Origin of the sequence: Streptomyces hyaluromycini (genome assembly GCF_002217755.1) — a bacterium.
In the GTDB taxonomy this organism is placed as follows: domain Bacteria; phylum Actinomycetota; class Actinomycetes; order Streptomycetales; family Streptomycetaceae; genus Streptomyces; species Streptomyces hyaluromycini.
Window position 1 is genome coordinate 627723 of sequence record NZ_BCFL01000018.1, and the last position, 57671, is coordinate 685393.

Here is a 57671-nt window from a genome sequence, read left to right on the forward strand (position 1 = left end):
CGAACGGCTTCTTCGCCCAGGAGGGCGGGTACGAGTACGCGGCGACCCTGGCCCTGGCCGCCTCGGGCCTGGCCGTCGCGGGCCCCGGCCGGCTGTCCCTGGACCACGCGTTCGGGCACCTCTTCGACCGGGGCTGGATGGTCCCGGCGGCGCTGGGTGTGACGGCGGCGGTGACGGCGGCGGTGATCGGCGCACGGAACCGGCGGGTGCAGCGGGCCGAGGAGGGGAAGCAGGAGGCGCTGTTCGAGGATTAGCGGCCGGGCGGGGTGGCAGGCTCTCGGCCATGACGGAACAGCGGACGACACCGCCTGCGGAGGCCACGGACGCCCCGGACCTGTGGAGCTCCGTCGAGGACCTCTGGACCTGGCTGGACGCCGACCGGAAGCACGGCGGCGAGACCGGCCTCGTGCTGCGCATGCTCAAGCTCACGGAGGAGGTCGGCGAGGTCGCCCAGGCGGTGATCGGAGCGACCGGCCAGAACCCCCGCAAGGGCAACAGCCACACCTGTTATCTCTAGTAGGTCCTGAAGTTCAGTTACCTAAGTGACGTTTGCGCGTTCTCTACGTGACAGACAACTATCTTGGGGGACTTCAGTGACGTTAGCCGGACTCTCTTCCGTGCCCCGCGCCTACCGGGCCGAGAAAGCCATCAGGCCCGCTGACGGGGCAACGACGTGGATCGTCATCAGCAGGGACTACGAGATCCACCCTGAGGCGACTTCGTACCTGACCGCCCTGGCCTCCCAGGAGGACGCATCCGTCAATACCTTGCGCAGCTACGCGGGACGGGTGGCGCTGTATCTGTCCTACTGTGCGGAGTTCGGCATCTGCTGGTCGGCACCCACCGTCGTGCAGCTTGCTCAGTTCCTGCACTGGCTGGTTGACGAACCCCTGCCGGCCAGGAGTCAGAGGGTGCTTGCCGGGCCCCGGCACCGCAGTAAGAAGACCGCGAACGCGATCATGACCACCTCGTGCCAGTTCCTCAGGCACTGCTCCCTGCACGGGTGGGTCACCGCAGACTTGATCGCCCTGCTGACCGAGCCGAGGCTTCTCCACCACATGCCGGCCGGTTACAACACCGGTGAGGACGATCAGTACCGCATTGTCCGTGCACGGAAGCTGAAGTTCAAAGTCGCGGTCTCCGGCTACGAGTACCTGACCGACGAGCAGATCCTCCGCATCATCGACCTCACGTGCCACGCTCGAGACCGGTTCCTGGTGACACTCCTGGCAGAAACGGGTGTGCGTATCGGGGAAGCCCTGGGCCTGCGGCGGGAGGACATGCACTTGCTGTCGAACTCGACGACGCTCGGGTGTCCCACGGTCGGCCCTCACATCCATGTGCGCCGTCGCCAGAACTCCAACGGAGCCCTGGCCAAGTCACGGCAGCCCCGATCGGTCCCCGTCAGTGACGACCTGGTCGGACTCTACGCCGACTACGAGTGGGAACGGGAGGCCGTATCCGAGGCCGCGTCCTGCGACATGACGTTCGTCAACCTGTTCCGTGCGCCCTTGGGCTCGCCGATGAAGTACCAAGCCACGTACGACCTGTTCGCGCGGCTTGCCAAACGGGTGGGCTTCGCCACCCGGCCGCACATGTTCCGGCACTCGGCTGCGACCCGGTGGATTCGCCAGGGCAAGCAGCGCCACGTGGTACAGAACTTGCTCGGTCATGTCAGCGAGCAGTCGATGGAGATCTACCTGCACGCCAGTGACCAGGAAAAGCGGGACGCTGTGACGGCGGTCTCGGAGATGCGAAGGGCCGCGCAGCGGTGAACGGCAGGGCCAACCTGGCGAGGAACGTGGGCGTCGCGGCTCTGCCGACTGATGATCACCTGCTTCGGTCCTGGAACGCCTGGCTTCGGGACGCCGTCAATATGAACTGGAGGCCCGGTGAATGGCACCCTCATGATCTGCTGTTCGTCGGAGACCCGGACAACTCGCTCACTGGATCTCGACGCTGCCGCCATCCTCTCTGCGGCTCCCCGACCGAGGGGCCGACGTACTGCGGAAGCTGCAACATCGATTACCGCGCGTCCAAACTGACGGAAACAGAGTTCGACCAGACTTTTGTCCCGCGACGCAACCGGAGGTTCCACGCCAGGCCTGAGCGGTGCGTTGTCCCCGCTTGCCGACGCGACAGGATCAAAGGGCAGCTCTGCCACAGCCACTACTCGGTCTGGCGCAGCCATGTACGCAGGACTTACGGCCACGATGCCAGGATCAGCCGTTACGCGGCTGAGCGTGAGGCATGGGCAACCGCACAAGAGCCGTTCCCCGGGCTGCCTCTGTGCGCGGTCCGAGGGTGCCGAAGCGAGGAGAGCCTTCCGACGCACCTCTGCTATGCGCACCGCAACTTGTGGGCGGCGTACGCCCGCGAGAGCGGCCGGGACAGCAGCGAGGACCTGGCCAGGTGGACCGAGACCCGGGTGCCGTTCCTCCTCCAGAACGAGTTCAGCCTCGTTCCTCTTGAGGAGACGACGCGCCTTGAGCTGCTTTACGCCCTCCAGAAGAGGGACGCACGTGGCCAGGTTCTCCGCCCGACTCAGGTCAGGAAGATCGTCAAGCTGTTCACCGGCATCCCCTCTGTGGCTCTCGCGGTTGGCGCCACGCCTGGCCCTTCCGACACCACATGCACGGCGACTCAGTCTCTGATCAAGGAGGTCAAGCGGGACATCACCAGGGGCCTCGACGCGTACCGCGGTATCGACGAGACCGCCAAACCGGTGTGGGACCTGCGGGCGCTCGACACCCCTCTACCGGCACGCACGCGGACCGGGTTTCGCGTGCGTGAGGGCGAGATCGACTTCACCCCCATCCTCCAGCCCTGGCTAAGGGAAGTAGCAATGCACTGGGCTCGCACGACGAGTCCGGGGTCCTCGTCTCTTCGTGACCGGCTCCTGGCCTGCTCGATCGCCGCTCAGGCCCTCGCTACCCGGCGTGCTGGTTCCGACCCAGCCGGACTGGGTTTCGCGGACATGACGGCAGTCGTCAACGAGTTCAGGGTGTCCGTTCGCAGAGACGGGAAGCCACGCAGCAACGACTCCCGGGCCCGGCTACTGAAGCTCTTCACGGAGCTCCTGGAATTCGGCCGAAGCGAAGGAGTCCTTGATGATCTCTCTCCTCGGTTCGTTCTCCATACGAACGAGCACCGCATCAAGCGGGACAAAGTTGATGAGGACAACATCGGCAAGGCCGTCCCCGAGTCGGTCGTCGCTCAGCTCGACAAGCACCTCGACCTCATCGGTGTGGGGATGACCTACGGCAGCATGCCGACCGGCTGCATCCGGGCCATGTTCCGCACGGTCTACGTGCTGCTGAGAGACACCGGACGCCGTCCCAACGAGATCGGCGCTCTCGGCCTGGGCTGCCTGGAGTACGACGGCGGTGAGTACCAGCTGATCTGGGACAACACCAAGGCAGGTAGGCTCCGGCGACGCCTCCCCCTGGACAGCGACACCGTCAGCGCGGTGAAAGAGTGGACATCGGTCCGAGAGCGACTCGACCTGCCTTCTCGTGCCCTCCCCTTCCTGTTCCCGGCGATCACCGACAACGCCGCCACCGGTCACCTGACCACCGGGAACATCGGTGCCGCCATCCGGACATGGGCCGATTCAATCCCGGAGATCCACTCCGAAGAACTCGGCCCGGACGGCACACCATTGCCTTTCGACCGATCGCTGATTTACCCGTACGCCTTCCGCCACACCTTCTGCCAGCGATACGCCGACGCCGGTATGTCGCAACACGTCCTCCAGGATCTGATGGATCACAAGTCCGCTGACACCACCGCGGCTTACTACAAGGTGAGCATCAAGATGAAGCGGGAGGCCATCAACACCATCAAGAGCCTGACCACCGACCGCTTCGGCAATCCTGCTCCGATGAGATCGAACACAGCTTACGAGATGCGGTCGGTGGCAGTGGCGTTCGGGAACTGCATCGAACCCACCAACGTGAAGGCCGGCGGGAAAGCGTGCCCCATCCGGTTCCAATGCGCTGGCTGCGGCTCCTACCGCCCCGATCCCTCCTACCTGCCCGCCGTTGAGGAGCACATCCGTGCATTGAAAGCGGACCGTGAGGTCGCTGCCGCCGCGGGAGCAGCCGAGTTCGTCATCCGGAACCTGGACGACCAGATCACCGCGTTCCAGGGCGTCCGTGAGAATCAGAAGGAGAAACTGGCTTCGATGCCCGATGAGATACGACACGAGGTCGAAGAGGCCAGCAAGGTTCTACGAAAGCTCCGTGCTGGGGCCTCGGGTGCTGTGAGCCTGGGCATGCCCGCATTCGGCCCTCCGGAGGTAGTCGCATGACGAAGGAGCCGCGTACGCCAGCTCAGGTGCTCCTTGAATCCCGGCAGAAGGCCAGCCGGGAGAAGAGGGCCAAGGTGCTCGCCGTGGTGGACATGATGAAAGCCGATGGCGACCCGATCACGTTCCTCGCAGTCGCCAAGCGGGCTGGCGTCTCAAACTGGCTTGTCTACGCCGGGGGGGTCCGCGAGCACATCGAAGCCGCTCGCGCGGGCCAGGCGGTCGGCGTAACTCGGCAGCGCAAGGAAGGGGCGGCGGCCAGCGCCGCGAGCCTGGCAACCGACCTTGAGTTCGCGCGTGCCCAGGTCCGGGCACTCACCGAGGAACGTGACCGGCTCAGGGCAGCCGTGCAGCGCAGCCTCGGCGAACGGGTCGACGCTGTCTCGGCCAAGGACCTGGTCGCCCGTGTTCAGGAGCTGACCGTCGCCAACCAACAGCTGGCCGCGAAGTTGGCCCGAGCCGAAGCGGACCGAGACAGCCTGCAGGACGATTTGGCCGAGGCACAGGACGACCTGGCGGCCGCCCGGACGGCCCTACGGAACATGATGCGCGACCAGAACCGCGACTCAACGTGATCGCCCCTCAGGTGGCTCGCAGGCGGCCCAAGACCAGCAGCAGCCGTGCGAAGCTGGGGTCGCCACTGCCGACGCTGATCGCGCACATGCAACGACGCCCCCTCCCCCGCACGGAAGACACGCCAAATGAGCCGTCCCGCGATACCCGACCTGGCCTGGTGGCGCGGGGACCCCGAGCGATGGGAACTTCTGGAGTTCGACGGGCAGCATACTGAGGATGGGCTGCCCATAGACGCCCGCTGGGAGGACAGGCAGCAGGTCCTCGAAGCCCTGGTCCGGGATCCTTGTCAGGACGACGGGAATTTCGCCCGGTTCCTGTTGCTTCAGGAGATGCGGTGGCATGGGCACTCCTGGGGATTCAGCCACAGCATCGAACTCGCCGCCCTGCGGATCGCCGGGGAACGCCACGTCGAGGACGTCTGGCTCCTGTGGGAAGCCGTCTGCCGGAGCTTCGACACCTGGTGCGGCCTTCCTCACCACCTGCTGCTCGCCGCCGGAGTGTCCATCACCACGGAGTACGTCAAAGGCTCTGACCATCCCCAGCGGGACAACCTGTTGGAGCACCTCGGGAAGATCTCCCAGGTCACAGACGAGGAGGTCGCCCAGACACTGAGCCAGCGGCGCCGCTACTACGGCGAGATCCTCGACGAGCTGAACGGGGAGTGAGACGGCGTGGAGATCACCGTGCAGTGGGTACGGACATCGTGGACCAAGGAGTCTCGGGGAGGTGAGAGCGCCGCGCGCAGGAATGCCGCCCCGATCGGGTTCCCTCTTCCACATGCATCGAGGTCGCTGGCGCACGTGGTGCGCATGCGTGAGGAGGACGGTTTTCAGCCTCATGACGCTCTTGAGGACCTGGGTAAGGTCGATGTCCAACTCCGCGAAGCCGAAGGACGCCTGCGGGTCTTCCCGCGAGTGCAGCCTTTGTTTGCCCTGCCGCCGCGGCGACGACGCCTGCCGGCCGTGCGACTTGTTCCCGGGCAGTGGGTCCGTTGGCAGCTGAACTACCGCTTCAGCAGCGCACTGGGGATCCGGGACTGGTCCTACTGGCTGGACACCTTCAATATCGCCTACGGACCGGTGACCACTGACCTGTTCTGTGGAACGCCTGACTTCTTCTTCGACGAGCAGGGCCCCGTCCGCTAGCGCTGGCCGACTTGACCCGCGAGAGGTTGTGGCTCCCCTGCCATCATGTGCCCGTGGTCACCATGGAATCCTCACACGCCCCCGACCAACTACTCCGCGCCCAGCTGATGCAGGTGCTCAGCGGCATCAAGCCCTGGGACGATCAGGAGCAGTCACACCTAGCTGCAACAGCAGAGTGGATCACCAGCGGAGCGCCTCTCTACAGGACGCTGAAGCCCGCCACCCCCGCGAAGCACCTGGTCAGCTACTTCGTCGTGCTCGATGAGACGCGCGAGGAGCTCCTACTCGTTGCCCACCGCAAGGCCGGCTTGTGGCTTCCCAGCGGCGGCCACGTCGAGCCGACAGAGGATCCGTGGCACACGGTCCGTCGTGAATGCCGCGAAGAGCTGCGCATCGAAGCCGTACCCGCCTCGATCACCGGGGACCGCCCGATCTTCCTCACCGTCACACGGACTCGCGGCCAGGGGCAGCACACTGACGTGTCCTTGTGGTATGTCCTGCGGGCAGAGGCAAGCCAGGTCACTTCCTTCGACGAAGCCGAGTTCGACGCGATCAAGTGGCTCTCCCTGGACCAGGTCCTCGCCACGCCAGAGGACACCCTCGACCCCCACATGCACCGATTCACTCGCAAGCTAATGAGCCTCCTGGCGCTGCACGGGAGCACGCGGTGATGGCCTTCAGCCGTCAGGAGTAGACGTGCCTCACGTGACTGACAGTCATAATGAGCCCTGACCAGTATGTATAGGCAGGCAACCCCAGATAACACCTGGGAGGACGTACAGGGCGAGCTGTGCGACGTGGTGATCACGGCGCTGGTGGCGCTGCGGACGCTGACGCCGGACCCGGCGGGGGTGTTCGGACGGCATCTGGCCGGAGTGACGGAACGCTCACTGGGACCGGCCGCCACCGCCCGGACGGCGGACCGCGAGGATCCGGACGGGAGCCGGCCTGCCTGAACCGGTCGGGGGCAGGGCAGACGGTCCCGGTCGCGGCGGACGGGACGGTCCGACCGGCCCTCCTCGCCGCCACCACGCCCTCCGGCTACGAGGCACACCCCGAAGGGGGTTATGGTCCTCACGCACCGAGCCGGGTTCCGCCTGCGGGCCGCACGTGATCGGCGCACCGTCAGGGGTGGCGGGGCGGACCTGCCGCGGCGCCCCGAAGCCGCCGTGCCCCGCAAGGAGGAAGGCCATGTCCGATGCCGAGAGCCTGACCCGGCTTCTGGTCTCGCTGGGTGTCCGCCGCGGCGGTGTCCTGATGGTCCATGCCTCCCTGAGCGGCACCGGACTGGGCCCGTCCGAGGTCCGGGACGCGCTGCTGGCCGCGGTCGGCCCGGACGGCACGCTCGTCACCCCCGCCTTCACCCCGGAGAACTCCGACACCTCGCGCGCGCACCGGACGCTCGTCGAGGGGTGGTCCGAGGAGGAGATACGCGAGTTCCGGGCGAAGATGCCGCCCTTCGTACCGGACGAGACGCCGTGCCCGGCCATGGGAGCGCTGGCCGAGACCATACGGACCACGCCGGGCGCCCGGCGCAGCACGCACCCGCAGTCCTCGCTCGCGGGACTGGGGCCCCGCGCGGCGGAGTTGCTCGCCCGGCACCACCCGCACTGCCATCTGGGCGAGGAGTCCCCGCTCGCCGCACTGTACGAGGCGGACGCCCAAGTGCTGCTGCTGCGCGCGGGGTTCGACGCGTGCACCGTGTTCCACCTGGCCGAATACCGGGTCCGGCCGCCCCTGCCCACACGGGTCTACCGGTGCGTCACCGGGACCGTGGGCAACTGGACGTCGTACGAGGATCTCGTGCTGGACGACGGGGACTTCGCCGCGATCGGGGCGCGGCTGCCGAAGGGGCTCCTGGCGGAAGGGGACTGGGCCGGCAGGCCGGTCGTACTGTTGCGGATGCGTGATGCCGTCGACAACGCGGTGCTACAGATGTCCAGATTTCGCACGGAAATCGCCTGACACAGGATCAAGGCATCTTTCTTCGGTCGGCCCAACGGTCTGGTGGACGCGCGAAGAGCTCTGACAGAGCATGGACATGGAACGTATCGGTGCGACATCTCGGCACTCGGCACCACTCAGACGCTCAGGGTCAGGGGGAGCAACAACCGATGGATGCGCCTCAGCAAAGCAGCCGCAATGCATGCCTGGTGAAAGTCAAAGGGCTCTCGCCCGATCGGCTGGCGGCACTGGCCGGCACGAACACGGCGTTCGGCCTCGCCCTACAGCGCCACCTTCAGAAACCGGACAGTCCGCAGGTAACGGCCTACGTCGTCTTCAACAGCGCGCTGTGACCGGGCGGGAGCTCGGGCCCGCCGGACCGGGGGGTCCATCGGGTGTTCCCTTACGCCAGTTCCTGTTGAAGATCCACAGCCGGTGCAACCTGTCCTGCGACTACTGCTACGTGTACTTCGCCGCCGACCAGAGCTGGCGGGAACAGCCCGTCGTCATGAGCCTGGACACCGTGCGGCGGGCCGCGGACCGCATCGTCGAGCATGCGCTGGAGCACCGGCTGCCCTCCGTGCGGGTCATCCTGCACGGCGGAGAACCGCTGCTGGTGGGCAGGAAACACCTCTCCGAACTGCTCGCCGTCCTCCGCGAACGCCTCGACCCGGTGACCCGCTTCCACTGTTCGCTCCAGACCAACGGGACGCTCCTCACCCCGGGCGTCCTGGAGCTGCTGCTCGATCACCGGGTCGAGGTGACGGTGAGCCTCGACGGTCCGCCCGCGGCACACGACCGGCACCGCCGGTTCGCGGACGGCCGCCCCAGCCATGCACAGGTCGCCGCGGCGCTGGGACTTCTCGGCCGCCCCGGATACCGCGACCTGTTCGTCGGGCTTCTGTGTGTCGTGGATCTGGCCAACGATCCCGTCGAAACCTACGAGGCACTCCTCGACTTCGCCCCACCGCGCGTCGACTTCCTTCTGCCGCACGGAACTTGGCGGCATCCGCCGCCCGGTCTGGAGGACCGGACGGCACCTCCGCGCCATCCGCCGGACCCCGAGGGACGACATGAGCGGATCCCGTACGCCCAGTGGCTGATCCCCGTCTTCGACCGCTGGTTCGACGCACCACGACGGGAGACGTCGGTGCGCATGTTCGAGGAACTCATGTCCGGTCTGTTCGGGGACCCCGTGAACGCGGAGGCGTTCGGGCTGACGCCGCATGATCTCGTGGTCGTGGAGTCCGACGGGACCCTGGAGGACTCCGACTCCCTCAAGGTCGTGGCACCCGGCGCTCCGGCCACCGGACTCGACGTCTTCCGGAACTCCTTCTCCGAAGCCCTGTCGACGGACACCATGCGCCGACGGCAGTCGGGCGCGCACGGCCTCGGACAGGTCTGCCGGGACTGCGCGTTCACCACCGTCTGCGGGGGCGGCCTGTACTCCCACCGCCATCATCCGGCGACCGGATTCGCCAACCCCTCGGTCTACTGCGCGGATCTGGCCGCCCTGATCGCCCACATGCGTCGCCGCATGAACGAGAGTCTGGTGCGCCCCCTGTGAGCCGGGCACGGGCCGACACGCGCTCCCCGTCGAAGAAGTACTCAACAGAGCAAGGAGAGTTGAACGCCTTCGGGATGGGGATAGTGCATATGAACTCGGACCCTGCCGACCAGGGTTCCGCACGGAGCAAGGGGGGTATTGTCTGCTGTCTCGGCACTGCTCTATCACGGCAAGGACTGAGGGGTACCGGTTGGGGGGTGATGAGGTGTGGAGGTCCATTGTTTCGTGCTCACTTCCGCCGGCGCCGGACACCCTCCAAGGCGCGCAGTGTGACCCGCTTCACCACGTGAACCCCGTGGAAGCTGCAGGTCAGGGACTCATTGGAACCGTATTTCTTCCTGAGCTATGCGCGCAGGCGGGGCCCCCGGGTCCTGATCAAGCGGTTTTACGACGATCTTTGCACCGAACTGCGCGACTTGCGCGCAAAAACCGGCGAACCCTTCGGACGGCCTTACCTCGACGTCCTGTCCCTCCAGGTCGGCCAGGACTGGAACGCCAGCCTGAGCGATGCCGTCGGTCACTGCCGCACCATGGTGGCGCTGTACACCCCCGACTACTTCCGCAGCGACTTCTGCGGCAGGGAGTGGAAGGCGTTCGAGGACCGGCAGCGCACCCTGCGCGAGGTGACGGGAGTGGACGCGCGAGCGCTCATCCCGGTGCTGTGGGAGCCCGTACCGGCCGTGCCCGCCGGCGCCGACCACATACAGTACGAGAACATCGACTTCGGCGAGGATTACGCCCGGTCGGGGCTGAGACGCCTTCTCGTCATGGATCCGGGCGGCGAGTACCGGCGGATCGTCAAGCTCCTCGCACAGCAGGTGCTGATCGCGGCGGAACACTTCCGCATCCCCGTGGCGAACGGTCTCGATCTCAAGGCGCCGGAAGCCGCGGGCCCGTTCCCCTCGGCGTCCGACCTCGCGGCACCGGGCAGCCACGCCGTGCTGCTGGTGGCCGCACGGACCGCCGCGACAGCGCATCCCCACTCGGCGGACCCCCGGTGCCCGTGCCACGGCGACAGCCCCGCCGACTGGAATCCGTTCCACGCCGAGCACGAGGAACCGCTGGTCGCGCATGCGAAGCACCTTCTGGAACAGAGCGGCTTGACCGTGCGGACCGAGACGGTCTCGGACCTGCTCGGTCAGCACCTCGAACGGGCACGCGCGCAGGGACAGGTCGCGATCCTCCTGGTGGAGGCATGGGCCGCGGCTGACGAGACGTATCGAAACGCCCTTCGGGCATACGACCGGGAGAACCATCCCGGCAGTGTCGTCATCGTCCCGTGCGGAGCGGACGAGGCAGGTGAATCGTCACAGAGCAAGGCCTATTGGGAGACGGTACGCGGTGCGTTCCCGCTGAACTGGGCGAGCGGCGCCGGCGAGCCCTTGCCGTTGGTCCAGCTGGGTGCTTTATCAGACGATTTCGACGGTCTCCTCCATGCGGTCGTTGCCAAGGCGAGCAACCACCTTTTCTCTTTCCTGGGAGAAGAGGAGGTGCACCGGACCGCCCCCGCGCCCTTGCCCATCCTGAACGTCGTGCCCGCCATCCGCCCCACACCTTCGAGAGCCGGAGCAAGGAGCAGGACCGATGACCCATGATGACCACGGCCGGGGCACCATCATCACCTTCTACTCCTTCAAGGGCGGCACAGGGCGCACGATGGCGCTGGTCAACACCGCCTGGATCCTGGCCAGCAACGGCCTGCGCGTGCTCGTGGTGGACTGGGACCTGGAGGCGCCGGGACTCCACACGTACCTGAGGCCGCTGCTCGCCGACCCCGAACTCACCGAGAGTTCAGGCGTGATCGAGTTGGTCCAGACCTTCACCAGGAATGCGACAGCGCAGACCGTGGGCCCCCGGGCCGAAAGCGGAGGGGTACTCGCACCTCCACCGCCCGACGCCTCGGGATCCCGGCAGCATGCCCGGATCGACGAGTACGTCGTGGGAACGGACCTGCGGCTTCCGCCCGGCGGGAAACTCGACCTGCTGCCGGCCGGCGCTCAGGACCCGGCGACGTACGCCGTCAAGGTCGGTACCTTCGACTGGGGCATGTTCTACCGCGTGGGTGGCAACAACCTGCTGACCGCGTTGCGTGAGGAACTCGCGGCGCGTTATGACTACGTGCTGATCGACAGCAGGACCGGTTTCAGCGACACGGCGGGCATCTGCACGGTGGTGCTGCCCGACATCGTGGTCGACTGCTTCACCCTGAGCCGGCAGGGTGTCAACGGCGCCGTCCAGGTGGCGAAGTCGATCCGCCAGCAGTCCAACCCCCAGCGCGACATCCGCATCGTGCCGGTGCCCATGCGCGTCGAGGACGCCGGCCGCGACCGCCTGGAGGCCGGGCGCTACCAGGCCCGCAGTCTGTTCGCCCAGTACCTGGACTGGATGCCCGAGGACGAGCGCGACGTCTACTGGAACAGCGTCGAGATCCCGTACAAGGCCAGCTACGCCTACGAGGAGATCCCCGCCACCGTCGGGGAACGCCGCCAGGACGGCACGCTGCTCGCCGCCTTCGAACGGCTCACCGCCCGGCTCACCGACAACCGGGTGACCCGGCTGGGCAACATGTCCGAGACCTACCGTCAGCGGCTGCGACGGGAGTACGAACGCAACTCGCCCACCAGCCGCAAGGACTTCTACATCAGCTACGCCGCCCCGGACCGTCTGTGGGCGGACTGGGCCGCGGCAGCGCTCCGGGCGGCGGGCTTCGAGGCGAAGCTCGCACCGGTCGAGGCCACGGATGTCTCGCCCGCCTCCACGGCACTGGCCGGCGTGGAGCGCACCCTCGCCGGCGAGGCGCGCCTCGTCGCGCTGCTCTCCCCGCGCTACACGAAGCTGAAACAGGCCCGGGACATCTGGCAGCGCGTCAGCCGCAGGGATCCGAACGGCGAGAACGGCATGGTCATCCCGGTGCGTGTCGACGACTCCTCGCTGCCGACGGAGTTCTCCACCACCTCCCTCGCCGTCAGTCTCGTCGGGGTCTCCCCCGAGGAGGCCGTGATTCGTTTGCTGACCACCGCCGACCGGGACCAGCAGTCCGGAGGCGGTGCCGGGCGCATCGCGGCGAGCGTGGTCCCGTCCACCAGGCTCCCGGGCACTCCTCCGAAAGTGTCCCGGCTGCCCCAGCGCAACGCCGTGTTCACGGGCCGTCGGGAGCTGATCGAACGGCTGCGGGACAGCCTGCTCTCGGGCGGTGCCACCGCCGTGCTGCCCCAGGCCCTCTACGGACTGGGCGGTGTCGGAAAGACGCAACTCGCCCTGGAATACGCACATAGGTTCGCATCTGACTATGACGTGGTCTGGTGGATCAACGCCTCGGAAGGCCAGCAGATCCGACAGGACCTCAGCGCCCTGGCCGAGGATCTCGGGCTGGCCACCAGCGGCAAGGACCTGCGCGCGATATGCAGCGACGTGCTGAACAGGCTGCGTCAGGGCAATCCTCCTCAATCCCGGTGGCTCCTCGTCTACGACAACGCCGAGAACCCCGGCGATCTGAACGAGCTGCTTCCCGACAGCGGACCGGGTCGGCATGTCCTCATCACCTCCCGCAACCCCGGGTGGGACGAACGCGCGGAGCGCCTTGAGGTCGACCTCTTCAGCCGAGACGAGAGCGTGGATCTGCTCCGCCGTTACAACGCCCGGCTGACGCGGGCGGAGGCGGACCGGGTGGCGGAGGAACTCGGGGACTTCCCCCTCGCCGTCAGCCTCGCCGCGGCCTCGCTCCAGCAGTCGGCCCTGCCCGTGGACACCTACGTGGAGATGCTTCGTAGCCAGATGACCGACATCCTGCGCAGCCAGCCTGCGCCCGAATACCCGACTCCCGCAGCGGCCACCTGGCTGCTCTCGCTCAACCAGTTGCGGGAGCGGATGCCCGCGGCCGCCGCGCTCCTGCAGCTGTGCGCGTTCTTCGGACCGGATCCCATCCCGCAGAGCCTGCTCGAGAACAAGATCTCCCGTAGGTTGCTTCAGCGCGACGATCCGAGCCTGTCCAACCGGCTCATGATGGGCAGGCTGTACGGGGAGATCAAGCGCAACGGGCTCGCGCAGATCGACGAGCGCACCAACACCCTCACCCTGCACCGGCTGGTCCAGCGGGTCCTGAGGGATCAGCTCAGTACCGAGGAACAGAGTGAGATGCACAAGCGCGTCCACTCCGTCCTCGGCGAGGGCAACCCCAACGACCCGGAGAACCCCGACCTCTGGCCCCAGTACGCGGCGCTGTTGCCTCACCTGCGGCCCACCCAGGCCGAGAAGAGCGACGACACCGAGGTACGGCAGTGGATCTGCGACACGGTCCGCTATCTGTGGCGCAGCGGCGACGCCGCGACGGCCGACCAGACGGCCGAGCGCGTACTGCGCACCTGGACCGAGCTGTTCGGGGACGACGACGAGCTGGTGCTCCAGCTGCGTACCGAACTCGGCAACGCCCTGCGTGACCAGGGCCGGCTGGCCGAGGCGTTCGAAGTGACCCGCGACGCCTACGAGCGCGGACTCCGAGTCCTCGGCGAGGAGCACCCGTACACCCTCAACGCGGCCATGAGTCTGGGCGCCGACCTGCGCGGTGCCGGGCGCTACCAGGAAGCCATGGAGAGCGACCGGGAGACACTTGAGCGGGCACGCCGGGTGTACACCGAGTCCCATCCGCGGGCGCTGTCGGCGGCCAACAACCTCGCCGTGTCCGAGTTCCTCTTCGGCAACCGGAGGGCCGCGCGCACCATCAACCAGGACGTCCTCAAGCAGTTCCAGGAGATCTACGGCCTGGACCAGCGCTCCACCCTCAACTCGGCCACGAACTACGCGCGCGACCTGCGCGCCGCGGGAGAGTTCCACGAGGCACTGGCACTCATCGAGGACACCCTGGAACGCAGCCGGCGCGCGCTCGGCGACGATCACCTGGTCACGTTCCGGGCCTCGCTCGGGGCGGCCATTCTGTACCGCCGCCTCGGCGACTTCCAGAAGGCCTACACACTGACCAACGAAACGTACGAGCAGTGCCGGAAAGTGCTCGGTGACGAGCACCCCGACACCCTGGCCGTCGCGACGAACCTGTGCTCCGACCGGTACGACCGGGGCGATGCCGTCGACGGGCGGAACCTCGCCAAGGACACCTTCGACCGCTACGAGCGACGGTTCGGCGAGGACCACGTGTTCACCCTCACCAGCGCCACCAACCTGGCGATCCTGCTGCGCCTCACAGGTGAGCGGGAGGAGGCGCTCCGGCGGTCGGAGCAGACCCTCGACCGCTTGCGGCGCCTGCTGCGCCCCGAGCACCCGTACACCCTCACCTGCATGCTGAACCACGCGACGGACCTGTCGGAGAACGACCGCCGCCGGGAGGCCGTCGCGATGGCTCGCGGAGCGTACGAAGGCCTGAGGGAGGTACTCGGCGCCGACCACTATCTGACGATCGCCGGGGCCTCGAACCTCGCCGTGCTGCTCCGTCAGGTCCAGCCGGACGAGGCGGAGCAACTGCACGACGCAGCCGAACAGCGGGCACGGGAGAGCAGGGAACTCGGCGGCGAACACCCCATGACCCGGTCGGTCACCGCGTGGCGGCCCATCGACGCGGACATCGAGCCGCCCGTCACCTGACCGGAGGTGCGGGATGAGGAGGGGGCGGCGGACAGAGTCCGTCGCCCCCTCCTCATCCCGCCAGCATCTTCAGCTCCCGCCGATGCCACACCACCGGACTCCGGTCGTCGTCCGTCATCATGGCGAGGACGCGCAGCACGATGATGTCGTGGTCGCCGGCCGGGTAGGTGTGCTCGACGGTGCACTCCAGCCAGATCGGGGCGCCCTCCAGGAAGATGGCGCCCGATTCCGTCTCCAGCGTGCCGAGGCCGACGAGGCGGCCCTCCTTGCTGCGGGAGGCGAGCTGGCGGGCCTTGCCGCTGTGTTCCTCGCCGAGGACGGAGACGCCGACGGTCCGGGCGCGGGCGAGCGCCGGCCAGGTGGTCGAGGTGTGCTGGATGGCGAAGGAGACCATGGGCGGGCGGTGCGAGACGCCGACGGCGAACGAGGAGACGATCATGGCGGTCGGTTCGCCGTGGACGCGTGCGGAGAGGGCGGCGACGCCCGACGGGAACGCGGAGAACGCCCCTTGTATGTCACCGGGGTCCGAGGTGAAGCCCGCCGGGGTCGTCATCGTGCGGTCCTCGCCTTCGCCGCGTCGGGCACGGCCGGGCCCCGCCGGGCGGGGCGCGGGTTGTCGGTGACGGCGGCCGTCTTCATCAGGCGACTCCTGTGGGTAGGTGCGGGGTGGCCGTGCTGGTTCCGGGAGGTCCCGCCCCGGGGTGGCGGCCGGTCTGGAGGAGGGTGGCGGCGAGGAGGGTGAGCAGGCCGGCGGCGGCGAGCACGGCGAGGGTGGCGGCATAGCCGAACCCGGTCAGCAGGACGGCGCAGACCGCACTGCCCAGGACCGCGCCGAGTTGTTTCATGGCGTTGAAGGCTCCCGAGGCCGCTCCGACCTCGTCCGGGGCGACCGTGGTCACGGCGGCGATGGAGAAGGGCGACCAGACGAACGAGTTGGCCACCCCGTACACCGCGAAGGCGGCGGTCAGCACGGGGATCGGCGCGTCCGTCGCGACCAGTGCCGCCGAGGCGCCGACGGAGAGGACGAGGGCGGCGGAGCCGGCGACGGCCACGGCGCGGGGGCCGATCCCGTTGTTGAGGCGGGCCGAGAGCGGGGCGCCGAGCACGCACACCACGCCCATCGGTACGAGGGTGAGCGCCGCCGTGCCGGGGGCGAGCCCGCGCTCCCGCTGGAGGTAGAGCATCAGCGGGATCATCGCCGAGCCCGAGCAGAAGGAGGCCGCGGCGGCACCCCAGGCCGCGGTGCCGAAGCCACGGCTGCGCAGTACGCCGATCGGGACCAACGCCCGCTGCCCGGAATGGCGTTGGAGCCGGACCACGGCCGCGACGAGCAGCGCGCCGAGGGCGGCGAGCAGCCAGCGCGGGATGCCCCACACGTCGGCGCGGGCCGCGTCGGTGCCCTGGACGCCGAGGACGAGTGCCCCGGCACCGGCCGCGTTCGCGCAGACCGCCCAGACGGGGATGACGGCCCCCTGCCGGGGCAGCGCGGGTACGAACGCGGTCACGGCGGCCATCGTCGCGATGCCCACGGGCACGTTGACCCAGAACACCGCGGGCCAGCCGCCGGCGGCGACGAGCAGGCCGCCGAGCAGCGGGCCGGCGGCCACCGCGGCCCCGCCGACCGCACCCCACACGCCGAGCGCGACGGCGAGGCGGGGCGGCTGGAACAGGGCCCTGATGAGGGTGAGGCACTGCGGGGTCATCAGCGCGGCGCCGATGCCCTGGACCACCCGCCAGGCGACGAGGGCCGCGGCGGTGGGGGCGAGCGCGCACAGCAGCGAGCCGAGCGTGAAGGCGGCGAGGCCGAGGAGGAGGACGCGCCGGTGGCCGTGGCGGTCGCCCAGCCGGCCCGCGACGATCAGGGGGACGGCGCAGGCGATGAGATAGCCGCTGTTGACCCAGATCGCGACGGTCTCGGTGGTGTGCAGGCCGCTGATCAGCGCGGGCAGGGCGACCGAGGTGACGGTGCTGTCCAGCAGCAGCATGAAGAAGCCCGCGCAGATGCCGGCGAGGGCGAGCCAGTCGCGCCGCTCGCTCCCTGCGGTCATCTCACACCGCCAGGTTCTCGCGCAGCGTGCTGCCGGGGTAGGCCGGGGCGAGGCTGCCCCGGCGGCGCAGTTCGGGGAGGAGCAGTTCGGCGATGTCGGCGAAGCCGGAGGGCATGGCCAGCGGGCTGGAGAACATGTAGCCGCCGCGCGAGCCGGTCGCCGCGAAGTTCTCCTCCAGGGCGTCGGCGACGGTGCCGGGATCCCCGACGATGCCGTGGTCGAGTCCCGTCGCCCTGCTGCGGCCGTGCGCGAAGAACTCCTCGCGGCTCATCGTGTGCTCGGCGCCGAACTCCGCGAGGAGCGAGCCGACGAGACCGGCCGGGCTGGCGTTGGCCGCGACGATCGCGTCCCGCAGCTCGCCCAGCCGGAAGGACTCCGGGAGCGTGGCGAGGTCGTAGCCCATGTTGTGGGAGAGGTGGGTGGCGACGGCCTCGTCGTTCCAGAAGGCCTGCAGCGCGTCACGGCGGGCCCGTGCCTCGGTCGCCGTACGGCCGACGATGACCTGGGTGGCCCACAGGATGCCGACGCCGGCCGGGTCGCGGCCCTCGGCGAGGAGCGCCTCGTCGAGCAGCTTGCGGTGCCGCTGCTGGGCGGCCAGGTTGCCGCCGAAGCCGAAGACCAGGTCGGCGAAGCGGGCGGAGGCGGCTATGCCGCGCGGCGAGTTGCCCGCCTGGACGATCAGCGGATGGTGCTGCGGGCTGGGTACGGAGGCGAGCGGGCCCTTGACCGTGAAGAAGCGGCCCTTGTGGTCGATCGGGTGCACCTTGGCCGGGTCGGCGAAGCGGCCGGTGGCCCGGTCGCGGACGATCGCGTCGGGTGCCACCGAGTCCCACAGCGCACGGCACACGGCGACGAACTCCTCCATCCGCTCGTAGCGCAGGTCGTGGTCCATCAGCTCGCCGAAGCCGTAGTTCGCCGCGTCCGCGCCGCGCGTGGAGGCGACCACGTTGAAGGCGATACGGCCGCCGGTGACATGGTCGAGCGAGTTCAGCAGCCGGGCGACGTAGAACGGGTGCATGAAGGTGGAGGAGTAGGTCAGGCCGAAGCCGATGCGTTCGGTGACCGTGGACATCGCCGCGATCACCGGGGACATGTCGTGGCGCGGCCACTGGATGCCCCGCTCCACGGCCGGTGCGATGCTGCCGCGCCAGGTGCTGGGGATGCCGCTGCCGTCGCCGAAGAACAGCAGGCCGACGCCCGCGCGTTCGGCGGTCCTGGCCAGCTCCATGTACAGGCGGACGTCGGGGAAGTCCGTGCCGATCCAGGAGCCGGGCCGGGCCCAGGCGCCCTCGGTGTGGGTGAAGGAGAGGTCGAAGCCGATGTGCATGCCGGTCACCGGGCGCCCCGCTTCCACAGGCCGACGACCTCGTCGGCGTCGCTGAGTACGGCGACGTTCAGTCCCAGCTGCACCAGGGCGGCGGCGTTGACGTCGAGGTCGTAGGCGGCGGTGGCGTCCCGGGGGACGACGACCGGCCAGTCCAGCTGTACGGCGTCCTGGGCGGTCGCGTACACACAGCACTCGCTGGTCAGGCCCACGACGGTCAGCCAGCCGCGGCCGGCCGCGCGCAGCCGCGCGTCGAGGTCGGTGCCGAGGAACCCGCTGTAGCCGCGCTTGACGACCCTGGCTTCGCTGTCAGCGGGCCGCACCCGGTACCACTGCGCACCCGCCGTGCCGAGCAGGCACGGCTCGTCCGGGCCCATGGGGGCGTCGTAGTCGCCGCCGCGCAGCCAGTTGCCCGCCCGCCAGGGGCGCGCCGGGTCGCTGCCGAGCTCGACCCAGACGACGGGGACGTCGAGTTCGCGCGCGGCCGCGACGAGGTGCTCGATGCGGGTGACGGCCAGGTCGAGGGCCGCGAGGGCGTCGTCCGTCGGACCGTATGCGGCCACGCGGTCCGGTTCGGCGAAGTCTCGCTGTACGTCGACCACGACCAGGGCGGGCCCGCTGCCGGGCCGGGCGAGGCGGGCGAGCTGTCTCTCCCGCAGGCCGGTGCCGGTGCCGGGCATCAGGCGGTCACCCCGTCCCGGGCCCGCAGTTCGGGCAGCACGGTCTTGCCGAACAGCAGCATGTCCTCGTCGTACTCCGGGAAGATCAGCATGAGCCCGTCCAGGTCGGCCTCGCGCACGATGTACTCGATGTGGTCGGTGACGGTGCTCGCCGATCCCGCGACGTACGGCGTCTGGAACGCGGCCTCCCCGTCCGCACCCTCGGCCCAGGCGCGGGCCTGTTCCTCGGGGATGCCCCAGGTGCTGCGCATATGGGCGAGGGCCTCCCGGTCCAGGCCGGCGCCCCATGCCCTGACCTTCTCGGCGGCGAGTTCGTCGGTCTCGTCCTGGACGACGGTGAGCATGGAGTACGTCTTGCAGACCCGGCCGGCCGCCGCCGCCCGTTCGTGGACGTCCGTCGACAGCATGCGCATCTCGTCGAGGCTCTCGGCGGCGAGGAAGGCACCGTCGGCGTACCGGGCCTGGAAGCGGCGGGCGTCCTCGGAGCGGCCCGCGTTGATGAGGGTGGGGCGGACGGCCGGATGCGGGCGGGACTCGCAGTCGACGAGGTCGAAGTACGGGGTGTGCAGGGTGACGGAGTCCTCGGCCCACAGCCGGGTGACCGCCTCCGTCCACAGCTCCGTCATCCGGTAGCGGTCCTCGTGGCTGAGGTCCGGGTCCCACTGGCCGAACTGTTCGAACTCCCCCGCGTAGGAGCCGTTGACGATGTTCATGCCGGCGCGGCCGCCGGAGATGTCCTGGAGGGTGGCGAACATCTTCGCGGCGACGGCGGGGTTGTGGACGTTGGCGTGCAGGGTCGCCCAGATCTTCACCCTGCTGGTCGCCTCGGCGAGGGCGGCCATCATGGTCATCGATTCGAGCGAGCGCCCCCAGTGGTCGGTGGTGCCGCCGAAGCCGCGCCATTTCGCCATCGACATCACGAAGTCGAGGCCGATGGCCTCCGCGTGCACGGCGGCACGCCTGTTCCAGGCGTAGCTCGCCTCGGGGTGGGGGGCGGTGGTGGAGAGCATCCAGCCGCCGTTCCCGATGGGGAGGAAGATTCCGTACTCTTTGGTGGGCACGTTGGGGGCCTTTCCTGCGGTGCGGGTGGGGGCCGGGGTGGGTCGTCGGTCGGGTGCGGCGCCATCGTGGCTGGTCGCGCCCACGCGGCGGAGCCGCACATTGATGCAGCCCCGCGACCCTATGGGGCGCTCCTGCCGGAGCCTCTCAGGAAGCCGGCCAGACGAGCTTGCCGTCCTTGTAGATGTTCTTGACGTACGACGTGTCGAACCATGTCGCGGCCTTGTCGGCGGTCACGTCGGCCGGCACGATCGCGAACCGGTGCAGCATGGCGACGAGCGCCGTGACGTTCTTCGGGTCGAGGCCGCCGAGCGGCTGTCCGGGCGTCGGGTTGTCCTTCACCACCTGGGTCTCGGTCTGCCAGATGGTCGCGTTCAGTTTCTTGTCGTACGTCGGTCCCGACAGGCCGGCCGCGTAGCCGACGCACTCGGTGGTGTGGGCGGTGCTCGCCGCGCAGTAGGCGTAGGCGTGCAGGGCGGCGCGCAGGATGTCCTCGACGGCGTGCGGGTGGGCCTTGGCGAAGGCCGGGTTGACCGCCATCGCGCCGAGCGAGCTGGGGACGTCGTAGTCGACCGGCTTCCAGACGGTGACGTCGTGACCGGCCGCCTTGAGCTGGTTGGGTTCGTTGGAGACGAATCCGGTGAGCGCTTCGAGTCCGCCCTGCTTGCGGGGCAGTACGGAGGGGTCGTAGCCCTCCTTGACCAGCTTGAGCGAGTCCCACTTCACTCCGGCCTTGACCAGCATCGCCCGGACCGAGGCGGGCACATAGCCCTTGTGGCCGACGGTCCTGCCGTCGAGCTGGGTGAGGTCGGTGATGTCCTTGTTGGTCATCAGGATGTCGAGGCCGGCGTCGGAGTACGAGGAGACGCCGGTGATGCCGATCCCGTTGGCGCGGGCCTGGATGACGTCCTGTTCGGCGACGGGGCTGACGGTGGCCTGTCCGCTGGCGAGGAGCTTGGTGTTCTGGGAGGTGTCGCCGGTGCCGGGCTTGAGGGTGACGTCGAGGCAGAGGTCCTTGAAGTAGCCGAGTTTGCTCGCGGCGATGTATTCGAGGATCGACGCGGACGACTGGTACTGGTAGCCGGAGAGGTAGGTGATCTTCCCGGCGGCCTTGTTCTCGGCGCAGCGGTCGGCGGAGATCGCGGATCCCTCCGAGCCCTTGGATGTGGTGGCGTCGGATCCCGACCCGCATCCGGCGGCCACGGCCGTCAGGGTGACGGCGGCGAGAGCGGCGAGGCCGGATCTGGCGAGGCGCGACTGCATGGGTGACTCCAGACTGGCGGTGTCCGCCGGGCGTTGGTGCGTGGGATGGAGGAAGGCACGGGTCGTCGGCGCCCCGGCCCTCGGGGCCCCGGGCGAGGCGGCGTGGGCGCGGGCCCGGTCAGTCGTGCGTGCTGTCGTGCCAGTGCAGGACGCGGCGTTCGACCAGCGTCACGGCGAGCAGCAGCAGGACGCCCATGACGGCGAGGACGAGGATCGAGGCGTATACGACCGGGAGCTGGTTCATGGACGAGGCGACGCTGATCACGGTGCCGAGGCCGCGGGTCGAGCCGGACGCCGACATCTCGGCCACGACGGCGCCGATGATCGACAGCGGGAGGACGATGCGCAGCGCGGCGAACAGGAACGGCAGCGCGTGGGGGATGCGGACGTACCAGAGCAGTTCGACGCGGCCGGCGTCGATCGTCCGGTACACCTGGAGGACCTGCCGGGGCACCGAGCGCAGTCCGGCGGCGGTGTTGATGAGGATCGGGAAGAAGCAGATCAGGGCCGCGATGACGAGTTTGGGCAGCGGGCCGAAGCCGAACGCGACGACCAGGGCGGGCGCGATCGCCACCAGCGGGGTCACGTTGAGGACGACCGCGATCGGCATGACGGCCCGCCGCAGCAGCGGGAGTTCACTCGTCAGCACCGCGAGGACGAACGCGGCGGCGAACCCCATCCCCAGGCCGGCAGCCGCCTCGCCCAGGGTGACCAGGGCGTTGTCGACGTAGTAGCCGAACTCGGCGGTGAGCGAGGTGCCGATCTTCCCCAACGGGGGCAGCAGGTAGGGCAGTTCGTCGGCGCCCCACTGCCACAGCAGGGCGAGCAGTGCCAGCATCACGAGGAGCGGTGCCCAGACGGCGGGGCGGATCCAGGCGATCCGGGACTTCGGATGCCGCAGGCTGTAGCGGGACGGTTCGGCGGGCGGTTCGGTCCCGGCGGCGGCCTCGGCGGTACGTTCGTCGGCTACGGTCATCGCTCCCGCCTCCCTCACGCGGCTTCACTGCGCCAGGCCCGGCGCAGCCGGTCCCGGATCAGGTCCTCGTACTCGTGGAACCGGCGCTCCCCGAAGAGGCGGTCGCCGCGGGGCCGTTCCAGGTCGACCTCGACGGTGTCGACGATGCGGCCGGGGTGCGGGGCCATCACGACCACGGTGTCGGAGAGCCGGACGGCCTCGGAGACGGAGTGGGTGACGAACAGGACCGTGGTCTCCAGCTCGTCCCAGAGATCGAGGAGCTGGTCCTGGAGGCTCTCGCGGGTGAACTCGTCGAGCGCCGAGAAGGGCTCGTCCATGACGAGGACGTCGGGCCGCAGTCCGAAGGCGCGGACGATCGCGGCCCGTTGCCGCATCCCGCCGGACAGCTGGGCGGGAAGCTTGTGCATGGCCTCCCCGAGACCGGCCTTGACCAGGAGTTCCCGCATGTCCGGAGCGCCGGTCGCCGCGCGTTCGGCGTTGCCCGCGATGCGCTCCCGGCGGCGCGCCGCACCCTTGTTGATCTTGTGGGGAAGGGTGACGTTCCGCAGCACCGACAGCCAGGGCAGCAGGGCCGGGCTCTGCGGCACCAGGCCGATCATCTTGGCGGCACACGCCTCGGCCGGCTCCACCCCGTGCACCCGTACGGTGCCGTGGTCGGGCTCCTCCAGACCGGCCGCGATCCGCAGCAGCGTCGACTTGCCGCAGCCGCTGGGCCCGATCAGGCTGACGAAGCGGCCCGCGGGTACCGACAGGTGGACGTCGTCGAGGGCGGTCGTCGCGGACGGCCCGAATCCGTAGACCCGGCGCACCGACCGCAGGTCGAGTGCTGGCGTACCAGTCACCTTCACGCTCCCATCCATGTCGCGAGCACGAAGGCCCGATCCTGGAAGTCGGAGAGCGTGCGTGGCGAGTGCGGAACTGCCACGCGGAAATCCGCTTAGGTGCCCCCGACAGTAGAAACCCCGTGTTTCACCCGGTCGCGGCGGTCCGTTTCATCGGTTTTACGTTCGGCGCGGCAGTGTTACGACGGTGTCGCCGTCGAACACGTAGACCTCGACGCCGAGATCCGCGGCGGCGCGGGCCACCCAGCCGCCCAGCGCCTGCACGATCACCTCGGTGACGAGGAGGACCGTGCGCTCGGCGGTGGGCACCGAGTTCCTCAGCCAGAGCAGCTTGAACATGTCCGCCATGACCTTGTTGCGGTAGGCGGGCTTGTAGGCGCCCTGGTTGCAGACGAGTTGGACGAGCACGCGGCCCGAGGCGTCGATCCCCTCGACCTCGACCCGGCTGCCGTCCGGCAGCATCAGCGGCTTCGGGCGCAGCGCGATGCCGAGCCTCTCGCCGAGGGCGAGCAGCATCCGGCGTTCGACGGAGCCCTCGGCGAACCGGCTCCACTCGGTGGGGGCGTCAAGCACTGTCAGGCGCACGTCCCGGAGTCTAGGAACGTCCCGTTTCGCAGGTGTTTCCTGCTTCGGGCCGGATCCTGCTCCGGGCCGGGGTCAGAAGACGCCGGTCCGGGTCAGAAGATGCCGGTCCGGATCGCGTACGCCACGGCCTGGGTTCTGTTCCTGACCCGCAGCCTCTTCACGGCCTCGTGGATGATGCCCTTGATGGTGCGTTCCGAGTAGCTCATCTTGTCGGCTATCTCGACCGTGTTCATGCCCTCGGAGAGCATGCGGAGCACCTCGATCTCCCGGACCAGCAGGCCGTCCTTGCGGGACAGGTCGGTGAGGGTCTGCTGCCGCTGCTGGTTGCCCAGTTCGGCGATCAGGTGGGCCACCAGGTCCTCGGGCATCCGGCAGTGCCCGGCGCCGGCCTCGACGACGGCGTCGACCAGCCGGTCGAGGTTCAGGTCGCCCCGGTACAGGAAGCTGGTCAGTCCGTACTCGACGGCCAGCGAGAGCTGCCGCTCGGTGATCCGGTCGGCGATCATCACGACCGGGACGGGTGTGCCGGGGGCGCGGGCGGCGTCCTGCCGCATGACCCTGATCCAGTGGTCGTCCACGGCGCCCAGCAGGAGGACGGAGACGTCCGCGTCGGGCAGCCCCTGCGCGGCCAGGAGTTTCACGCGTGCGCTCGACTGCAGGTAGGCGCCGGTGGCGTGTTCCAGGATCGCGTCGCTCGCCCTCAGGACGACGGAGACCGGAACGCTCAGCGCGTCGCACATTCCATCTGCTTGGTTCTCAGGCACGTTCGGCACTTTATGGCTCCGGTGAGTCACCGGCTTACGTCAAATGACCCAATGAAACTTACGCCCCTCTGTGCCGATTTGGCGCTCTCTAGTGCCTTTGGGGGCACGGGAGTTGGGCACGCGACGGCCGAGATGGCCGCGACGGCCGGGACCGTCAGCGGGCGGCGCAGCCCGGTGCGGTGCCGGCCGTCGCCTCCCCGGCGATCGCGCTCTGCGGGGACAGGTCGGGGCCGGTCGGCAGCATGGCCAGCAGCGCGGAGGGCAGGCCGCGGGCGGCGGACAGGTCGTAGCCGAGGTCCTGGGCCGCCGCGGCCGACGGGACCAGGTACTTCATCCCGGTCTCGGTGACCAGGTAGGTGGTGTCCCCGACCTGGCCGCCGCCGGCCCCCAGCGCCCGGACCAGGCTGCCGCCGTCCGGGGGTACGGCCACGGAGTCCACGGGCAGGCAGGCGGTGCCGGCCGGGGTCTTCGCGTGCGCGGGCAGCGCGCCCGCGTCGATCACGGCGACACCGACCCCGACACCCGCACCGGTGCCGGTTCCCGTGGCGGTCGCGCCGCCGGCCGCCCGCAGCCGTACGCACGCCTCCTGGGTCTGGCTCACCGGCAGCAGCGCGGGCGGGGTGGCGGGCAGCGCGCGGCCGGCCGTCTCGACGTCCGAATCGCCTTGCACCAGCACCCCGTTGAGTGCGTCGGCGGTGATGGCGACGGCGACCGGTGCGGCGCCGCCGTAGGCCTTCTCGCGGACTCCGGGGCCGCTGAGCGACAGGGCCGCCTGGGTGGCGGTGAGCGGGACCAGGCCGGTGCGCAGGAGCAGGTAGTAGCGCTCGGTGGAGCCGGGGGTGCGGACCACGAAGACCTGGCCGACGCGGGTCTTGCGGCCGTCCAGTGCGGGTCCCGCGGTGCCCTGGCCCGGGACGGCCGGCGGGGCCAGGTCGGCGCCGGCCGGCAGCGCGTCCAGGAAGGCCGCCGACACCGGCAGCGGGTCGGCGGCGCCGTAGCCGAGCGCCTCGGCGGTGGCGGTGCCGGACGCCAGCCGGTAGCGGTTGCCGCGCCACACCAGGTAGTCGGTACGGTCCGGGCCGCTGACCAGCAGTGCCTGGCCGGCGGGCAGCCCGGCGCCGGCGGTCGCGCCGTCCACGACCAGGGTGGTGGCCGGGGTGTGCGCGCTGCTGCCGGTGGTGCGGGTCGAGGCGCACACCTCCCAGCGGCCGGTGTCGAGACGGTCCGCGGCCGGCAGGGTGTCGGGGGCGCCCGGGATGCCCACCGCGCTGCCGCGGGGCGTGTCGGCGAGCGAGGCGGCGGGGACCGTACGGGTGCTCAGGCCGGTGCCGACGATCAGCCGGGCGGAGGCGTAGTTGCGGACCGGGCGCAGCGAACCGTCGTAGAGGTAGCGGTTGCCGGTGCCGCTCTCCACGACGAGCGTTTTGCCGTCCTGCCAGGCGGTGGAGCCGCCCGGGGAGATGAAGCCGAAGACCAGGAAGCCGATGGCCGCCACCGCGCCGAGGCCGCCGCCGACGGCCAGGCCGCGGTTGGTCCGGCGGTTGGGGCTCTCCAGGGCGTCGGGGTCGGTGCGCATCAGGCCGGTGGTCAGCCGGGAGACGACGAAGCGGTGCGCCTGTACTTGCTCGCGCCGGGTCTGCATGGTCCCTGTCCCGTCCTCAGCCCTTGATCCCGCGCAGGTCCGCGTACACGTCCAGCACCCACAGCACCGCCGGCAGCAGCCCGATCGCCGCCGCGGACTGCGCCAGGTCGCCGGCCCGGCCCCAGTACGGCAGCAGCCGGCGGCCCGGCACCGACCACAGCACGACCGCGACCACCACCCCGGCCAGCAGCATCGCCACCGCCGTCAGCTGCCCGTTCGCGCCGAGGTGCAGGGCCGCGCACACGGTCAGCAGCACCGCGCCGAGCGCGCCGGGCACCACCAGCGCGAGGCGCTGCCAGGCGTTGCCGAGGTTGCGGCCGTGCAGCAGGAGCAGCGCGGACAGCAGGCCGCCGGTGAGCAGTTGCGGGGCCTGCGGGTGCCGGGCGAGTCCGGCGAAGCAGCCGGCGCAGACCAGCCCGGCGGCGAGGTACAGGCCGGTCATCCACTGGTCGGTGGCCGCGGTACGGGCGGTCAGCTCCGCGCTGGGGTACGGGTCGATGCCCTCCTGCAGCTGCTCGGCGTTGGCCGGCAGCGGGGGCAGCCGCAGCCCGGAGAGGGAGAACGAGATCATGGGGACGAAGGCCCCGAAGACCATCACGGGTACGGCCACCCCGGCCGCGGCGCCGTCGACGCCCACGTCCGTCGACAGCATCAGGGCGCCGCCCAGCAGCCCGGCGACCGCGACCAGCACGCTCGGCGCGAAGGCCACCGGGAGGGTTGCGACGACGGTCATCGCGAGCGCCGTGCAGACGCCCCAGGCCGCCGCGCCGGCCAGCCAGCGGGCGCCGCTCGCGTGGGTGTCGGCCGTACCGCCCACCAGCAGGGCGCCGCCGAGGGCCGCGAACGGGCCGGTGGCCAGGCCCAGCAGGACCGCGCTCGGCACGTCGTCGAGCACCCGGGCCGCGGCCCCGGCACCGGCCAGCAGGAGCAGGGTCGCCGCGGCGCACACCGCGGCCCGGCCGACGCGGTCGCCGCCGGACAGCCCCAGCACCATGAGCGCACCCAGCAGCACCGCGGCGAGGACCGACCGCAGGGCCCACCGGCTGACCGCGGGCGACCAGGCGTTGGGCAGTCCGCGGACGGTCGCCGCGACCCCGTCCACCAGGTTGTCGAACCGGACCGGCGGCAGCGCCTCGGTCGCCGGGCGCAGCAACACCACGTCTCCGTCGTGCAGTTGGAGCGACTGCAGGGTGCCCTCCGGGTCCAGGGGGGCGCCGCCGATGCGCTGCAGTGCCCAGCCGCCGTGTTCGAGTCCGGCCTCGTGCAGGTCGTCCCCGGCGTAGCCGACGATCACCGGCAGCAGGTCCGCCACCGGGATGTCGGCCGGCACCGCGAGGTCGAGCGACTTCTCCGGCCCCCGAACTGTCAGTCGGCACACACCGGTTGTACCAGGCAAGGCCGCCACCGGACTCTCGCTCATCGGGGTCGTCTGCCCTTTCGTTCAGAAGGTGGGTTCGTTCGCACATGAAGTCGCCCGGACATGTCTGAGGACGGCCTGAGGTCATGTGCTGTGTGTGCCGTGCAGGTGATACTGCGGAGGTGATGCCGGGGGACCGATGTCCCCGTGCGGGCGTTGTCGACAGTGCGGTGCACCCGGGTGTCCTGTCAACCTGGTGTGTTCCGGCCGGTGCACCGCCCGCCCGCCACCCGGCGTACGACACATGTCAGTCGGCGCGTGCCGCCGGTCCGTTCCCGAGCCAGAGGTGACGTTTCCTTGAGTGTGGTGTATTTCCGCAGGTCGGCGCGGCGCAGCGGCCCCGAGATGCCCACGGGCGACCTCGCCCTCCAGGAGCCGCCGACGGTTGCCGAGCAGGCCCCGGGCGGCAGCGGGCTGATGACATATCTGCCGATGGCCATGATGTCCGGCGCCATGGTGCTGCTCTACACCCGCCCCGGCTCCGCCTCCAGCCCGGTGACCTATGTCGTCGTCGGTGTGATGGTGATCGCCATGGGCACCATGCTGGGCGGCCAGTTGATGCGCTCCGGTGCCGAACGCAAGCACAAGCTCCGGGGTGCCCGCCGGGACTACCTGCGCTATCTGGCGGGGGTACGGCGCCGGGTGCGCCGGGCGGTGGCGGAGCAGCAGGGCGCGCTGGCCTGGCGGCACCCCGACCCGGCGGCGCTGTGGAGCTTCGCCCGCAGCCCGCGGCTGTGGGAACGCCGGGCCGGTGACGAGGACTTCGCCGAGGTCAGGCTGGCCGTCGGCGACCAGCGGCTGGGGCTGCGGCTGACCACCACGGCGAGCCGGCCGGTGTCCGACCTGGACCCGCTGACCGCGCACGCGCTGCGCGCCTTCATCAACGCCTACTCCACGGTGCCCGAGCAGCCGATCGCGGTGTTCCTGCGGACCTGGGCCCGGGTGCTCGTCCGCGGCGACCGGGCGCAGGTGCTCGGCACCGCGCGGGCCATGATTGCCCAACTGGCGGTGATGCATGCCCCTCAGGACATGGTCGTCGCGTTCTGTGTGTCTCCCGAGCGGCGCGCCGACTGGGACTGGGCGAAGTGGCTGCCGCACAGCCTGCATCCCCATGAGACCGACGCGGCCGGCCCGGCCCGGCTGATCGCGGCCACCGCCGACGAGCTGGAGGAGCTGCTGGGCGCGGACTTCGCCGAGCGGCCGCCGTTCGACGCGGCCGCGGTGCCCGGCCGGGAGGAGCCGTTCACGGTCGTCGTCCTCGACGGCGGGCGGCTGCCGGGGGGCCACCGCTTCGACCGGGCGGGCTTCCGCAACACCGTCGTCCTCGACCTGTCCGGGACGCTCGGCTGGCGGCCCGGCCGCACCGTGCTGCGGCTCGAACTGGCCGACGGAGAGCTCGGGTTGGTGCGCACCGACCGCAACCGCAAGGAGGCGACCACCCCGCTGGGCCGCGCCGACGCGCTCGGTCCGGCCGCGGCCCGGTCGGTCGCCGCCCTGCTCGCCCCGATGCGCACCGGCGAACTCGCCGAGGAGACCCGCCCGCTGGAGTCCGACATCCAGCTCACCAGCCTGCTCGGCATCCCCGACCTGCACCGCCACGACCCGGCCGGCTACTGGCAGCGCCGGGCGGCCGGCGCCGAGTCGGGGCGGCTGAAGGTGCCGGTCGCGGTCGGCGCCGACGGGCGCCCGGTGGAGCTGGACATCAAGGAGTCCGCGCAGGGCGGCATGGGCCCGCACGGCATGCTGATCGGCGCCACCGGCTCCGGCAAGAGCGAGCTGCTGCGCACCCTCGTCCTGGGCCTGGCCCTCACCCACTCCTCCGAGACGCTCAACTTCGTCCTCGTCGACTTCAAGGGCGGCGCCACCTTCCTCGGCCTGGACGAACTCCCGCACACCTCCGCGGTGATCACCAACCTGGCCGGGGAGGCCGCGCTGGTCTCCCGGATGCAGGACGCCCTGCACGGCGAGATGATCCGCCGCCAGGAACTGCTGCGCGCGGCCGGCAACTACAGCTCCGCCCTGGAGTACGAGCGGGCGCGCGCCGCCGGCACCCCGCTGGCCCCGCTGCCGAGCCTCTTCGTGGTCGTCGACGAGTTCAGCGAACTGCTCGCCGCGCACCGGGAGTTCATGGACCTGTTCGTGATGATCGGACGGCTCGGCCGGTCCCTCGGGGTGCATCTGCTGCTGGCCTCGCAGCGCCTGGACGAGGGCCGGATGCACCAGCTGGAGGGCCATCTGTCGTACCGGATCGGGCTGCGCACCTTCTCCGCCATGGAGTCGCGCGGGGTGCTCGGCGTCCCGGACGCCTACGAGCTGCCGCCGCAGCCCGGCAGCGGCTTCCTGAAGAGCGGCATCGAGGCGCTGACCCGGTTCCGGGCGGCGTACGTCTCCGGCACCTACCGGCAGCGCTCCGGCGCGCTCGCCCAGGAGCAGCTGGCCCGGCAGGTGGTGCCGTGGACCGGCGAGTACGTCGCGGCCCGGCAGGCGCCGGTGCCCGCCCCGGCCGCCCCGGAGCCGGCCCGGGACCCTAATGTCAGCGAACCGGAGGGCGGGGCCGACTCGCTGCTCTCGGTGGCCATCGGGCGGCTGCGGGACGCCGGGCCGCCGGCCCACCAGGTGTGGCTGCCGCCGCTCGACCAGCCGCCTACGCTCGACCAGTTGCTGCCGCCGCTCACCCCCGACCCGGACCTCGGCCTGACCACCGCCGACTGGCCGAAGCGCGGCCGGCTCACCGTTCCGGTCGGCATCATCGACAAGCCCTTCGAGCAGCAGCGCGACCTGCTCACCGTCGACCTGTCCGCGGCCGGCGGCCATGTGGCGATCGCGGGCGGCCCGCAGAGCGGCAAGTCCACCCTGCTGCGCAACCTGATCGCCGCGCTCAGCCTCACCCACACCCCGCGCGAAGTGCAGTTCTACTGCCTGGACTTCGGCGGCGGCACGCTCACCGCGCTGGCCGGGCTGCCGCATGTCGGCGGGGTCGCGGCCCGGCTGGACACCGAGCGGATCGGCCGTACGATCGCCGAGGTCACCTCGCTGCTGGCGCGCCGCGAGCGGCTCTTCCTCGACCACGGCATCGACTCCATGGCCACGCTGCGCCGGCGCCGGGCCGCGGGCGAGTTCGCCGACGAGCCGCACGGCGACGTGTTCCTGGTCATCGACGGCTGGTCCACGGTCCGCCAGGACTTCCAGGACCATCTGCCGGTCATCAACCAGATCGCCACCAGCGGCCTCAGCTACGGCATCCACCTGATGACCACCACCGCCCGCTGGGTGGAGCTGTCGGCGGCCGTCCGGGACCAGTCCGCGACCCGCCTCGAACTGCGCATGGGCGACCCGCTGGACTCCATGGTCGACATCCGGCGGGCCGGCACCGTGCCCCGCTCGCCGGGGCGCGGCCTGACCATCGACTCCAAGCTGCACTTCCTGGCGGCCCTGCCCCGGATCGACGGCGTGACCGGCGCCGCCGACCTCGCCGACGGCGTCGGGGACCTGGTGTCGGCGGTCGCCGAGAACTGGCCGGGGCCGGCCGCGCCGCCGGTGCGGATGCTGCCGACCCTGCTCAGCGCGAAGGAGCTGCCGGAGTTCGTGCCGGAACCCACCGGATCCGGTGCCGCCGGTGCCGTCGCGGCGGTACGGCGCTTCCGGATGCCGATCGGTGTGGAGGAGACCGAACTCGCCACGTTCTCGCACGACTTCGCCGAGTCCCCGCACCTGGTCGCCTTCGGCGACACCGAGAGCGGCAAGACCAACCTGCTGCGGCTGGTCGCGAAGAACATCACCGAGCGGTTCACGCCCGCCGAGGCCCGGATCCTGGTGGTCGACTTCCGCCGGAACCTCATCGAGGCGGTCCCCGAGGAGTACCGGCTCGGCCACGCCGTCTCCGTCGACCAGCTCCGGGAACTGGTCGACGGCGTCGCCCGCGCGCTCAGGACGCGTACGCCGGGGCAGGACATCTCCCCCGCGCGGATGCGCCTCGCCGACTGGTGGAAGGGGCCCCGGCTGTTCGTGCTGGTCGACGACTACGACCTGGTCGCGGCACCGATGCGGACCCCCTTCGAGCCCCTCCTCGAACACCTGCCGCTCGGCTACGAGACCGGCTTCCACATGGTGGTCGCCCGGGCCGCGGCGGGCGCCATGCGCGGCATCAACGACCAGCTGGTCCGCCGCATGCTGGAGACCAACTCCCCCGGCCTGCTGATGTCCTGCCCGCCCGCGGAGGGCTACCTCTTCAACAACGTCAAGCCCCGCATCCTGCCTCCGGGGCGTGGCCTGTACATCACCCGGCGACGCACGCTCCAGGTGCAGACGGCGCTGCTGGAGACGGCGGCGGAGCGGGAGCCGGGGCTGCTGTGACACCGGGCGCGGGCCCGAGCGCGGGGCAGGTGCCGGGTCAGGCGCCGCGTCCGGTGCCGGGGCAGGTACCGGGGCCCGATGCCGGAGCAGACGCCGCACCCGGTGCCGGGGCAAGTACCGGGGCCCGGTGCCGGAGCAGACGCCGCACCCGGTGCCGGGGCAAGTACCGGGGCCCGGTGCCGGAGCAGACGCCGGGGCCCGGTGCCGGAGCAGGCGCCGCGTCCGGTGCCGCGCCCGGTGCCGGGGCAGGTGCCACGTCAGGCGACGCGTCAGGCGTCGGGCGTCGTCGTGCGGTCGCGGCGGCGTCTGGCCAGGAGGGCCGTCGCGGTCAGTACGGCCGCCGCGGTGCCGGACGCCGCCAGGACGGTGTAGGCGCGGCGGGCCGGGGCCGGGTCCTCGGTGACCGGGGTGAGACGGATCGCGTGCGAGGCCGCCGTGCTCGCCGACGGCTCGGCCGTGGGCAGCACCGCGGACAGCGCGCCGTACGGATTCAGGCGCGGCACCTCGCCGGGGTAGGCGCCCGCGACCAGCCGGGTCCGTACCTCGGCGGCGGTGAGATCCGGGTGGTAGGCCCGGACGAGGGCGGCGGCGCCGGCGACGAACGCAGCCGCCACCGAGGGCCCGTTGGCCAGGTAGCTCCCTTTGCCGGACGGCCCGATGCCGGTGATCCCCTGCCCGGGGGCCGCGAGGTCGGCACGGGCCGGGTCCACCGCGCCGTCCGGCCGGGCGCCGTCGATGTCCAGGTCCACCACCGACAGCACCCCCGGCCGGGTGGCCGGCCAGTACGCGACGGTCGGCCGCTGGTCGCCGCTGTCCGTCGAGGTGGCGGTGAGCGTGTCCGGGACACCGGCCGCGACCACCAGCACATCGTGTCTCGCGGCGTACTCCAGCGCCGAGTTCAGCGCGGCCGTGCCGCTCGGGAAGGACTGCGACACGTCTACGACGCCGGCGCCGGCGTCGGTCGCCGCCCGTATCCCCGCGGCCACCCGCGCCTCGTCCGGTGTGCCGTCGGTGCCGGTGCCGCGGACCGCGAGGATCCGCGCGGCGGGCGCGACCCCGCTGAAACCGCTCCCGGTGCGCGATGCCGCGGCGATGATCCCGGCGACGAACGTGCCGTGCCCGACACAGTCCTGCGTCGCCCCCGCCCCCAGCCCCGTCACCCGGCCGGACAGCCCGGAGGCGGCGGCCGACACCCCGGTGTCCACGACCGCGACCGTCACCCCGGCGCCCCGGGTCAGCTGGTGGGCGCGGGTCAGCTCCAGGTTCTGCTGCGCCCACGGCACCTCGGTCGTCACCGTGCCGGACGGCTTGGTGCAGGACGCCCGGGTGAGGTCGAGGCGGGCCGGTACGACCGGGAGCCGCAGCGCGGGCGCGGTGCCGGCACCGGCGGAGGGCAGCGGGCTCGGCGTACCGTCCGCGACGGCGGTTCCGGTGGCGCAGCACAGCAGGGCGGCGGCGAGCGCCGTACCGCCGGTGCACCGGAAACCTCGTGTACGGCTGTCGGCCATGCCGCCTCCCGCTGTCTTCGCCATGCTGTGCCCGCCGCGCGCTCGGGAATTCTCCGGAACACCGCAGGTTCCCGTCGCCGAACTCCCGGACGGGTCCGTGACATTCCAGGCGCTGTTTGTCTCCGCGATCGCGCGCTGTCGCTCAAAAACGACGGACGCTTCTGCACTCTTATTCGCGGGCAGTATATTCCCGGAGTTGAGGCCACTAAGCCGCCGGAAAACAACGTTGAGAATCGAGTTGACGTCTTGCACCGGTCTTCCAAGTCCCGCCAGGGCGGCCCGCTGCGCCTGACCGGCGCGAAGGGCGTGTACGCCGTGCACGCGGCCGGCCCGGTCCCCGAGCAACTGGCCGACGCGGCACGGGCGCTGGACGTGGTCACCGGCGCCGGCGCCTTCCCCGGCACGGCCACCGTGCTGGTCGGCGCCGGCTTCGACGACACCGACGCCCTGAGCGACCTGCTGGAACCCGCGCTGGAGGAGTGCCGGGCCGCCGGTACGACACTGCTGCGGATGGTGATGTCCGGCGGCGCCGTCGACATACCCGAACGCCCCAGCCCGGCCCGCCGGATCGCCGACCGGTGGGGCCTGGACGTACTGGCCCCGGCCGGTGTGGCCATGGTGGTGCCGGGCGGCACCCTGTTCGCGCCCGACCTGCCGGACGCGCCCGGCGGCTGGTGGCAGTTCTCCCCCGCCCGGCAGCCCCGCGGCCTCGGCCCGCGCCACCCCGAGCCCCTCTGGCAGAGCGCGCTGGACCGGGTGGCCCCCAACACCGCGCCGGGCTGCGTGATCGAGCACATCCCCGCGGGCCTGCTGATCCAGCCGGCCGAGGCACCGGCCGAGGGCGCCGACGCGATCCGGTACGCCCTGCCCGTGGACCCCGACGGCCCGGTGCTGCTCGTGGACACCACCGGCACCGCGCCGGTGCCCGCCGACGCCCTCGCCGACACGCTGGCCGCGCTGCCCGCGCCGGTCCGCTCCACCGTGCGCCTGGTCTCCTGCGACGGCGGCGACCTGCTCGCGGTCGGCCAGGAGGTCGCCGACCTGCTCGGCACGGAGGTACAGGTCGCGGGCGGGCTGCCACTGCTGCTGGACGAGCCGCGCGCGGCCGGCCGGCCCCGGGGCGACAGCGGCTCACCGTGGGGCGGACCGGGCGGACCCGGAGGACCGGGGCACGGCGGTACGGCCCGTACGGTGCTGCTCGACGCGGCGGGCAACCCCTCCTGGCAGCCGTACATCCGGACCGTCACCTGCCGTCCCGCCGACGGCGCGGCGGCGCCCCCGGCCCCCCGCATCGGCACCTGGCGGGCCCCGATCGGCGGGCTGAGCCCCGCCGCCGAGACCGGCACCCTGCTGCTCGACCAGGGGTGGCAGGTCACCGTGACCCGCGCGGGCCTGTGGATCGGCCCGCCGGGCACCCGGCTGCCCGCGGCATCGGCGAACCGGCCGGTCCGGGCCGAGGTGATGACCGTCGACATCGGCGTCCCCGGCGACACCCTGGACGACTCCCTGCTGGCCCCGCTGGAGCACCTGCTCGGCTCGCTCCAGGACGACGTCCGCACCCACACCCTGATCCAGCTCCTCGGCGACCCCACCCCGGGGACCCTGCGCGCCCTGCGCCGCCTCGCCGTCCGCCACGACCTGGCACTGACCTCACAGGCCCAGCAGCCGACGGGGACGGCAGCGGCGGTACCGGGGAGCAGAGGCGTCGCGCCGACGGGCGGTGCGGATGCGGGTGCGGGCGTGCGCCGGAGGGGGCGTACGGGTACGGCGGGCGCCGGGGGTCCGGCGGGCGGCGCCGAGGCCGAGGCGACCGGCCTGCTCCGGGGAACGGCCGGGGAACCGGTCACGGAGGGGTCCGTGGCGGGGGAACCGGTCACGCAGGGGTCCGTCCCTGCGGCGCCCGCGCGGGGTGGGTACGCGCCGCCCGCTCCCGATCCAGCGACCCTCGTGTCCGCACCGCCCGCCCCCGCCACGCCGTTGGGCGTCGTCGGGGCTGACCCCGGCGGGCGCGGCGCCGGTACGCCGGCCGGTACGCGGACCGCTTCCGCCGATGGCCGCGCGGGAGGGGAGACGGGCGGCGAACCGGGAGGAGGGAGCGGTACGGCGTCGGCCGCCGCACCACCGGTCGTCCGCCGTTCCGCCGAGGGCACCGGGGGCGGTCCCCGGTCCGTACGGCCGGGTGACGGGTCGTCGCCCGGGGAACCGGTCACCGCCAGGGTGCCGTCCGGTGCGGCCCCGGACGGCCCGGATGCTGTCCGCCGTACTCCTGCCCCCGAACCAGCCGAGACCGCTGAACCACCCCGGTCCGGAGCCGAGCGCCCGGTCACGGAACCGTCGGTGGCGGACCCCTCGGTGGCAGAACTCTCGGTGGCGGACCCCTCGGTGGCAGAACCGTCGGTGCCGGGAGCACCGTTGGCGGAGCCCGCGGCCCCGGAGCCCGCGGTCCCGGAGGCCGTCGGGTCGGGTCGGCCGGTCGCGGGTCGGGTGCCCGCTGCCGAGCGGGCGCCGTGGCCTCCGCTGCCACCCGCCGCGCGGGACACCGGCGCGGACACCGTCGCCGGACCCGCCGGACCCGCCGGACCCGCCGCAGTCACCGAAGAGGAACTCGGCCTGCCGATGGCCCCGACGGCCGGGCTGATGAGCTCGGCCCCGCCGCTCACGGAACCCCCGGCGGCGGCCGGTTCCGGCGGCACCGCACCGGAGCCGGCCGGCGCCGGGGAGCGGGCCGGGGCCGGTCCGGACGGTCCGGGGCTGCGCTCGGTGGCCTGGCTGCCCGTCCGCCCGTCGCACCGCAGTTCCGAGGCCGAACGCGACGCCGTACGGACGTACCTGGGCGAGCAGTGGGACCACCACGGCGGCGCGGTGACGCGTGCGCTGACCCGGTTGCCGGCCCTGCGCGACAGCGAGCACCCGGAGGAGGCCGCCGCCGATCTCGCCGCGCTGCACTCGTACCTGACGGCGGACGCCGGGGCCCACCGCGCCCTGCTGGAATCCCTGGAGGCGGGCGGCACCGAGCTGCTCCCCCTGCTCGGCTGTGTGACCTCGGGCCTGCGCCGGCTGCCCTCGTACCGCGGCGCGGCCGTGCGGCCGGCCGCCGGGCCGTTCGGCGAGCGGGCCGAACTGCTGCTGCCCGGTGAGGAGTTGGGCGAGGCGGTGCCGGTGGGCGCGGTCGCCTTCGACAAGTCGTACCCGTCCGTGCCCGCCGACCACTACCTGATCTGGTCCATGACCGGCCGCAAGGCCGCCGCCGTGCTGACCGAACCGGAGGCGGGCCCCGGCGCCTCGGGCGACCCGGAGCCCGCCGCCGGTCCCGGTACCGGGACCGGTTCCGGTACCGGTACGGGGGTCCTGGCCGGGGAGGTGCTGTTCGCCCCCGGCACCCGTCTGCGGGTGCTCCAGAGCGTGCGGCGCGCGGGGGCGACCGTGGTGCTGCTGCGCGAACTCCCGGAGTCCGCGCAGCCGTCCGTCCCGGGCCGCCTCGACGACGCCGACGCCTCCGTGCTGAAACGCCTGCTCGCCCTCGCCGACCTGGCCACGGCGCCGCCCGGCGGCGGCCCGTGGCCCGAACGGTGCACCGGCGTCCTCGGCCTGCCGGCCCCGGGCGCCTGAGCCGGGCCCGCTCGCCCGTTTTCCCGATGGGGCAGAACCTCCCGCTCATCAGGCAAGGAACGGCCCGACGGGTGTGCGGGGCCCGGAGCGGGGCGAAGAATGGCAGAGCGCGCCGTATGGCCCGCCCACGCACCTTGTTCCGACGAGTCATCCATGGCGGGCACCCCTGGCGGTGCCCGGCGGCACCGCCACGTCCTGGAGGCCGGTCCTCGGACGGATTCCGCCCGGCGCCTGGATGACGGCGAGTGCGGCCGCCGCCTCGGGCGAGGCGGCGGCCCTCTCGTGTCGCCCCCCACGAAAGACGATTGAGGAGGACAGATGGCCACCGAACATCCGGTGGGCGGTTCGCCGCCCGCCGCCGGCTCCACCGTCTCCGAGGCCCGGTCCATACGACGGGCGATCGCGCTGCCCCTGAACGACGGCGACCTCGGCGGCGCCGCGGCCTCGGCGCTCGTCTCGGCCGGCCAGACGGCCCGGGCCGCGCACGCCGGGACCGCCGGGACCGCCGGAGCCCAGGAGGGCGCCGGCCTCGGCACCGTGACCGGCGGCCGGTTCCACGGCACCAGGACGGCTTCCGGCCCGGCCGCCGCCGCGGACGGTTCCGACCGGTCCGGCCGCGTGCTGCGGCCGCGCTTCCGCCCGGCCGGTGCCGCACCCGAGCGGGGTACGGCGGCCTCCGTGCCGCCCGTCGGTCCGCCCGTCGCCACCGGCGAGGAGGGCGAGGCCGTGCTCGGCGGCGCCCTGGCCGAGGCGGCCGCGCACCGGCGCCCCGGCCGGACCGCCGCCGGGCACTCCGGCAGGCTGGGCCGCTGGCCGATGGTGGCCGCCGCCTTCGCCGGTGCCGTCCTGGTCTCCACGCCGTTCGTGCACAACAGCGGCACCAAGAACGTGACCGGCATGGAGAGCACGGGCAAGGCGACCGCCGACAGCTACGCCAGCGACATGCCGACGTACGAGCCGAACGACGGTCCCGCGTCCCCGCTGGTCCCCGAGCCCGAGTCCGACAACCCGCCCGTGGTGACCGGCAGCGGCAAGGACTTCGTGGCCGCCGGCGGTGACACGGTCGTCGACGACGGCACCGGTACGACCCCGCACACCCTGAAGTCGCAGCCGCCGGCGAAGACCGGCGGGAAGCCCGCCAAGAGCGCGGGCGCGCCGGCCGACGGCGAGGAGCGGACGGGGAAGGACCAGCGGCAGCCGGCAGACCCGCAGAAGGGCGTGCCGCTCAGCCTCGGGGTGTCCGCCGGCCTCCCCGGCGGCGACTCCTCGACGGACTCCGCCACCGCCGCACTGCAGCCGCGGGTGGGCGAGCCGCTCAAGGCCAGGACCGACGCGGTCGAGCCCGTCAAGGCCACGACGAACGCGGTGAAGGCCGACACGGTCAGGTCCGCGGTGGCCAAGCCCGCCACGGTGAAGTCCACCCGGACCTCGACGACGAAGTCCACCGGGACCAAGCAGAGCGAGGCCGCCGACAAGCCGGAGGCCAAGCCGGTCAAGGCGGCGGCACCGGTCACGCACGACTGGTCCACCAAGGTCGTGAACTCCACCTACGTCCTCGACGCGGGCGACTCGGTGGCCTCCAACCGGATGCGGATCACGCTCCGCAGCAACGGCAACCTCGTGATCTCCGACGAGAACGGCGTCGTCCGCTGGTCCTCGGGCACTTCGGGCGCGGGCAACCACGCGGTCTTCCAGGCCGACGGCAACTTCGTGGTCTACAGCTCGGACAACCGCACCCTCTGGTCCTCCGGCACCGCGGGCAACGACGGGGCCGAGCTGGTGATCCAGGCCGACGGCAACGTCGCCATCCTCTCGGCCGGCGACGCGACCCTCTGGGCGGCGGGCACCCAGCACTGAGGAATACGGCCCACAGCCCCGTCCACCCCGGGGTCCCCTCGTTCCGCGCATTCCCCCGTGCGCGGCTGCGGAGGGGACACCGGGGTGGTCGGCGTACATTTCCGGAAAGCACGCTCCGCCCCTCCCCGTTAATTGCAGAATTCCGTGATTCCCGTCGGGGCAGAAGACTGCCCGTCCGTACAGTTTCGCGGCCGTCCAATTGTCGTGCTGCTTTCGGCTGGCTAGCCTGGCGAGGGATATGAATATGGACCTGATGAACCGTCATGTTCGTCACGTCCGTATTCGACTGACAGGAAACCTCACCCTCCGGGCCGCCGCCGTGCGCCCGCGGGGGTGCGACTCGCGCGACAGGCCGGGCCCTGCCGACAGCCCACTCCCCCGACCGGCCCGGAACCCGCCTGGCGCGCCGAAGAGGAGATCGGTATGAGCACTTCCGGCAATCTGCAGGAATCGTCGACAAAGACCTACAGCAACGCCATCAGCCTCCTTGAGGACGCCCGGACGCAGATGACGACCATCCAGGGCCAGGTCGCAGATGCCGCGGCCACCCTGCACACCAACTACCAGGGCGCGGACGGCCAGGCCTACGCGCAGGTCATGGCGACCTGGTCGGCGGAGGTGGACCGCATCAAGAACACCTGCATGGCGATGGAGAACCAGCTCCGCACCAGCATGACCTCGTCGAACAACACCCAGAACAACAACGAGAACCTGGTGCGGCTGCAGCAGAACCTGAGCGCGATCGGGTCTCCCTCGGACAGCGTCTACTCGACGCTGACCACGTGACACGGCCCCTCGCCGCACTCACCTCCCCGCACGCCGACCCGACCGAACCCACGACCCTCAGGAGCCCGTCATGGCCGCCGAAGACGGCATCTACATCGACCACGGTCAGGCGCTGACCTTCTCCGAGGAGATGCGGCAGCAGACCCGGAACATCGCCTCGGTCATCTCCGAGCTGGAGTCCAACCTGGCCGGGATCGTGGCCAGTTGGCTCGGTCCGGACCGCGAGGTGTACACCACGAAGGTGCAGCCCACCTGGAACGCCGAGGTGCAGTCGCTCGGCACCATCCTGGACAAGCACGCGACCACCCTGGACGAGGTCTCGGACAACTACCAGAACACGGTCCGCAGCAACGCCCAGGGCTTCGAGGAGATCAAGTTCTGAGCATGGCCGATCTCACGAAACTCGACGCGCAGGGCCTCCAGGCCTTCATCGACAAGGACGTGACGGGCTTCTACAACGACATCGTCGCCCTGCGCCGGCCCGGCCAGACACCGCCCGCACTGTTCGACGTCGGCAACGAACCGAAGCCGCTGCTGCTGGGCCAGATGAACAGCGACGGCGACACCGGTGGCGACACCGTCCTCAAGAACGCGCGGACCGCGGCCACGGCGATCGACAAGGTGCTCAACAACCACCAGTCGGGGTTCCAGGACCTGCGGACCGAGCTGGAGAACGTGATCACCACCATGCTCAAGACGCAGGGCGACAACCTCGCCGACGTCGACGCGCAGAAGTTCCTGTCCGCGATCGACGGCTATGTGTCGGACATGGGCGGCGGTTCCAACAGCACCACCACCACGAAGACCAGCTGAGCCGTGGTCACGCGGCCGTGGTCACAAGACCGTGGTCACGAGACCGGAGACACGAGAGCGGGGGCGCACCCTTCATGTCCGTCGACAACTGGGAACACATCATCAACCTGATGACGGGTTTCACCCTGGGCGAGCGCGACGAGATCATGGGCGTGAAGGGCGACGGGGGAATCCCGTGGCTGGCCGTCGACATCAAGAAGAAGCCGCGCGACGACCGCAAGCCGGTGGACCAGTGGTTCCACAACGACGGGATGGGCGCCTTCATCCAGTTCTACTCCGGCACCGGCCAGAACGTGCAGAAGTACGAAGCCAACGTGACCTTCACGGACCAGACCGCCGGCCGCCAGTACTGGCAGCGCAGCTCCGACGCGCTGCGGACGCTGGTCCAGCCACCGTACAAGTCGCTCGGTGTGTCGAGCGCCTGGGGCGGTTCGCCCAGCCTCGACAACGGCGTGGACCTCGCGTCGTTCACCACGCTCGCCAAGTCCTTCGACAACGCGGGCACGTTCTTCACCGCGCACGCCGAGACGCTGAAGCAGTGGACCGAGAGCCTGGGCGACGAGAACGCGGCCTGGAAGGGCAAGGCCGCGGGTGTCTTCTACGACCTGGTCAACAACCTGCACGACAAGTACGAGACCTTCAAGAGCGAGCTGACCCCGCCGGGCTTCTCCCCGACCAGCATCTCGGTGGCCACCGGCTACCACTCCAGCACCCTGCACGGCGACTCGCTGATCGGCGCCGAAGTGGCGCTGCACACCGCGCTGTCGAACATGTACGACGAGTTCATGAGGTTCATCAGCAAGAACGCCTCGCCGATCCTGGTCACCAAACCCGACGGGACGCAGACGTCGGACCTCATCGACGGCGACTCACGCAATGTGCTGAACCTTCTCCTGTTGGAGGTCATGCAGTGGGTGGCGACGCACAACGTTCCCAAGGTCCACGGGGAGTTGGTCATCGTGGGCGACTCGGTGTCGGAGGACTGGTCCACCGACCCGGACTACTCGGACACCACCGTCTGGGGCAACCTCAAGGACAGCAGCACCTGGTCGGCCATCGCGAACGAGGCGCAGTACCGCTGGCGGACCAACATCGAGACCAATCTCGACGCCCCCGCGCGCACCCAGGTCGCCACGCTGCAGCAGAGCTGGAGCCGTGTCCTCAACCCCGGCTGGAACACCGCGTTCTCCTTCGAGGACAAGAACACCTTCCAGCCGGACAGCCTGACCCCGGACACCTCGTCCTCCTCGAACGACGACATCAACAAGATCAACGAGGACCTCAACAAGTCGCTCGGTGACCTGAACGACAACCTGAACAACTTCGGCAACAACCTCAACTCCGGCCTGAACAACATCGGCGACGGGCTGAACAACGGGCTCAACAACTTCGGCGACAACCTCAACAACTCGCTGAACAACATCGGCAACGGGATCGACGACGGTCTGGGCAACCTCAACAACCTGAGCAATCTCGCCAACAACGGGTCGGGCGGCATCGACACCAGTTCCCTGACCGACGGCAACGGCTCGGGATCCGGCCTGAACACCGGCAACCTGCTCGACACCTCCGGCCTGAACGACCCCGGCACCAACGGCGACATCAGCACCCAGGACCTCACCTCCCTCGGCACGAACGGCGGCACCGACGGCCTGAGCGACCTGGCCAACAGTTCGCTGCTCGGCCTGACCGGCGGGAACACCAACGGCTCGACCAACCTGGCCGGCGGGACCGACGGGGTCACCGGCATCTCGTCGCTGACGAACCCGGACGGCAGCGTCACCACCACGAACCCCGACGGCAGCATCACCACCGAGTACCCGGACGGCACGTCCACGACCGTCAGCCCGACCGGCGAGGTCACCACGACCAACCCCGACGGCACCACCACGGTCAGTCAGCTCACCCCCGGCCAGTCGCTGGTCAACCCGGACGGCTCGACCACCGGCATCGACACCAACGGGGACATCACCACCCACTTCCCCGACGGTTCCTCGGTGACCCACAACGCCGACGGCAGCGTCACCAGCATCGACGCCGACGGCAACAAGACCACCACGCTGCCCAACGGCGTGGTGGAGACCACGACTCCGGACGGGCTGACCCAGCTGACCGCGCCCGACGGCGCGGTGTCCGTCCAGAACGCCGACGGCAGCCTCACCACCACCTTCCCGGACGGCAGCAGCACCACGATCGACCCGAACGGCACGGTCACCACGACCAACGCCAACGGCTCGACCGTCACCAGCCATCTCGCCGACGGGCAGAAACTGGTGAACCCGGACGGGTCCACGACCACCCTCACCCCGGACGGCGGCATCACCACCACCTACCCCGACGGCAGTTCCGTCACCGTCAACCCGGACGGCACGGTCACCTCCACCACCGCCGACGGCACCACCGGCAGCGCACTGACCGACCCCGTCGACTCCCTCACCACGTCCACCCCGATCACCACCACCGCCGACCCGAGCGGACTCACCTTCCAGAACGGCGACGGCTCGCTCACCACGACGTACCCGACGGGCACCACCGCGGTCACGGACCCGAGCGGCTACACCACGACGACGTTCCCGGACGGCAGCAGTACGGTCGCCAGCCCCGACGGGCAGTTCCAGTCGGTGCCGAGCCCCTCGACCGCCGCGGACGGCCAGGCCGTACCCGACGGGACGACCGGCCTGACGACGGCGGCGGCGAGCGGCGCCGAGGACCCCGGGCTGAGCGGCCTGAGCGGACTGATGTCGCCGATGATGATGCTGATGGGCATGTCACGGGCGGGCGGCCAGGGCCAGGGGCAGGGCCAGGGCGAACGCGTCCGGGAGACGTACCTGGAGAACGACGACGACGGCGCCTTCCTCGCCGGCGGGCCGCAGCGTCCGCAGGCCGCGCCGCCGGACGAGGTCTTCGAGGAGGAGGACGAGGACCCGGTCGACCTGCCGAGCCGTACGGCCACCACCGGGCAGGGCCGGCGCGGCGGGCTCGTCGGCCGGCGCCCCGGCACGGAGGACTCCGGGTGGACCGAGCCGGAGGACGTGTGGGGCACCGGCGAGGAGGGCCTGCCGGCCTCCCTCGGCCGTTGACCCACCCGGAGAGAGCGAGAACACCGTGAGCGAGTCACTTCAGCACCAGTTCGCCCAGGCCATGGCCGAGTTCGAGAAGCAGCGGGAGGCCCTGGTCAGGGCCCGGGAGGAGATCTCCGCCGTCTCGGTGACGGCCAGGTCCAAGGACCGTGCGGTCGAGGTCACCCTCGGCGCCGACGGTTCGCCCAGCGGGCTGCGCTTCCTCGGCAACAAGCACCAGACCATGTCCGGGAAGGCCCTGGCCGCCAGCGTCCTGGAGGCCATGGCCCGGGCGCGCACCGAACTCACCGCGCAGGTACGGGCGAGGTTCGACGAGGTGGCCGGCCCAGGCATCGGCGTGGCGGGCGGCGGCACCGAGGCCGTGGACAAGCTGGCCGGTTCGGGACTGGAGAAGCTGATGGGACCGCTGACGGCCCCGGGCGGCCTGCTCCACCCGGAACGGGGTGGCGACCATGGCTGACGACAGTCTGTTCGCGGCGCTCCCTGACAACATCAAGCGGGGCGGTGACCTCACCGACCAGGTCGCGGACATCGTCAAGAACCACCTCTCGCGGTACGGCGACCACTACATCGACCCGAACGACCCGTCGATCGGGGAGCCGACCGACGAGACGGTCCACGCGATCCTGCGCGACTACAGCCCCGCGTACAACCAGACCGTCCAGGCGCTCGGCCAGGTGAACAAGGCGCTCCTGAAGGCGTCCGAGCTGACCACCGCCTCGGGTGTCGACTTCGACCGGACCCAGCAGGACGCACTCGACAAGATCAACAGCGGTAACTCCCGAAGGCTGCCCTGACCTCCCATGTTCCCGGACTCACTCGACGGTCTGTTCGTCTTCCTGACGGGCATGAAGCCTCCGCATGCGAAGTCGGACCGGATCCGTTCGGACATGGAGGAGCCGAACCTGGAGCTGGCCCGGCAACTGACCGAGCTCCAGGACGAGTTGGCGAAGATCTCGCAGGCGGTGTCCCGGAACGCCACGGGCCAGTGGAGCGACGCCTACGTACGGGCGATGTCGACGTTCTTCCCGGGCGGCGACGGCGGCGACGCCATCGAGCAGCTGAAGAAGACGGCGAACAACCTCGCGGACTACGCGCACGAGTCGGCGTACCAGGTCGACTACGCGAACCGGATGATCATCGCGCAGCTCGTGGAGTTCGTCTTCGAGTGGGCGCTGACGCTGCTCATGGCGATCTGGAACCCGATCGGCGCGCTGATCGAGCAGAGTTTCCTGCAGGCGCTGTACCGGCTGATCCTGCGCAGCGTCGTGCTGCGGCTGCTGACCGCGCTGGCCACGCACGTGGCGCTGAACGTCGGGCTGGGCGCGGCGATGGACCTGCTGGTGCGCTGGTCCCTGGCGAACGACGGCAAGACCACCCACCACGGCGGCGACTACCTCAAGCAGGCCATCGGCTTCGGCGTGGTCCAGGGCCTGCTGGCGCCGTTCGTGCCGTTCCTGGGCGGGGCGCTGGCCCAGTCGCTGGCGAAGTACCTGGGCCGCAACACGGTCAAGGACCTCTTCAAGGTCCTGGAGAAGACGGACCTGCCGTCCGCCGGCGGCAAGACCCTGGGCAAGGATCTGTCCAAGGACCTGCCCAAGGGTGCGGGCAAGGACCTGCTCCGGGACGCGGACGACCACCTCGACGACGGCGCCGGGCCGGTCCGGACCCCGCGCGGCACCCCGGACGGCGACCCGGTCTTCGCCCAGGACGTGGCCGGCCACGTCGGCACCGTCGTCGACAAGCTCGCACTGGGCCAGGGGCTGGACACCGCGGCCCGGAACGCGTTCCGCGACGGCATCGGCGACGCGTTCGCGAACCGGTTCGGCAAGGACATGTCCTCCGGCACCGCCCGCGACCTGGGCCGCACCTGGGCGGACACCCTGCTGACCAACCTGGGGCGGAAGAACCTCGGCCGGGACCTCGACGACGTCCTGGCCAAGGGCCTGCCCAAGAGCGCGGACGGCGGGGTGCGGGCGGCCCTCTCGTACGGGGTGGCCGGGGCGCTGGCCACGGACTTGGGCCGCAAGTTCAGCCATCTGGCCGGGCACGGGATGGCGGAGGGCCTGCACCAGACGGCGTCCGAGGTCGTCTACAACGCCTACTCGGAGCACAAGCTCGACACCAGCTACGGCACGTTCGTCTCCGGCGTGGCCGGCGGCCGCATCAGCCACGCCCTGGAGCACAACGCCGAGTTCCTCGGTACCCGCATCAAGACGGCGGGCCTGGACGCCGCCAAGTTCCTCAACCCGCCCGCGACCCGCACCGCCGACGACCCCGGCACCGCGTCCCCCGCTTCGGACACCCCCGTCCCGTCCACGGCGCCACCCGTCCGCACCACCAGCGGCGACGCCGGCACCGGAACGACCGGGGATACGGGAGGCGACCCGGCGGCGGTGACCCGGCTGACGCCCGGCCCCGCCGGACAGAGCGACCTCTCCACGTCCGTCCGGGACATCCTGGCCCCGGGCACGAACGGCCACCCGGCGGAGCCGGCCGACGAGCCGCGCGACTCCAGCGGCGATGCGGCGGGCTGGACCATGCCGGGCGGGCAGCAGTCCGCCGTACGGTCGGGGTCGCCCGCCACCATCGGCGACGAGCCCTTCTCCGCCCGGCCGCAGCCCACCGGTGGCGGCCGGGGCGACGCCCCGCGCCCGGGTCCTTCCCGGACGACGACCGAGAGCGGCGTCTCCGGATCCCCCGGCCGAGTGACACCCCTGCCGACGTCCGGTCAGACGCCCCTGGGCCCGCACCCGGACACTGCCAAGCAGCCGGAGAAGACGTCGGACCCGCGATCCGTCCCCGCACCGACCCGGACGAGGACCGAGAGCGAGCCCGAGACCAGGACAGAGACCGGGACCGAGACCGGCACCGGGACCGGCACCGCACCCAGGATCCGCTCGGAGGCCGGATCCGGCGCGGGGCAGGACCGGGCCGCGGACGCCCCGGGCGACGACTCCGCTCACCCCCTCCGGCACGACCCCGGGCAGCCGACCGCCGGTGCGCACAAGCACATCGCCACCGCGGAAGGGGCGGCGTCCCACCCCGGTGACGCCCCGGTGCAGTCGTCGCCGACGGGGTCCGGCACCCCCTCGCGGACCGAGCAGTGGACGGAGTTCCGGCAGCTGCGGGACACCGCGTACCACCAGCGGCTGGCGGTGGAGGAACGGTTCCAGGCCCTGATGTCACAAGCACCGGGCGGCGATGCGGCGCGCGAGGTCGCCGACGGCGCGGACAGGTTCCGGCAGGCGGACCTCTTCGGCGGGCGCCGGCTGCCGCAGGACCCGGTGGTCCGCGAGCGCATCGAGGAGACGTACCGCGAGCAGCTCCGCCTCGTCCATGAGAAGTCGGAGCAGAGCGGCAATACCGGGGAGCGGTGGGAGGCGGCCCGCGAGACGGCTCGCGAGAACATCCCGCACCTGTTCGCATGGGTGTCGGAGCGGGTCCGGCACCTGGAGATGTTCGGTGAGGACTTCGACCGGGCGCTGGCGGACTTCCGCGCGGCGGACCCCTTCGGGGGGCATTACCTCCCCCACCGGACGGACAGCGGCGACGGCGGTGGGGCCGAAGGCGCCCGGAACCGGCCGGCCGGCGACGAGAACACACCGCCCCGCGCCGAGGACACCGATGTCCCGCGGACCGTGGAGGAGTTGCGGACGCGGTTGCGGGAGCGGTACCTGGAGGCGGTCGACGAGGCGTTCCGGACCACCGCACCCTCGCGCACCCACGCCGGCGCCGACAGCGGGGTTGCGCGGCGGCTGCTGGACGACCGCATCGCCGCCGCGCGTGCGGAGTTCGCCGAGGAGATCGGGCGGCTCGGCGCGCGGGAGCGGGAGGTCGAGCACGCCACCCGGGACTTCGACCGCGTGGCCGAGGACTGGCAGGACGATCTCGCTGCGGGCGGATCCCTTGGCGAGCGCGAGCTGGCCCAGGCACGCGAGGACTTCCGGCGTGACCTGCGCACCGCCTACGAGGCGCTCGGCGCCGAGACCGGCGACACCACGGGCCGCCTCTTCGCGACGCGCTGGCAGGCGCACCTGGACCGGATCGGCGAGCCCTCGGCCCTGCGCGAGCGCCTGACCCACGCCGAGACCCGTACCCTGCGGCTGGCGCAGGCGCAGCGGCTGTTGCGGACCGCGATCGACGCCTTCGAAGCGGACCCCGCCAACGGCACCGAGCTCCACGAAGACGGTCGCGAGCGCCTCTCCGAGGAGTGGGCCAGGACCGTCGGCGAGCACTTCGACAGCCACTGGTTCGGCGATCTCGGCCACGCCGACTTCCGCGGCCTCGTCTCCGAGCACACCCCCACCCCCGACAAGTCGTCCGGCCGGTCCTGGGACGACGTGCTGAACACCCTGACGCCCGACCTGACGTCACGGCTGGCGCACGAGGCCGCCCTCCAGAGCGTCCTGGCCCACGCCGCCCACGACTTCCACCGCATCGCCGGGCACCCCGACAGCCTGACCCACCGCTACCAGGTGGACCCCGCCACGCTCGAACGGATCGGCCGGGACTTCCGCACCGAGACCGTCACCCGTTACGACACCCTCTACGCCCCCGCCGAACACGACATCCGGAACTGGCTCAGCCACGAGCGGCAGCACACCGACACCTTCACCCGCACCCTGACCACGGCCGACACCACCCCTCTCCCGACGGTCCGACGCACCCAGTCCGACGCACCCCGCGGCACGGACCCTGACGAAGAGGCACCGCGGCAGCCCGAGGCCGCCGGTCCGCTCCCCGCTCGTGAGGAGCCGGCCGGGCCCTCGGCCGAGGTGCGGGTGGGGCCGGTGACGACTCCGTACGACGCCTGGAACACCTTCGCCGAGACGGACTCCCGGCGCGCCGAGGACGTCCTGGACGCCACCCGGTCCCGTTTTCCCACGGACCTCGGGGACATGGACGACGCGGTACGGCGAGCGTATGCGGCACTGACTCCGGACGACCACCGGCGCCCCGTCGTGGCCCAGGCCGACCTGCTGGTCAACCAGGTCCTGACCGGACAGCGGTACGTGATGCGCGGCAGCGGCGTCGGCCTGGAACTGGAGCTGCCGAGCTGGGGGCTGGCCCTGCCACCGGGACCGACCGGACTCCCCAAGCTGCTGGCCACCTCGCCCACGATCAACGTGGTGATCGAGGGCACGGAGACCGACGCCCCGTTCATCGAGTTGGTCAGCCCGCCGCTGGCCGTGGTGGCCGGCGACCAGGGCCGCGTCTCCAAGGATCAGTTCTTCCACGACGTCCGAACCGTCCTCGACCGGCTGCGCCGACTGAGCCTCGGCGGGCAACCGATCCGGTTCGACCGGGCCTTCCCCGGGGACGCGGGGTTCGACACCCATCCCGACGCCGCGGCCCAGGCCGCGCACATACAGGTCCTCGACGTCGGCGACGGCCGCGGACTGTCCCCCCAGTACACCGTCGGGATCCCGGCCGGCCACCTCCACGAGTTCCTGGCGGACATCCACAGCGCCACGGACGACGCCTACAGCATCCGGCGGCAGCTCCGGGACGCCCTGCGGTTCGGCAACGAGGTCGCCCGGAACTTCGCCACCGACACCTTCCCCGGCTGGAACCGGCTCCGCCTGCCCCCGCAGGCCGCCGACCTGCTCTCCCACGACGAGGACGTCAGCGCGCTGCGCGGCTTCCTGGCCCTGGTCTACACCCAGGCCGCGGCCACGGCGTTCGAGTCGGCCCTCCTGGAATTCGGCATCCGCACCGGCGCGCTGACGAAGAACTTCACCGCGGTGCTCTCCCGGGTCCCCATGAACGAGATCCGGGCCTCGCTGCCCATGGATGTCGAGGAGTACCTGCAGGGGAGCAGCGACGAGATCAAGGACCTGTTCGTCGAGCGCTTCCGGCAGGGCCTGCTCCAGGACGGTGAGTACGGCGCGCGGTTCCGGGAGGGAGGGGCGCAGCACTTCGATCCCCTGACCGCGATCGTCAACCCCGAGCGCGGACTCACCGTCGACCACTACCTGACCTCCGCTCTGCAACTCGTCGACGAAGGCGACGTCGTCCACCAGAACGACGCGTTCGGCGGCATGACCGAACTCCCGGAGCCGGACGACAACCTGGGGCGCCTGTCCCCCGTCCTGGTGCCGCTGGAACTGCGCATGTACGACGTGAACGAGGTGCCCCTCGCCGACGTGCGCCGGGTGTTCGACCGGCTGGAGGGGCTCGCCCAGAACGCCTACGGCCGCGCCCGGGGTCTGGCATTGCGAGATGCGCGGTCCGTCGACCGGGACCGGCGGGTCCTGTACGACCTGGCGGGCGGCGGGCACCGGCTCGCGGGCCGGTTCATCGCCCTTCTCCACGCGCTGAGCGGGCTCGACGAGGCTCGGTCCGCCGCCCCCGCCGACAGCGTTCTGCCCAGCCGCGATACCAATGCCATCGCGCTCGGCGTCGCCGCCGCCATGTACCGCGAACAGGGCTGGGCGGACCCGGCCGGCCCGCACCTGATCGAGTCGGCGGTGCACCATCTCGACGAGCTGGCCCACCGCCTCCGTGCCCCGGCGGCCGGGGTCACCGCTGCCGGCCTGCCTCTGGTCAACCAGGCCGGCATCATCACGGCCGACCTGTACGACGGCCTCGGCGACGCGCTCGCCGCGGCCCACCGGCCGGGCACGGTCACCGCGGACACGGTGACCGCTCCGCACGCCTCCGCGAACGCCGTGGACGTCGACGTCGTCACCGACGACCGCCTGGCCGGTGACCCGGCATGGCAGCGGGCGCGGGAGACGGCGACGGCCACGGAGGTCAGCCGGCGGTGGATCATCCCGGCGGGGCCGCGGCAGGGCCACGGCGGGGTGTCCGCGTTCACGGTGCGCCGGGTGCGGTACGAGGACCAGTCCGTGACCGACCTGACCGTGCGGGTCGGGATCGGCGGCAGCCACGGGCTGAGTCCCGGCCAGGTCGCCGAGGTACGCAGGCGGGCACACGAGGGAGCCGCGTACCTGAGCACTCCCGGTGTCGTTCCGGCGCTCCCGGACGGAAGCCGGGTGCACGTCACGCTGGTGTTCACGGACGGTCCGGACCACTCGCCGGGCACGCACGGCCAGAGCGAGCCGCACCTCACCGTCACCCTCACCGACGACCGCGGCCTGCCCATGACCCTGACCCGCTGGCAGGCGGACGTCGCCCCCATCCGCTACGCCCACGAACTCGCCCACCAGCTCGGCCTCCGCGACAACCCCGACGTCCCCGGCGCCCTCATGGGCGACTTCGGCAAGCCCCTCGAACCGGAATGGGCAGCGGCCGGCCTCACCCCCGACACCCTCCGCCCCCGTGACGTCCAGCTTCTCCACCAGCTCATCGAGACCCACGTGGGCGCCGACGCGAGCGCCGACGTCGGTGCCACGCCCGCCGACTCCGAAACCGGCGCCGAGCGGAAACCGTGGCGCCTGGGGCCCGAGCACTGGACGCTGGTCGACAAGAGGGACCCCGAGACCGGCGAACCGCAGCTGGATCCGGAGACCGGCGAACCGGCACAGGTGTTCCAGCGCGTCCCCTACGAGCCGTCGACACGCGTCTTCCGCGAGGCGGACGGCACCAGGACCGGGCTCACCCCCCTCGCTGCCAAGGACCTGCTCGACCGCGCGGACATCTACGTCCCGCCGGGCGTCGTACGCGAGGTGCTGGAGAGCTACCTGTACGACGGCACGCACGGCGGCGCCGAAGTCGTCTACGGCCCCGACGACGGCCCCCGCCTGCTGACGGACCTGCGGGCCGCCGCCCACGCGGAGCTCCGGGCCGGCCAGGACCAGGTGCTGGACGCCGTCATCGAGAGCGCACGGCTGATCAGCGACCGGTATCCACCGGACCGCTACTTCTACCTGGGCCTGGGCCGCAGCCCCGCCGCGATCGTCGCGGCCCTCCAGGCCTCCGGTCACCGGGCCGAGTCCGTGCCGCTGTCCGACTTCCGGCCGGGCCCGGGAGATCCCTGGTCGGTGCTGCACGACGCGTTCCGCACCGGCCCGGACAAGCCGCCGCTGACGGAGGAACAGCGGCGGATGCTCTTCGAGCACTTCGACGAGTTCGTGCGCCCGCACCTCGGCGACGGCGACGGCAGGGACATCCTGCTCGTCGACTACACCCAGACCGGCTTCTCGCTCTTCGCCGCCCAGCACTACCTGGTCCGGTACCTGGCCGAGCACGGTGCCGACGCCAAGGTCAGGGCACTCGCCGTGCACCAGGACATCGACACGGCGACCCTGGGCAAGACCGTCGACGCGATCCGGACGCCGCGCAACCCGTTGCGGCATCCCCTCGACTGGTACTTCAACACGGACCGGCGGATCGACTGGGGCCGGGACACCGGCACGTTCCCGCTGGGCCAGGACGGCCCCCTCGCCGGCAACGGCCCCGTGCTGGGGCAGGCCTTCAAGCAGGAGGCGTTCGACGGACTCGCCGAGCACGGGTCGTACAAGCTCCTCCAGCAGACCCCCGAACAGTTCACGCAGAACCGCCCGCTGCGCGCGCACGCCGCGGACGCGAGCGGATACCACCTGCTCAAGGGCCTGATCACGGCTCGTCTCACCGCCCCCGAACCGGTGGATCACCACCCCGTCGTGGACCCCGAGACGGTGGCCCACCGGCAGTCGGAGTCCGACACCGCGAACCCCGCGCCGGACGAACTGCCGCGCGAGGAGCGCGCGTCGCTCATGCAGGACGTCCGGCAGGTGACGGGGAACAGCCATCCCACGCCCACCGGCATCACCGACACCCGGGGCGGCGTCGCCGACACCCGGGGCGAAGCCCCAAGCGTCCCCCTGCCGACCACGTCCTCCGAACCCGGACCGTCCGGCCGCCCCCACACCACGGCAGCACCGAACCTCTCCGGCCCCGACGCGGGTCAGGCGGTGCCCCGACAGACAGCGGCCGACCCGGACCCACGCCAGGCAGACCCCCAACAGGCTCCGACCGACCCCGACCCCACCCCCGACACACATCAGGCAAGCCCCCGGCAGACACCGGCCGACCCCGACATGAGTCGGGCAAGACCTCGACGGTCTCCTACCGGTCCCGGACCCGGACCCGGTGGGCTCGTCACCATCCCGGAGGACACCCCGCCCCCCTCGTGGATCGGCGACGATCTCGACAGGCGGCGGCCGCCCCGGCTAGACCGCGACCTGACGCCTCCGGAGCTGACGGCCCGGCCGGTGGCGTTCACCGACGGCACCCGGCTGCCCGTCTACATGGGCGACATGGGCGCCCTCGGATCGCGGCTGGACCTGCCGGAGGACGTGCTGCGGCGGTCCTTCGCCTTCGGCCAGTCCGACCGGGTGCTGCGCGGCGCCGACCTGGTCGTCGAGGAGCTCGGCAGGCGGCTCGGCGAGGCACCCGGCATCCGGCCGGCCGCGACGCGGACGGGCTTCCTCGGGCGTACCGGGCTGCTGGACGACGTGCGGCGCGGGCTCGTACAGAGTCCGCAGGGCTTCTTCGGCGACGGCCGCAGGTTCGTCTACCGGACCGAGGGCGGCAGCACCCGGGTGCTCACCGTCACCGCGCGGCCGTACGAGCGATGGGAGCGGTTCGCCTTCGGCCACGCCAACCCGGCGAAGAACGACGTCATGGTGCGCGACACCCGGACCACCGGGGTGAACTCCGCCTACAGCAACAGCACTTCGCTGCTGCCCAGCGTGCCCCTCGGCCCGGTCCGGCAGTTGCTCTCCGGCTGGGTGCGGTTCTCGGCGCAGCTCACCAAGGGCAAGCGGGTGCAGTACAACATGCAGAACCAGGTACTGAACCAGACCGAGTCCCGCACCATGGACGGCTCGCATCCCCATCTCGCCCACGTCCGGTACGAGTTCGCGGTCACCGACAAGAACGGCCGGGCCGTCGGCGCGGACGGCAGGACCGTCCGCGGGCAGGACACCGGCCGGTCGCCCGTCGCCTTCGGCTTCGCGGTGCGCAACGGGCTGGCCGTGCGGCTGGGCGAGAGCTACACCAGGGGGGAGACGTCCGAGGACCGGACGGAGCTGCCGGAGGTACTGCAGCTCGGGCCGGACACGAGCTACCGGACCATGGCCACCGAGGCCTACGGCCCGCTGGCCCATGTCCGCGACTGGGTGCTGGCACGGGCGAAGGTGACACCGGACAGCGACAGCGGAGCCCGGCTGAGCGAGTTCTTCTCCACCGACTCCTTCCACACGATGGGCAAGACGTTCACGACCGGTCCGGTCACCACACCGGCGCTCTTCCGCGACGGGACGGGACGGGACCCGATCGGCGTCTTCTCCGTGCGCGTGGAGTCCGGCAGGGCCGTGCTGCTCGACGGGTCGAAGCTCGCGGAGCTGCGGGACATCCAGCAGACCACGCTCCGCAACGAACGGGCCGTCACCAAGTCCGCGGGCGCCGACGTCGCGGCGTCGGCCGGTCCGGCGTTCCAGTTCCTCGACCTGCCCGGCGGCGCGGTGAACGTACGGCTGCTGGCGGGCGCCGGCGGCCGCTACGGCGCCTCGCGGAGCCGCACGTTCGTCACCGGTGGCACCGGCGCCGTGAAGTCCGCCACCCAGATCAAGGGCGACCTCACCGGCCTCTACCTCGTGGAGAAGGTCGTCAGGGTCACCGCGCCGCCCGACACCAGGGCCCCGCTCGCCAAGGACCGGCCGAACACCGCGCAGGGGCCCGCGAAGCTGCGCAAGAACTCGCCCCGGAGCTGGAGCCGGAAGCCGGAGACCAGGGAGTTCCGGACCTGGAGCCTGGAACGCCTGCCGCTCCCCGAGGCCCGCCGGCTGGCCGAACCGGCCGGGCCGCGGCAGCAGCCGCCCGGCGCCGAGCCGGCCGCTCCCCCGTACCTGACGAAGGACCGGCCGCCGACGCTCGGCATGAGCCACGTCGAGGAGTTCACCTTCGCCGACGACAGGCACACCCACGAGGACGGCGACGGCACGCACCGCACGCTGCCCGAGCACTTCGCCGACCAGGTGCTGAGGGCCGTGGCCCAGGCGTATCCGGACCTGGTCGCCCCCCTCGACGAACTCGATCCGCGCAACCCCCGCTGGCGGGACGGCGACCACTTCCAGCTCGTCCTCGGCAACACCCAGGAGGTGCTGAACACCCTCGCCTACCAGAACATGGCCGGGAACCTGGAGCGGATGACGACCACGGGGCTGCCGATCGCCCTGGTCGGCTCCAGCCGTACCACCCGGGAGCGCCGGTACGTGTGGGTGGACGCGCAGCTGTCGGAGCGGCGTTACGAGGGCCTGCGCGAGGATCTGCGGCTGCGGTACAGCGCGCCGGGCAGCGAGAACCTCGCCGGGCAGCAGGCGGGGAGCAGGGGTCTGCAGGGCGGGGTGGAGGCGGTGCTGTCGACGCGTGACCAGGCCAGCGACGACATCGGCGCGCCCCTGCACGCGGGCACCGTGTCGCTGGGGGCCTCCTACGGCAGGCGCGCGGAGTCCGAGAGCGGATACGGCAACGCCGCCTCGCACGAGGCGATGTCGATCGGTACGAAGGGCTCGCACCTCTACAGCTACCGGCTGACGCTGACGGCGAAGCGCGGCGGCTTCCGGCGGCCGCGCGGCCTGCTGCGCGGCCCGCTCCTGCTGAACCTGCTCGGCACCCAGCCGTTCGTCCTCTCCGAGCCGGAGACCGACCTGATCGGCGGGAACGTCCAGGGCACGCGCGAGGGCGGTCCGGTGACGGGCCGGGTGCTGCTGAGCATCCCCGTCGAGCACGTTCCCACCGAGGCCACCGAGGCCTGGGACGGGACGGCCGCCGATGTCGTACGCATGGAGCGGCACGAGGCCCTGGGCCTGGCGCTCGCCGAACACCCGCCGGCCGGCCGGGGCACGGACGGCCTTCCGGCGGCGTTCGGGAAGCACCCGCACCAGACCATCGCCGTGGTCGCCGATCCCGCGATCACCAGGTCCGTGGAGGAGGTGCTGGGCGCGTCGTCCGACGGCTCGTGGCTGCTGACCCGGCAGGGCGCGCCCGCGCACGACGCGGCGCTGCGGGTGTTCCAGAGCCAGTACCTGACCGCCAACTTCGACCAGACGTCGACGGCCGCGGGCTGGCGGGTGTCGGGTCTGTGGTCCAAGAAGCCGTATCTCGATCGGACGTCGGTCGTCGCGCACCGGACCCGGATCCTGCCCGACCGCCTGGTCGCGCTGACGCGCGGGGTGACGGTCGACACCGAGACCACGGTCGGCGGGTCCACGACGGTCAGCGGACGCGACGCCAGGACGAGCACGTTCTTCGTGGGCGGGCAGGTCGCGTACCAGAACGCGCACGGGGTGGGGCCGGGTGTCGTCGGCACCTACGGTCTGGCGGCGAGCCCGTACCGGCTGGACCGGTCCGAGTGGCGGACGGTCACGCGCACCGCGATCGCGGAGATGACCCGCAGGGACGCGAACCGTCATGTCCTGGTCGTGGGTGACGTGGCGCACGAGATCGCGGCCGCCTCCAGCGTCGTCGGCGAGAGGGCGACCCGCCTTCGGCGCCTGGAGGGCCGGCTGGCCGGGGTCGCCGGACGCCGGGTGACGGTCGAGCGCGGCTGGATGGGCCATGTCCCGGAGAAGAGCGCCTACCGGCTCGGGCTGCTGCGCGACTCGTACGGGGACGTGCCGCGGTACGACCAGGGGCGGTCCTGGTCGCCGCAGCCCTGGCTGCTCGACCACCCCTTCGGCAGCTTCCCGGTCAACTCCCTCGACGCCACCGCGGTGTTGAGCGACTTCGACGGCAAGCTCCGGCCGCTGGGGCTGTCCGTCACCGACCGGGACACGATCCACCGGCTGGTGTCGGCCCGGGTCGCCCGCGCGCTCGGCAAGGAGCAGCGGGGACCGGGTTCCTCGGTCCCGGCGCGGCTCGGCCGCTGGGGCTCGGAGACCGTGGGGGTCTGGGTCGGGCACCGGCCGGTCCGGGTACGGGCGGAGCTGGTCCCGGTCCGGGTGGCGCGGCAGAACGACGGCGCCGAGGGCCCGGGCTTCGGCGGGCTGGGGCACAGCGTGGAGCTGGAGGAGCCCCGGCACGCCGTGGAGACGGTCCAGCAGGGCCGCAGCCGGGTGTCCGGCAGGACGGTCGGCACGACCGTCGCCATGGCCGTGCACGTCCACAACGACACCGTCAGGGCTGCCGGTCCCGCCCTGTCGACGGTGGGCATCACCCAGCGGGGCATCACCGGCAACCAGTCGGAGGGCAGCGTCAGGATCGCCACCACCGCGACCTCGCAGGCGCACGGCGAGTACGTCACCCGGTACCGGCTGCGGCTCACCGCCGAGCTCTCCGGGCGTGCCCCGATCCGCACCGAGGGCGAGGTCGGCGACCTGGTCGAGCACTACCCGCTCAGCCTCATGCGCCCGGACCCGGCCGGTACCGCCGCCGCGACGCCGGACGACCGGCTGGCCCCGCCGGCGCTGCCCGTGCACGGCGGCTCCCGCCGGGTCGACGTGCCGCGTACCGGAGCCGGCGGGTGGCACGACGTACGGCATCCCGGCGACGGCACCACGAAGCCGTTCGCCCTGCCCGAGGAAGGCTTCAGGGTCCGCCGGATCGTCGGCCTGGAGGCCCTGCGGGAGGCGAACACGGTGGCGATGGCCGCCGCCTACGACACGTCCTTCCCGCTCACCGGCGACCTGACCGAAGAGCTGCTGGACCGGGCCGGGAAGACGCCGCTGACCGCTCCCGGCTCGGGGGCGGCACAGAACCTGGAGGACGGCACCGGCAACAGCGCCCTCACCGCGTTCTACGACCGGACCCTGACCGCCGGCGGCTACGACGTGCCGGGACTGGACGACCGCGGTTTCCTCGGCGGCTCGCACGGCGACCTCAGGCTGTACTCCAGGCCCGACTTCGGCAACGCGCAGCTGCTGGCCGTCGCCGACGGGCTGAAGTTCGAGTCCCCCCGGCGGGACGTGAACGGCGTCGCCACGTCCGCCGCCCGCCAGGGGGCGACGCAGGCGGCGCTGGGCGGCGGCCCCTTCGTGTCCT

The 57671-nt window shown here is 71.5% G+C and carries 35 protein-coding genes and 2 pseudogenes (2 of these 37 cut by a window edge); 24 read left to right on the top strand and 13 right to left on the bottom strand.

The window, feature by feature from the left end; translation table 11 throughout:
* The 14 genes and pseudogenes from SSP29_RS15960 to fxsT all read left to right on the top strand — a co-directional run.
* On the top strand, window positions 1-254 hold the 3' end of the coding sequence (locus tag SSP29_RS15960) for a DoxX family protein (protein WP_089101296.1). It extends 292 nt beyond the left edge of the window; only the last 254 of its 546 coding nucleotides appear in the window; its start codon lies beyond the left edge, outside the window; its stop codon occupies window positions 252-254.
* 29 nt (window positions 255-283) lie between these two features.
* A pseudogene (locus SSP29_RS15965) lies at window positions 284-505 on the top strand (MazG-like family protein); the annotation flags it as partial.
* A 112-nt stretch (window positions 506-617) separates the two neighbouring features.
* Window positions 618-1775 (top strand): tyrosine-type recombinase/integrase, encoded by a 1158-nt coding sequence (locus SSP29_RS15970; protein ID WP_174855965.1) that lies wholly within the window; start codon window positions 618-620, stop codon window positions 1773-1775.
* A 581-nt stretch (window positions 1776-2356) separates the two neighbouring features.
* Entirely contained in the window at window positions 2357-4312 is a 1956-nt protein-coding gene (locus SSP29_RS15975; RefSeq protein WP_245883106.1) for a tyrosine-type recombinase/integrase, read from the top strand.
* Window positions 4309-4884: a DUF6262 family protein gene (locus tag SSP29_RS15980; RefSeq protein WP_089101297.1), complete on the top strand. Its 576-nt coding sequence runs from the start codon at window positions 4309-4311 to the stop codon at window positions 4882-4884. Before SSP29_RS15975 ends, SSP29_RS15980 begins: the two co-directional genes overlap by 4 nt.
* A 126-nt stretch (window positions 4885-5010) precedes the next feature.
* Window positions 5011-5550 (top strand): hypothetical protein, encoded by a 540-nt coding sequence (locus tag SSP29_RS15985; RefSeq protein WP_089101298.1) that lies wholly within the window; start codon window positions 5011-5013, stop codon window positions 5548-5550.
* 6 nt (window positions 5551-5556) lie between these two features.
* The gene (locus SSP29_RS15990; RefSeq protein WP_089101299.1) at window positions 5557-6030 is read left to right on the top strand and encodes a hypothetical protein; all 474 of its coding nucleotides are present in this window, start codon (window positions 5557-5559) and stop codon (window positions 6028-6030) included.
* 62 nt (window positions 6031-6092) lie between these two features.
* Window positions 6093-6701 (top strand): NUDIX hydrolase, encoded by a 609-nt coding sequence (locus SSP29_RS15995; RefSeq protein ID WP_089101636.1) that lies wholly within the window; start codon window positions 6093-6095, stop codon window positions 6699-6701.
* Window positions 6702-6791: 90 nt separating this feature from the next.
* Window positions 6792-6986, top strand: a pseudogene (locus SSP29_RS16000) (hypothetical protein); the annotation flags it as partial.
* A 235-nt stretch (window positions 6987-7221) separates the two neighbouring features.
* Window positions 7222-7995, top strand: a complete 774-nt coding sequence (locus SSP29_RS16005; RefSeq protein ID WP_150134269.1) for an AAC(3) family N-acetyltransferase — start codon at window positions 7222-7224, stop codon at window positions 7993-7995.
* 149 nt (window positions 7996-8144) lie between these two features.
* Window positions 8145-8327 carry an FXSXX-COOH protein gene (locus SSP29_RS59735; protein ID WP_245883107.1) on the top strand — a complete coding sequence of 61 codons (183 nt, stop codon included), beginning with the start codon at window positions 8145-8147 and terminating at the stop codon, window positions 8325-8327.
* Window positions 8324-9541, top strand: a complete 1218-nt coding sequence (locus tag SSP29_RS16010) for an FxsB family cyclophane-forming radical SAM/SPASM peptide maturase (RefSeq protein ID WP_275539759.1) — start codon at window positions 8324-8326, stop codon at window positions 9539-9541. Before SSP29_RS59735 ends, SSP29_RS16010 begins: the two co-directional genes overlap by 4 nt.
* 320 nt (window positions 9542-9861) lie before the next feature.
* Entirely contained in the window at window positions 9862-11136 is a 1275-nt protein-coding gene (locus SSP29_RS16015; RefSeq protein ID WP_089101301.1) for a TIR-like protein FxsC, read from the top strand.
* Window positions 11126-15133 carry an FxSxx-COOH system tetratricopeptide repeat protein gene (gene fxsT / locus SSP29_RS16020; RefSeq protein WP_089101302.1) on the top strand — a complete coding sequence of 1336 codons (4008 nt, stop codon included), beginning with the start codon at window positions 11126-11128 and terminating at the stop codon, window positions 15131-15133. Before SSP29_RS16015 ends, fxsT begins: the two co-directional genes overlap by 11 nt.
* Before the next feature lie 52 nt (window positions 15134-15185).
* On the opposite strand, the gene SSP29_RS16025 is transcribed toward fxsT, so the two are convergent.
* From SSP29_RS16025 to eccD, 12 genes are all read right to left on the bottom strand, one after another.
* A complete protein-coding gene (locus SSP29_RS16025; RefSeq protein WP_089101303.1) occupies window positions 15186-15686 on the bottom strand; it encodes a flavin reductase family protein in 501 nt (166 codons plus the stop codon).
* Window positions 15687-15771: 85 nt separating this feature from the next.
* Window positions 15772-17181, bottom strand: coding sequence for an MFS transporter (locus SSP29_RS16030; protein WP_089101304.1), 1410 nt, complete (start codon window positions 17179-17181; stop codon window positions 15772-15774).
* Window position 17182: 1 nt separating this feature from the next.
* Window positions 17183-18508, bottom strand: coding sequence for an NtaA/DmoA family FMN-dependent monooxygenase (locus SSP29_RS16035; RefSeq protein ID WP_245883125.1), 1326 nt, complete (start codon window positions 18506-18508; stop codon window positions 17183-17185).
* 5 nt (window positions 18509-18513) lie between these two features.
* Window positions 18514-19185, bottom strand: coding sequence for a cysteine hydrolase family protein (locus SSP29_RS16040; protein ID WP_089101305.1), 672 nt, complete (start codon window positions 19183-19185; stop codon window positions 18514-18516).
* Entirely contained in the window at window positions 19185-20246 is a 1062-nt protein-coding gene (locus SSP29_RS16045; protein WP_089101306.1) for an LLM class flavin-dependent oxidoreductase, read from the bottom strand. The genes SSP29_RS16040 and SSP29_RS16045 overlap by 1 nt, the downstream gene beginning before the upstream one ends.
* Window positions 20247-20391: 145 nt before the next feature.
* Complete coding sequence (locus tag SSP29_RS16050; RefSeq protein ID WP_089101307.1) at window positions 20392-21507, bottom strand: ABC transporter substrate-binding protein; 1116 nt, start codon at window positions 21505-21507, stop codon at window positions 20392-20394.
* Window positions 21508-21625: 118 nt separating this feature from the next.
* Entirely contained in the window at window positions 21626-22483 is an 858-nt protein-coding gene (locus SSP29_RS16055; protein ID WP_089101308.1) for an ABC transporter permease, read from the bottom strand.
* A 14-nt stretch (window positions 22484-22497) separates the two neighbouring features.
* Window positions 22498-23325 carry an ABC transporter ATP-binding protein gene (locus tag SSP29_RS16060; protein WP_245883109.1) on the bottom strand — a complete coding sequence of 276 codons (828 nt, stop codon included), beginning with the start codon at window positions 23323-23325 and terminating at the stop codon, window positions 22498-22500.
* A 159-nt stretch (window positions 23326-23484) separates the two neighbouring features.
* Complete coding sequence (locus SSP29_RS16065) at window positions 23485-23910, bottom strand: hypothetical protein (RefSeq protein ID WP_089101310.1); 426 nt, start codon at window positions 23908-23910, stop codon at window positions 23485-23487.
* Window positions 23911-24002: 92 nt separating this feature from the next.
* A complete protein-coding gene (locus SSP29_RS16070; RefSeq protein ID WP_145968898.1) occupies window positions 24003-24674 on the bottom strand; it encodes a helix-turn-helix transcriptional regulator in 672 nt (223 codons plus the stop codon).
* 154 nt (window positions 24675-24828) lie between these two features.
* Window positions 24829-26316: a type VII secretion protein EccB gene (eccB, locus tag SSP29_RS16075; RefSeq protein WP_089101312.1), complete on the bottom strand. Its 1488-nt coding sequence runs from the start codon at window positions 26314-26316 to the stop codon at window positions 24829-24831.
* Window positions 26317-26332: 16 nt separating this feature from the next.
* Window positions 26333-27694 carry a type VII secretion integral membrane protein EccD gene (eccD, locus tag SSP29_RS16080; RefSeq protein ID WP_245883110.1) on the bottom strand — a complete coding sequence of 454 codons (1362 nt, stop codon included), beginning with the start codon at window positions 27692-27694 and terminating at the stop codon, window positions 26333-26335.
* Window positions 27695-28036: 342 nt separating this feature from the next.
* Between eccD and eccCa the strand changes: the two genes are divergently transcribed.
* On the top strand, window positions 28037-32086 hold the full coding sequence (gene eccCa, locus SSP29_RS16085; RefSeq protein ID WP_218036910.1) for a type VII secretion protein EccCa: 4050 nt from the start codon (window positions 28037-28039) through the stop codon (window positions 32084-32086).
* Window positions 32087-32355: 269 nt separating this feature from the next.
* Here the strand turns inward: eccCa and SSP29_RS16090 are convergent, their stop codons facing one another.
* Window positions 32356-33594: a S8 family serine peptidase gene (locus SSP29_RS16090; protein ID WP_167449922.1), complete on the bottom strand. Its 1239-nt coding sequence runs from the start codon at window positions 33592-33594 to the stop codon at window positions 32356-32358.
* A gap of 246 nt (window positions 33595-33840) precedes the next feature.
* Between SSP29_RS16090 and SSP29_RS16095 the strand changes: the two genes are divergently transcribed.
* The 9 genes from SSP29_RS16095 to SSP29_RS16135 all read left to right on the top strand — a co-directional run.
* On the top strand, window positions 33841-37203 hold the full coding sequence (locus tag SSP29_RS16095; RefSeq protein WP_089101316.1) for a hypothetical protein: 3363 nt from the start codon (window positions 33841-33843) through the stop codon (window positions 37201-37203).
* Between the two features lie 318 nt (window positions 37204-37521).
* Window positions 37522-39060: a hypothetical protein gene (locus SSP29_RS59740; protein WP_150134273.1), complete on the top strand. Its 1539-nt coding sequence runs from the start codon at window positions 37522-37524 to the stop codon at window positions 39058-39060.
* A gap of 423 nt (window positions 39061-39483) precedes the next feature.
* Window positions 39484-39846 carry a hypothetical protein gene (locus SSP29_RS16105; RefSeq protein WP_089101317.1) on the top strand — a complete coding sequence of 121 codons (363 nt, stop codon included), beginning with the start codon at window positions 39484-39486 and terminating at the stop codon, window positions 39844-39846.
* Window positions 39847-39916: 70 nt separating this feature from the next.
* A complete protein-coding gene (locus SSP29_RS16110) occupies window positions 39917-40228 on the top strand; it encodes a WXG100 family type VII secretion target (protein WP_089101318.1) in 312 nt (103 codons plus the stop codon).
* 2 nt (window positions 40229-40230) lie between these two features.
* Complete coding sequence (locus tag SSP29_RS16115) at window positions 40231-40659, top strand: type VII secretion system-associated protein (protein WP_089101319.1); 429 nt, start codon at window positions 40231-40233, stop codon at window positions 40657-40659.
* Between the two features lie 74 nt (window positions 40660-40733).
* A complete protein-coding gene (locus tag SSP29_RS16120) occupies window positions 40734-43739 on the top strand; it encodes an AAWKG family protein (RefSeq protein WP_089101320.1) in 3006 nt (1001 codons plus the stop codon).
* Window positions 43740-43764: 25 nt separating this feature from the next.
* A complete protein-coding gene (locus SSP29_RS16125) occupies window positions 43765-44199 on the top strand; it encodes a YbaB/EbfC family nucleoid-associated protein (protein WP_089101321.1) in 435 nt (144 codons plus the stop codon).
* Entirely contained in the window at window positions 44192-44536 is a 345-nt protein-coding gene (locus tag SSP29_RS16130; RefSeq protein WP_145968899.1) for a hypothetical protein, read from the top strand. The genes SSP29_RS16125 and SSP29_RS16130 overlap by 8 nt, the downstream gene beginning before the upstream one ends.
* 6 nt (window positions 44537-44542) lie before the next feature.
* Window positions 44543-57671 carry the 5' portion of a hypothetical protein gene (locus tag SSP29_RS16135; protein ID WP_089101323.1) on the top strand. It continues 1976 nt past the right edge of the window, so only the first 13129 of its 15105 coding nucleotides appear in the window; its start codon is at window positions 44543-44545; its stop codon lies beyond the right edge, outside the window.

What these genes read in the sequence shown, in the direction of transcription:
- SSP29_RS15980 (WP_089101297.1), top strand. Translation starts at nt 4,309, where the DNA reads ATGACGAAGGAGCCGCGTACGCCAGCTCAGGTGCTCCTTGAATCCCGG.
- SSP29_RS15985 (WP_089101298.1), top strand. Translation starts at nt 5,011, where the DNA reads ATGAGCCGTCCCGCGATACCCGACCTGGCCTGGTGGCGCGGGGACCCC.
- SSP29_RS15995 (WP_089101636.1), top strand. Translation starts at nt 6,093, where the DNA reads ATGGAATCCTCACACGCCCCCGACCAACTACTCCGCGCCCAGCTGATG.
- SSP29_RS16005 (WP_150134269.1), top strand. Translation starts at nt 7,222, where the DNA reads ATGTCCGATGCCGAGAGCCTGACCCGGCTTCTGGTCTCGCTGGGTGTC.
- SSP29_RS59735 (WP_245883107.1), top strand. Translation starts at nt 8,145, where the DNA reads ATGGATGCGCCTCAGCAAAGCAGCCGCAATGCATGCCTGGTGAAAGTC.
- fxsT (WP_089101302.1), top strand. Translation starts at nt 11,126, where the DNA reads ATGACCCATGATGACCACGGCCGGGGCACCATCATCACCTTCTACTCC.
- SSP29_RS16025 (WP_089101303.1), bottom strand. Translation starts at nt 15,686, where the DNA reads ATGACGACCCCGGCGGGCTTCACCTCGGACCCCGGTGACATACAAGGG.
- SSP29_RS16030 (WP_089101304.1), bottom strand. Translation starts at nt 17,181, where the DNA reads ATGACCGCAGGGAGCGAGCGGCGCGACTGGCTCGCCCTCGCCGGCATC.
- SSP29_RS16035 (WP_245883125.1), bottom strand. Translation starts at nt 18,508, where the DNA reads ATGCACATCGGCTTCGACCTCTCCTTCACCCACACCGAGGGCGCCTGG.
- SSP29_RS16040 (WP_089101305.1), bottom strand. Translation starts at nt 19,185, where the DNA reads ATGCCCGGCACCGGCACCGGCCTGCGGGAGAGACAGCTCGCCCGCCTC.
- SSP29_RS16050 (WP_089101307.1), bottom strand. Translation starts at nt 21,507, where the DNA reads ATGCAGTCGCGCCTCGCCAGATCCGGCCTCGCCGCTCTCGCCGCCGTC.
- SSP29_RS16055 (WP_089101308.1), bottom strand. Translation starts at nt 22,483, where the DNA reads ATGACCGTAGCCGACGAACGTACCGCCGAGGCCGCCGCCGGGACCGAA.
- eccB (WP_089101312.1), bottom strand. Translation starts at nt 26,316, where the DNA reads ATGCAGACCCGGCGCGAGCAAGTACAGGCGCACCGCTTCGTCGTCTCC.
- SSP29_RS16090 (WP_167449922.1), bottom strand. Translation starts at nt 33,594, where the DNA reads ATGGCCGACAGCCGTACACGAGGTTTCCGGTGCACCGGCGGTACGGCG.
- SSP29_RS59740 (WP_150134273.1), top strand. Translation starts at nt 37,522, where the DNA reads ATGGCCACCGAACATCCGGTGGGCGGTTCGCCGCCCGCCGCCGGCTCC.
- SSP29_RS16105 (WP_089101317.1), top strand. Translation starts at nt 39,484, where the DNA reads ATGAGCACTTCCGGCAATCTGCAGGAATCGTCGACAAAGACCTACAGC.
- SSP29_RS16110 (WP_089101318.1), top strand. Translation starts at nt 39,917, where the DNA reads ATGGCCGCCGAAGACGGCATCTACATCGACCACGGTCAGGCGCTGACC.
- SSP29_RS16115 (WP_089101319.1), top strand. Translation starts at nt 40,231, where the DNA reads ATGGCCGATCTCACGAAACTCGACGCGCAGGGCCTCCAGGCCTTCATC.
- SSP29_RS16120 (WP_089101320.1), top strand. Translation starts at nt 40,734, where the DNA reads ATGTCCGTCGACAACTGGGAACACATCATCAACCTGATGACGGGTTTC.
- SSP29_RS16130 (WP_145968899.1), top strand. Translation starts at nt 44,192, where the DNA reads ATGGCTGACGACAGTCTGTTCGCGGCGCTCCCTGACAACATCAAGCGG.